Consider the following 57,671-nt stretch of genomic DNA (forward strand, 5'->3'; position numbering starts at 1 on the left):
GGCGCCCCTCACCTTCCGTACGGAAGGTGAGGGGCGCCGTCGTTGTTGGTGTGTGGTCCAACAATGGGTTTGAGGTGTGAGGGGCCGGTGGTGGCGGGAACGGATGCTCAAGAGCACCCAGCGCGGGGAGAGATGCGCCTCCAGAGATGGAAATGAACCCGCCCACCACCGGCAGACGCCAGGCGTCTCATCAGGAGGCAACCGTGGGCTGTTCGGTTGATTACGCCACAGGCGCGTGTCCGGTGACACCCCCCAGTGTCGGCCGGGCAGCGAATTCCGTGGCGTCCCCCTGATGCCGTGTGGCACAAGGCCACGACGTACATGTTATCGAGTCTTGACCTTCCCGTGACACCACCACCGGGGCATGACGTCAGGTGACAAGGCACATTCGTGAATTGTGATCCGTGCCACCCTGACGATCTGTTGCTGGGGTGCTCAGAGCACCGCCACGTTGAACACGAGCCCCAGCAGGTACGTGGCGATCGCCGCACCGTAGCCGATGGCCAACTGCCGCATGCCGCGTGCCAGCGGTGAGGCGCCGGAAAGCAGCCCCACCAAACCACCGGTGACCAGCAGGGCCACGCCCACAAGGGCCATGGCCACCACCATGGCCCACATGCCACCCATGCCGAAGAGGTAGGGGAGGATGGGGATCACGGCACCGGAGGCAAAGAAGCAGAAACTGGAACCGGCAGCACCCAGGTCCGTTCCCAGAGCCACGTGCTCCCCGCCAGGGGCGTCCTGGTCCTCAGGATCCGGGTCCCGGAAGGACAATGACGGGTCACAGTCGCAGTCCAGGTAACCCAGGCGTTCCTTGACGCGGTGGGCGGCAGCCTCCGGGCTCATGCCACGGGCACGGTAGATCAACTCGAGTTCGTTGGCATCCAGATCCAGGTCTGGTGCCACCGCCAGGGTGATCTGGGTGGGGGAGGAGGCTTCCAACAGTTCGCGCTGTGAGCGCACGGAGACGAATTCCCCGGCGCCCATGGACAGCGCCCCGGCCAGCAGACCGGCAATGCCCGTGAACAGCACCATGGTGGATGACATGCCCGTGGCTCCAGCACCCATGACCAGGGCCAGGTTGGAGACCAGCCCGTCATTGGCGCCGAACACGGCGGCGCGGAAGTTCCCGGAGAGCCGCTGGCGGCCGTCATTGGCCAGGGCTCGCACGATTTCCTCATGGATGGCTTCATCCGCAGCCATGGCCGGTGAGGCGTCAGCGTCCTCCTGGTACGGGGAGCGGGACTCGGCGCGCTGCAGCAGCGCCAGCACAAAAACGGAGCCGAAGTGGGCGGCCAGGAACATCAACACCCGTGAACTCAGGGACGGGCTGACGGTCTTGGCGGCGTGTTCCCCGAGCTTGGCCTTCCAGTACTGGGAGTGGCGACTTTCCGCCTCTGAGACCTTGAGCAGGATCTCCTTGTGGCGTCCTGTGCTGGATTCACCCAGCCTCCGGTAGATCTCGGCCTCGGCTTGTTCTTCTGCCAGGTAGCGGCGCCAGCGCCGGATCTGAGCCGGTGTGGAATCCGTGGCGGGATCTGCTTGCCCGTGGGTGGAGGGCTCACGGTGGGCCGGTGCGGAGTTTTCAGGCGTGTGGGAACGTGGCGAATCAGCCATGGAGGAGTCCTTGTCCTCATCGGCCGGTGACGGCTCGGTGATCTTCAGTGCGGTGAAACGGACTGTGAGCCCGCGTGAAGGTCTCGTTCGCCCGGTACGCAGGTGGCCAGCCGGGACTCCTCCAAGAGATCCGGTATGTCGACTGACCGCTGCTGACATCAATGTGCTGATGTGAGCGTGGAACTACTCCCCTTCAACTCAGCCAGTTTAAGGGATGAGCTGAGGTGCTACGACGTGAAATTGGTTACCGTCAGGCGCAGCCTGCAGACCCCGGCTCAGGCGCCGTGCAACGGGATCACGGTCCCGGCCGATGCCGAGCTGGTGCCCTGTGGGTCTGCCACCTCTGTGGTTCCCCATCGGAAGCTGTAGGGATCCAGGCACAGGCGCCCGAACCGCAGACCGTCCACCATGCGTTCAGCAGCCGTCACGGGATCCAGCGGTCCGGCCGTCCACGGGCGGTCCCAGGTGGAGGGTTCCTCCCAATGGCCTTCCTCAAAATAGGCAACGTCCAACGGCCAGTGGGAGACCGGAACGGACACGGTGGTGGACATGGCACACGTGACCCCGTCAGGACCTGAACCTGCCCAGGCCGATGGCGTGTTGCCGGTGCCTTCCGCCACGTACTTCAGCACCAGCTGGCCCTTCCACGGCAAAGACGCCAGGTCCTCGGCCAGCATGTCCCGCAGGTTGTCCCACACGGATTCCGGAATCTGGTCTGCCGGAACATGCGGGGCGATCAGTCCGATTCCCGGGTCATGCAGTTCGCGGACCTCAGCAGCGGCATCTGCCGTCTCAGCCGCAGGCTGGCCGCAAGGCAACTTGGCGCGGGAACCGGAGGTGGTCTCCAGTCCCATGGATCGAATGGCGCAGTTCCACAGGCCGTTGCCGGCACGGTAAGCCACTTCCGTCCAGGGCACCGGCCACGGGGGGGTGTCATTGAGCCCGGCCCTGGCACCCAACTGCTGACGCATCTGTTCGTAGGTGCTGGGCGGCAGCTTGAACTTCCGTCCGGAGGAAATGGCCTGGCGGACCGCTCCAATGGCGCCCATCATCAGGCGCGTGGATTCCCCGGACGGGTCATAGGTGCTGGTCAGCTGTTCCACGGCCAGGAAGGTGGCCTCATCCAGCAGGCAGGCAGCGTTGGCGTCAAACTCCAGATCGGAGGTCTTGAACACCACCAGTTCCACACCCACCCGGATCTGTGCATCCGTGTAGTGGGTGGCGGCTGCCGTGGCGTCCTCCAAGGAGAACGGCGGCGCCATCCGGATGAGCATCTGGTTCAACAGCGCGGGGGACTCGGTGGGGTGCAGCAAATGAAAACGACGACGGATCTGATCCGGGCGCAACCCGCGATCAACCATGACGGCAATGAGGGGGCCATGCCGATCGACGAACAGCGGGAGGCCGGACGGTGAAGTAGGCACTTCCGGACACCTCCTGGGGTATTGATGTTCACGCTATTGCACCGGCGGGCCAATCACACGTGATCAGGTAATTCACTGCAATGTGACACTGCAGCAAGGTTGTTGACGTGACATCATGGCGCTCAAGTTACTGGTGCGTCAAGGATTTCACTGACGGAACAACTCCATGACGTCTTGTTCCGTCAGGGCGGCTGAAAACGTGCCGTCGTCGTCCATCACGGTCTCGAACAGACGGGCCTTTCGGTCCTTGAGTTCCATGACCTTTTCCTCGATGGTGCCGGTGGCCACCATGCGGTAGACCATGACCTTGCGTTCCTGGCCGATTCGGTGTGCGCGGTCCACGGCCTGGTTCTCCGCCATGGGATTCCACCAGGGATCCAGCAGGAAGCAGTAGTCCGCCTCCGTCAGGTTCAACCCGGTGCCACCTGCCTTCAGGGAGATCAGGAACACCGGTGCCTGACCGTCACGGAATCGTTGGATCACAGCGCCCCGGTCACGGGTGGAGCCATCCAGGTAGGCGTACGGAATGCCCAACCGGTCCAGTCGGGCCGCCGCCAGTTTGAGGAAACCGGTGAACTGGGAGAAGACCAAGGGCCTGTGACCTTCCGCCACGATCTCCGGCAGGTGCTCGAACAACGCCTCCAACTTGGAGGAGCTGATCTCCAGCTCCGGGTCCACCAAGGAGGGGTCCAGTGCCATCAACCGCAGCTTGGTCAAGGAGCTGAAGATGGTGAACCGGTTGCGGTTGAGCTCCGGAAGCAACTTCAGCACCTTGGAGCGTTCGCGCTGCAGGTGCAGGTCATAGAGCTTGCGGTGTTCCTCCGTGAGTTGGATCCGCAGGGTCTGCTCCAGCTTGGGTGGCAGCTGAAGGTCCACGGCGTCCTTGGTGCGCCGCAGGATGAACGGGGCGATTCTGCGCCGCATCCGGGACATGGCAGCCCGGTCATGGGAGACCTCGATGGGGCGCTGATAGTCCTCCACGAACTTCCTGCGTGACGGGAACAACCCCGGTGCGCTCAGGCTCAGCAACGCCCACAAGTCAGCCAGTCCGTTCTCCAACGGAGTGCCGGTGACGGCAACCGTGGTCCTGGTCTTCAACTCCCGAGCCACGCGGTGGGCCTGGGTCCGCGGGTTCTTCACGAACTGCGCCTCATCCAGAATCACAGCCTCCCACTCCGGTTGGCTCCACAGTGCCTCATCCATGCGCAACAGGGTGTAGGAGGTCACGACGACGTCCTGGGTGGCGGCCAATTCGGCCGGCATCTGACCGGCACCGGCGGCCGTGCCCTGGGCGGCAGCGATTTTCAGATGCGGGGCGAACTTGTTGATCTCCGATACCCAGTTGGGCACCACGGAGGTGGGGGCCACCACCAGGAAAGGCTGCACCGCCGGATTCTCAGGACCGCGAAGCTGTGCCTGCTCCAGAACGTGGGTGAACAGCGCAATGACCTGAACGGTTTTGCCCAGACCCATGTCATCGGCCAGGATCCCGCCCAAACCCATGTCCTGAAGGGCTGCCAACCACTGGAACCCCTCCACCTGGTAGGGCCGCAGCTGTGCAGTCAGCCCTGCCGGCACCGGTGGTGGATCACTGGGTTCCCGGTGCACCAGCCGGTTCACGGCCTCCCGCCACTGCGTCACGGTTTCGCTGCGGTCGGAGAGCTCCTCCAACTCCTGCCACAACCCCATCTGGTGTTTGGAGACCCGCAGTTGGTCGCTCGGAGTTTCCTGCAGGGACCGCGCTTCGCGCAGCAACTCCCGCAGGTGCTCGAACCGGGGGGCATCCAGAGCGAACCAGGAGCCGTTGGGCAGCATCATCACGTCCTGGCCCCGTGCCAGGGCGCGGAAGATTTCTGCGAACGCCACGTAGAAGTCACCCACACGTACGGTCACACCAAGGTCGAACCAGTCCCGGTGCTCGCTGGGCAGCGTGGAGACCGTGATCTCCGGCGGTTCATCCGAGGGCTTGTAGGCAGGTTCCGTACCGGTGACCTGAATCCTCAGGTCGTGGACCTTTTCCAGCTCCGGCAGCCAATCACGCAACAAGACCACGGCCTCGTAACCCACGTAGGCGGAGCGGCGGAACTCAAGATCCGGGATGCGGCGCATGACGGCTTTGGTCATGGCGCTTTCCCACGTGGACTCCCGCTTGGCCGGTTCCGTGCCCGAAGGATCGGCAGGGCGGAACGGCAGGCGGATGCGCTGACCACCCTGGCTGTACTCCCATTCCCAGTCCAACCGGATGGTCAGATCATCGTGATGAACCGTGAGCACCATTTCCGGTGGGGCCACGTGAGGGAGCTCGATCGAGCCGTCGTCGTTGGCCAGCCCGATCCGCTGGTGCAGCCGGGGAAACCAGTGGTCCAGGAATTCCTGAATCTCCTCATGCGGGACCGTGACCTCCTGAGCTGTTTCCAGGAACTGGCGTTGGTCCCGGGTCAGGCGGGTCCTCAGCGGCACCAAGGTCAGAGGGAACCGGTTGAGATCCTCGGTCCGCTCCAACTCCACAGGATCTTGTGGTGCGGGGAAGAACACCCCATGGCCGGGGGCCCCCACTATGCCTGCAGATTCCAGGGCTACGGTTTCCACGCGGGCGGCATCATCGGCCGTTGCGTCTTGACTGGAATTCGTGGTGTCGATCAACACCTCGGGATGCAGCAGCAGGTTGTTCTCGTCGTCGTGCACCAGGTCGATCTGGAACCTGCCCGGTGAGCTGAGACGCACGGGCTGCGCGTGGTCACGGGTGATGAACTCCACCCCCAGTTCCTCGGCACGGCCCAACAGTGACCACAGCACGGGGGATTCGTAATGTTCCACGTACACCCAGTGCCGGTCGTGCAGGACCTGGCGGGAGCGGACGTTGGCCAGGGAGCGGATTTCATCGAACCAGTCGGCCTGTTCGGCGGTGAGCATCCCGGAGATCCCGGCCTCCGTGACCTTCTCCCAGTCCAAGCCGCCCCGGATCCAGTCCCCGCGCCGACCTTTGCGCACCGGCCGCATCCCCAGGGAGTAGGGGGCACCGGCCTGGGCTTGTCGTGCGCGATGCACCCGGCGGAACGTGGGCAGTTGAAGGTCGAACTCCAGGCCGATGGCCGGGCCCGGGTGTTCGGTGTCCTCGACGTCCAGGGCGGGGGCGTCGTCGTCGAGCATGGAGGCCAAAGCGCGCTGCCATGAGGAGGCTGTGCGGGCCGTGGAGGACTCGGCGGCAGGTGAGGTCATTCTCACCATTCTAGGAGCCGGACGGGGCGGGCAACCAGGCGGCAGCGGCCGCCGGGGACGGCCGGGCGCACATATAATGAGGCGCTGGTACAGGGAGGTTTCACTCCCGCAGAACAAGGGCGGCCGGAGCCGCAGACGGAGGGTGCAGTGCCGGGGACCAACTCGCTTGTGCTCGGTCAACATCGCATTGCGCGCAATGAGGCCGAGATCGAGTACCTCAAGTGGAACGACGCCGTGTGTGCCGCGTTCTTCGGGGCGGACAAAGCAGGTGAACTGGTTCCCCTGGACCTGGATGAGAAGACCCTGGCCCAGATCGGTCAGGAGCACGGACTGGACGGTCCCGCCACCCTGCGCGCCATTGTCGATTCCGTGACCCCGTTGCTGGTCATGGACGGTTCCCGCACCCCGGTGTTCGAGGCCTTCACCCGACTGACCACACTCTGGTACCGGGACTCCCGCCGCCAGCTGGACACTCTCTCCGAATTGGCGCCGCCGCCCATCGTGGCCCTGCTGGCGCTGTTCGCCCTGGCCGGACGCCACACCTCCCGGCTGGCCTCCCAGACCGGCAACAAGTCGGCTTCAGCGTTCTACCTGCCGTTGGCCGTTCTGCTGCAGGCCGGTCAGGACACCAAGGCGCTGGAGGCTTCCTTCAAGAAGGACACCGAGGCCTTCTGGGATGCCCTGCGCTACTGGCTGGAACTGCGCGACGGTGAGGTCGGCCTGCCCGTGGGTGATGCCCTCAACCAGCGGCCTGTTGGCCTTGCCCTGGCGCAGACCTTGCTGGGGGAGTCCGAGCGACGCCAACTCCACCAGATGTTCGCGGACATGGAACTGACCACCGCCCAAGGCCTCTCCCCGGAGGAACTGGGCGTGTACGTGGACTTCTGGCTGGATGTGGCAGACACGGATGTCTCCAAGTCCATGCGCCAGATCTGGACCACCTCCGTGACCCGCTACCCGGGCCTGGAAGTGGCCCGTGCCGAGCTCGCCCGCTGGGAGCAGTCCCGGGCCGAAGCCGGTGGACCCACACCCGTCACCCGGTCCGTGTCCAGCAAGCCGGGAAAACACTCGGCCTCCCTGGCCCTGGTGGATGCCATGGACTACATCGGCAACAAGATCTTTGAGTTCGGTCTGGTGGTTCCCAAGCGGTTCATGACCGAACGTGAGGTGGAGCTGGAAACCACCGCCGGACCCCGCACCCTGTTCCTGTCCTACATCGGGGACGCCTACCTGGGAATCTCTGCCCTCACCGCACGGATCGAACCCGCCTCTCTGCTGGAAGGAGAGCTCAAGCTCTCCGCCGGGGCGCACACGTTCGAACGGACGGCGCGGCCCGTCGTCGTGTTTGCCAAGGACGCCTTCTCCGACACCTTCATCTCCGTGGACCACATTCCTGCCGCCTGGCCGTGCCGCGTGCTGGTGCGTGACGAGGAATCCACCATCGCCCAGATGCGCTCCATCCTGGATGACTCCGCATCCCCGGACTACACATTCGTGCCCGCCGGGACCTCCGGACTGCCAGAGGGCTGGGCCATGTTCGACGACGTCCAGGTGCTGCGCGCAGGCAACCCCGAGCTGACGGTCAACGACAACTTCTCCGGAATGGTCCCGCGACTTGTCCCCACCGTGCGACTCTCCGGTGGCCTACGCATTCCAGGAGACGTGGTGCGGTGGTCGGCTCAGCGCCCGCCGCAGATCACGGTGGTCTCGGACACCGATGACCCCTTGACCCTTGAGGTCGAGTGGCGTCACCCGGAAACCTTCCGTCTGCAGCGCCACAAGCTGGCCGAGAGCCTGATTCCGCCGTTCCAGATCTCCACCAACGGCACCCCCATGGCCCATGCCACCGGCGGGCTGAAGCCCAACGACTACGTCCTGGTCCTCAAAGCAGGACGCACGGTCAAACAGCGCATGAGCTTCTCCGCGCGCGACTCCTCCTTCTACATGACACAGCGGTCGCTGGGCTATGAGGGGGAGATGGTCCACACCGACGACGACGCCCTGTGGCCCGTCACGGCTGCCACCGTTTCCGAGTTGCCGGACGAGTACGTCCAGGGTGCCTTCAACAATCTGAATTCCGTGGAGGTCCCGGAGGCCGAGCTGGAAGCTGTGGACGTCCCCACGGTTCCCGGTTGGCACTCCGCTGAGGGCCAGCTGCTGGTCCAGCGCGAGAACGTCCTCCCGGAGCACAGCGGGCCTTCCTGTCTGGCCACCGGCAAGCACCGGATTGTGCTGCCGCCCATGGACCCCAAGGCCAAGGCACCGTGGGTGTTCGGGCGCTGCCGGGACTGCGGGTTGGAAAAGCGCTACCCGGGCCGGCTGACCAAGCTCTCTGCCGTGTCCGAGGTCGGCTCGGTGGAGTCCCTCCAGTTCATCGGCCCGGACGAGGGGGAGAACCCCATGTCCTGGGCCCCGTTCCGCGATGCCCTGACGTTCCTGGGCGGCGGCAAGCGCTCCACCCTCTCGATCGTGGCCCGCCAGCTGGTGGACACCGAACGGTTCGAGGAATGGCTTGTGGGCCACCTTCAGGGTCTGGGTTTCCTGGAGGTCATCCGGGACGAGAACTGGACGGTGCGCCGTTGGCAGGTGTGTTCCCCTGCCCTGACGCAGTTGGTGGACGGATCCATCCTGCTCACCGGTGGGTGGACTCCGGACAAGGAGGCCCTGGTCTCCTCCGCTGCTGACGCCCTGGGTGGTGCACTGGTCACCTTGTCCCCGGAGGACCACGCCTCCTCCCTGGTCCAGGACGTTGAGCTGGAAGAGCTGGCTGAGCGTCTGCCGGAGGGGCTGTGCGACGTCATTTATGAGGCCGGACCCGTCATGCTGGACACCCTGGCACCTCTGTCCACCGTTCAGGACGGACTGGCACGTACGGAGATGCAGTACAACGGCGTGGCCGAACTGTTTGTGCCGTCCGATGCCACGTGGCTGCCCACCACGGACCGGGAACAGCCCGGGTTGTTCCGGATCAACCACCACCACCGCACGCGATACGTGTTTCGCACGGAGGCTGATGTGGAATCGGGTCACGGGCGGCGGGTGAACTCCGGGTTGGGCAAGCACCTGGCTGCCCGGCAGGCCGGGACCCCGCTGGTCTCCTGGGATGAGGAACTACAGCTTCTGTCCGTGCCGATCGGTGCCGAACTGCCCGGCTTGTATGCCCGCGCCACCGTGCTGTGCTCGGGTGTGCTGCCCACTCGCGTGGATGAGGACTTCTCCCTGAACTACGGGGACGTCTCCGAGGACTTCGCGCAGATCCTCACCGCCAAGCTCATGGGCTGAAGCCGGGCGGGGCGGGGGCGTAGTCGTTGCGCGGCCGGCGGCGAGTTTGACAGGGAAAGAGCCATTCTCAGGGGCTGAGAATGGCTCTTTCCCTGTCAAACGTGCGTCATGGACTGTGGGGTCCCTACTTTTCCATGCGGTTGAGCTGCCGGGAGATCTTGGGGAGGTAGACCAGAGCGGATATTGCTCCGGCCACCACTGCGGCCCACAGCAACAGCATCAGCAGTCCGATCACGATCTCAAACCCATTGTCTTGCATCACGTTCATCACTCCTCCTCAGCAGGATGTTGTGCCTGATCTCTACGCCCAGGCACCCGCAGTGCCGAGAGCATGGGGGACGTACGCTTTTCGGCCGAAAAACGTACATCCCCATGACCTCAACGGAGCACAGGCACCTCAGGCGTCGGCTGCGATCAGCTCGGCAGCCCGCTCGCCGATCATGAACACCGTGATGTTGGGGTTCACGGTCACCAGTTCCGGCATCACGGAGGCATCAGCCACGCGCAAGCCCTTGACGCCCTTGACCCGCAGCTGAGGGTCAAGGGGAGCCAGGGCGTCGTCGTCGGCCCCCATGCGCACGGAACCCGCCGGGTGGTAGACCGTGTTGTGGGTGCGGCGGATGTAATCGGCGAATTCCTGGTCCGTCTGCACGTCCGGGCCGGGGAACAGCTCCTGACCGGCCCACTCAGCCATGGGACCCTGCGCCACGATCTCCCGGGCCTTGCGGAAACCGGCGGTCATGATGCGCATGTCGTAGCCCTCCGGGTCCGTGAAGTAGCGGGGGTCGTACATGGGCTTGTCCCGGAAGTCCCGTGAGCGCAGCCGCACGGTCCCCCGGGAGCGGGCGTGGGTGACGTTGGGGGTCAGGCAGAACGCGTTGTCCGAGGTGGGGTAGCCCTGCCGGAAGGTGTGCATGTCAAAGTTCACGGAACCGTAGTGCATCATCAGGTCCGGGCGGTCCGTGTCCGGGTCCACCTGGGAGAACAGTCCGATCTCCCACCACTGGGTGGATTCCGTGACCATGGGTTTCTTGGCCTCCCACTGGATCACACCCTCCGGGTGGTCCTGGACGTTCTCACCAACGCCGGGGGAGTCCACGCGCACCTCAACACCTACTTGGCGCAGGTGCTCGGCGGGACCGATCCCGGAGAGCATCAGCAACTTGGGAGTGTCGATGGCGCCGGCCGAGACCACCACTTCCTTGCGGGCGGTCAGCGCCAGGGCGGTGCCGAACGCGTTGTCCACCACTGACACGCCGGTGCAGGTCTCCCCATCAAAGGTCAGTTCCTTGACCTGTGTCTCTGGCAGCACGTACAGATTGGCGCGCTCGTCCTCGATCGGGTGGATGTAAGACACCGACGACGACGCCCGCGTCCCGTCCTCCCGCGCATTGATCTGGAAGAAGTTGGCGCCGCTGAGCACGGTCTTGCCGGTGTTGAAGTCGGCGCGTGGGATCCCGGCCTGCTCGGCAGCATCCAGTACAGCCACACCGCAGGGGTCTGTGGCGGGGACGTTGCGCAACCGGACGGGGCCGTCATGGCCGTGGTGGGCGCCGTCGTCCTGGTTGTTTTCCAGCTTCTGGTACAGGCGGAAAGCTGTTTCCGCGTTCCAGCCGGTGGCTCCGAACTTCTCCTCCCACTCGTCGATGTCCTCGGCCGGTGCCCAGAACGCGATGCATGAGTTGTGGGAGGAGCAGCCACCCAGCACCTTGGCGCGGGCCATGCGCATGAACGAGTTGCCGTTCTCCTGGGGCTCGATCTGGTAGTCCCAGTCGTAGCCGGATTCCAGCAACTCCATCCAGCGGTTCAGTGTGGTGATTTCCGGGATGGTCTTGTCATGGGGGCCGGCCTCGATCAGCGCCACGGTGACGTCCGGGTTCTCGGACAGGCGGGCAGCGACGACAGAACCGGCTGAACCTGCACCCACCACGATGTAGTCGAACTCGGTGGGGATCTGGCGTTCAGTCGATCCAGGGGCGTTGGGAGTCATGATCCTCTTTCTTCCGGTGTCTTCCGATCCATGGGTGGGCACGGTTCAGGCGCTGTGGTCAGTGAACCATCCGGTCACGGCGGGGCGGGTGTTCTGGTAGACGTGCTTGACCTCCTGGTACTCGGCCAACCCATGCTGACCCAGCTCGCGGCCCACGCCTGATCGCTTCATGCCGCCCCATTCGGCCTGGGGCAGGTAGGGGTGGAAGTCGTTGATCCAGATGGTGCCGTGGCGCAGGCGTGCGGCAATGCGCTGGGAGCGCCCGGCGTCCTGGGACCACACGGCACCTGCCAGGCCGTAGAAGGTGTCGTTGGCGATCTCAACGGCCTCATCCTCCGTGGTGAAGGTCTCCACGGTGACCGTGGGGCCGAAGGCCTCGTCATGCACACAATCCATGTCCCGGGTGCACTGATCGATGACCGTGGGCAGGTAGTAGTACCCGGATTCCAGGTCCAAAGTGCCATCTGCGGACTTTCCCGTGCCAAAGGCGCCGCCGCAACGCACCCGTGCGCCCTGCTCACGGGCGCGCTCCACGTAGGAGTGCACCTTGTCCCGGTGCTCGGCAGAAATGAGCGCTCCGGTTTCTGCCTGGGAGTCGAACGGGCCACCCAGCTTGATCTGCTGCGCGCGGCGGACCAGTTCGTCCACGAACTTGTCCGCAATGGATTCCTCCACCACCAGACGGGCACCGGCAGAACACACCTGCCCCGAGTGCACAAAGGCGGCGTTCAGGGCGTTGTCCACGGCAGCGTCAAAGTCGGCATCAGCGAACACCACGTTGGGGTTCTTGCCGCCCAGTTCCAGGGCCACCTTCTTGATGGTCTTGGCCGCCTCCTGGGCAATCAAGGAGCCGGTGACCAGGCCGCCGGTGAAGGAGACCATGTCCACGTCCTCGCCGGTGGACAGCAGAGCACCCGCCTCAGCACCGGCACCCAGGACCAGGTTGGCCACACCGGCCGGAACACCGGCCTTCTCCAGCACGTCCATCAGCAGAATCGCGGAGTGCGGAGTCAACTCGGCCGGCTTGAGCACAAAGGTGTTGCCCGCGGCCAGGCACGGAGCCACCTTCCAGGCGGCCTGCAGCAGTGGGTAGTTCCAGGGAGTGATCAGACCGCACACACCCACCGGCTCGGTGACCACCTTGGAGACGACCTCTGGCACGCCGGCATCCACCATGCGCCCGGCGTGTTCCGCTGCGATCTTGCCGAAGTAGTCAAAACATGCGGCGATGTCGTCCATGTCCGTCTCGGACTCCGTCAGACGCTTCCCGGTGTCCAGGGACTCGGCCCGGGCGAACTCGTCCTTGCGCTCGCGGATGGCGGCAGCCACCTTCAGGAGGAGATCACCGCGTTGCGCTGCGGGCACGGCGGCCCACGGGCCGTCGTCGTGGGCTTCCCGGGCTGCTGCGATGGCGCAGGCGGTGTCCTGGGCGCAGGCCTCAGCCACCGTGGCCACGAACTCGCCGTTGGCGGGGCAGTGGATGTCCCGGGTCCCGCCGTTGACGGGGGCCACCCACTGGCCGTTGATGTAGAGGGTCTCACTCATGGGTGCGGTCCTTCCGGTTGGAGGAGGTTTCAGGCTTGGGTTGTGCATCGGTGGCCACGGTGGGGATCACCCCGGTGTTCAGGCTGGTGTCAAAGTCCTCTGACTCCCACGTGGGCAAGGCCCGGGGATCCAGTGACAGCTGCGTGGCACTTCCTTGGGAGGAAGACAACCGCAGGAACTCCAGGTGGCGTTCGTAATGGTCCAGGACGTCGTCGATGATCTGATCGCGGCTGTAGTCCAGGATGTCGTATTCGTGCGAACCGGTGTGGGAGAAAACCTCCAACCGCACGTAGGCATCCTGGGTGGGTCGTGAATCGGGGCGGCCGAATGACGGGATGGGCGCAGCAACGGGGTAGAGCTGGTACATGAAGTCGCGCTCCGGTGCCATGTCCACGCGCAGCGTCAGGGAGTCCGTGCCGGCAGCCTCCACAGGCAGACGCTCCACTGTTGCCAGCCCACCTTCCGAGCGAATCTCCCGCTGGATCTCCAGCAGTGCAGGTTCAGCCACCTGGTCCAGGTACCGCGTTGCCTGGGCGGGGCTGGGGTAGGAGGTGGCCCGCCGCAAACGACGGCGCCAGTGACCCTCCGTGCCGCGGCCAGACCTGCCGGCCACGGCCGAGGCCCTGGAGGTGTCCGAGCTGCGCGATTGTGAGATCTCCACTCGCAAGGCTTTCCAGAGGCTGATCATGATCAAGTACATGACCACCGCAAAGGGAAGTCCGATGATCAAGGTGGCGTTCTGCAACGTGGTGATCCCACCCACGATCAACATGGCAAGCGTCAACACGCCGGTGGCCACGGACCAGAAGATGCGCAACCAGGTGGGGCCGTCCTGGCGGGGATCGGCAATGGTGGAGGTGAAGTTGGACATCACCAGGGCGCCGGAGTCTGCCGAGGTGACGTAGAACAGCATGCCGGTCACCGTGGCTACGGCAATGACTGCCGGTGCTGCGGGGAACTGCTCCAACAGGGAGTAGAAGGCTCGCTCCGGTTGGTTCATGGCGACTTCACCAAAGGCATCGTTGCCGCCCGTGACAATGGCCAGCGCACTGTTTCCGAACACGGAAATCATGATCAGGATGAAGGCGAACGGCACGGTCATGGTTGCCACCACGAATTCACGCAGTGTGCGCCCGCGGGAGATCCTGGCCAGGAACAAGCCCACAAATGGCGCCCAGGCGATCCACCAGGCCCAGAAGAACAGCGTCCATCCGGCCATCCAGTCTCCGGCGTCCTCATAGGCAAAGGTGTTCAGCGTCATGCCGCCAAAGCTCGCCACAAAATCGCCCAGGTTGTTCACCAGGGCATCCAGGATGAAAGCGGTCTGACCGGTGACCAGGATGTAGAGCAGCAGGGCGATGGCCAGAATCACGTTGAGTTCGGACAGGCGCCGGATGCCCTTGTCGACGCCGGACACACAAGAGATGGTGGCCATGATCACGGCCACGGCAATCAGTGCTGCCTGGGCGGCGGTGGATTCCGGGATGCCGAACATCAGGTACAACCCGTAGTTCAGCTGCGCCACGCCAATGCCCAGGGAGGTGGCCACGCCAAAGATGGTGCCCAGAAGGGCTGCAATGTCCACGGCGTCGCCTGCGCGGCCGTACACGCGGCGCCCGATCAGCGGGTAGAGCGCGGAGCGGATGCTCAGTGGCAGGCCGTGGCGGAAGGCGAAGTAGCCAAAGGCCATGCCCATCAACGCATACATGGCCCAGCCGGTGATGCCGTAGTGGAACAGCGTCCAGACCACCGCTTGCCGGGTGGCCTCCAGGGTCTGCCCTTCACCGGACGGCGGGGCGTAGTACTGACTCACGGGCTCGGCCACGGAGAAGAACATCAGGTCAATGCCGATACCTGCCGCAAAGAGCATGGCGGTCCAGGTGAACAGGCTGAAATGCGGGGAGGAGTGATCTGGACCCATTTTGGTGTTGCCCGCGCGTCCGAAGGCCACGATCAGCACGAACACGATCACCACGGTGGAGGTCAGTACGTAGAACCAGCCCAGGTTGGTGGCCACCCATCCCACCACGGACCCAATGGCGGTCTCCGCTTGAACGGGGTCGATCATGGCCCACACGGACACGGCGATCACCACCAGCCCGGTCACGATCAGCACCCACCAGTTGACCAGTGGTGCGGTGGGTACCGCGGAGGTTCGGCGGGGCAGAGCGGGCTCGGGTGACGACGGCGGAGCGTCTGATCCTGCTGCTGACGGACTGGTGGACGCGGACACGGTGCCTCCTGGAAAGGGACTTTCGGAAGGGACGTGATCACTGCTGCAGCGGCTTACGGGAAAGCCTGCTGTGGCAATGAAAAACTCCCACGAAAATCAATCAAGGATTGCACCGCAAAGAGGGCGCAATCCCTTTCAGGAATCCGTGGAGAGCACCATCAGCCTACACAGACTGTGACGTCGGTCGAATGTAAGCAGGCTGTTCTGTGGGTGTCCGGTAGGGGCTCAGAGGCTGATCCGCTGCGGGCCGGTGGAAGCACGGCCGGCGGTGATCCACGCGCGACGGTAGTGCTCCAGGAGTTGATCACCAAGGGCTGACCAGGTCCGATCCTCCACCGTATGGCGGGCAGCCGTGGCAAAAGCATGACGCTTGGCGCAATCCCCCAAGAGGTCTTGGACGTGTGTGCGCAGCTGGCCCAGATTTCCGGGTTCGTACAACCATCCGTTACGGGACTGGTCCACCAGGTCCACGGGTCCACCACGGCCGGTGGCCACCACGGGAACGCCGGAGGCCATGGCTTCTTGAATGGTTTGGCCGAATGTTTCGAATTCTCCGGGGTGAACAAAAACGTCAAAAGAGGCCATCATGCGTGCCAAGTCATGACCTGATTGGAATCCGGCAAAGTGCGCGTTCGGCAGTTGCTGCGCAAGCTGCTCCTGTTCAGGTCCGGAACCCACGATCACCAACCGCGCATCCGTCAGGGAATCCAACACCGCCAGGTCCTCCACCTGTTTCTCCGGGGCCAGGCGCCCCACGTAACCCACCAGCTTGCGGCCACCGCCAACGTCACGGTGCCACTGGTGGTCCCGGTGCTCCGGGTGGAACCGCACAGCATCCACGCCGCGGCGCCACATGATCACCCTTTGCACGCCCCGGCGCTGCAGTTTCCGGATGGATGTGCTGGACGGTGCCAACGTCAGCGTGGCGGTGTTGTGCATGGTTCTCACGTGAGACCACAAGGCGTCCTCAAGGAAACCTGCGCCGTAGCGGGCGGCGTAGCCCGGGATGTCCGTTTGATACACGGCAACACAGGGCGCGGAGATCTGATGGGCGGCCTGAATGGCGCGCCACCCCAACACAAAGGGGGAGGCCACGTGCACAACATCGGGGCTGAATCGAGTGAGGATCCTGCGGACGCGCTGCACCGTGCCGCCAGCCACACGCACCTCCGGGTAGCCGGCCAGGGGAACGGCCGGTAGGCGATGAACCTGGATACCGCTCAGTTCGGGGACACCGGCGGCTGTGCCGTCGAAGGACTCCACCACATGGGTCAGCTGCAGTGGATCCGCTGCCGGGGCCACCACCATGACGTCATGTCCACGGTCCTTCATGTGCTCCAGGACCCGGATCACGGAGTGCGTGACACCGTTCATGTGGGGGAGGAACTGTTCTGCAATCACGGCGATTCTCACAATTTCAGCCTGTGAGACGGAGCTGACCCGTGGTTCACCTGCAGGTGGCCTGTTGATGAAAGCCCTGTTAACGTCCCGATGCTCCCGGCAGTGCCCGGCGTGCGACCATAGACGCGATGTCTCACAGCACGCCCACTTCCCCGGACACAGCCTCTCGCCCCACCAGCCGGTGGCGGCCGAAATCGGCACGTCGTCAGCCTGAACGCACCCACGGGCACCAGTCCGCCCAGTACCCCACGGCCTCGGGCGGTGGATCGTCGTCGTCGCGGTCCGCGAGCGGGCCGAGCGTGCCGTGGAGCAAGGGTCTGATTCCCGGCGTTGCCATTGCCCTGGGAGCCCTTGTGGTGGTGGAGATCGCCGTGTTGCTGGGAGTGGTGGCCGGTGGCTCCGCAGATCTGTCCTGGGCCACGGGCCTGGGGCTCGGCGCTCAGTTGTGGCTGTTGTCCCTGGGAATCCCGTTGGAAGTCTCCGTGGCGCCCCTGGCAGGTGCTGAGGCCCAAACCGGCGTGGTGAGTTTGGCGCCGTTGGGGCTCAGCGCACTGACGGCGGTCTTGGCGTTTGTGGCAGGGACGCGACTGGCACGTCGGGCACCGTACGGTGCCGGGCTGGCTGCAGCCGTGGTGACCACAGCGATGACTCACGCTCTGGTGGCCTGTGCCGTGGCCGTGGCAACTCAAACCGGCATGGCTCGAGTACACCCGTTGCAGGCCCTGTTGACGGGTGGGCTGATCGTGCTGGTGGCCACAGCAGGTGGTGCCTTGATTGCAGGCGGCACCCCCGCTGCCCTGGTGGGTGCAGCCACGGTGGAGCGGGCGCGGAAAGCCGGCCAGGAGATGCGCTGGGCCGGGTCCTATCTCTGGGCGGTGCTGCGCGCCGCAACCGTTGCGGTGGTGGCTGCTCTGGGCGTGGGGGCCCTGGTGGTGGCCGCTGCCCTGGTGATCGGTTGGCAGCAGGTTGTCACCATTCAGCAGCAACTGGGCTCTGATGCCGCTGGGGACACCGTGTTCTTTGCCCTGCATGCCGCATTGCTGCCCAACTTTGTGGTCTGGGCGCTCTCCTGGGCCTCCGGTGCCGGTTTCTATCTGGGTCAGGGTGCGTTGGTGTCACCGGCTGGAAGCTCGGTGGAGACCCTCCCGCTGCTGCCGATCTTTGGTGCTCTCCCTCCCCAGGACGCCCCCACGGTGTTGGCGGCAGCTCCCGCCCTGGTGGTGCTGTGCGGTGTTCTGGCCGGGTGGTGGTTTGTCCGGGAAGGGGAGAATCACCTGGGCGAGTGGATTGCCATTCGCATCCCCTGGCGCATGATTTCTGCCCCCGTGGTGATTGTGGTGACCGGACTGCTGATCGGTGCAGTCACAGCACTGCTCGTGGCTGCTGTGGTGGCCCTGGCCTCCGGGTCCTTGGGTGTGGGACGCATGGATCTGGTGGGTCCCGGCGTCTGGGAAAGTGCCGCCGTGATCGGTCTGGAGGTGGCCATCGGTGCGGCCCTGGGGGCTGCCGTCGGGCCCTGGGCGGAGCAGGGCCGGGCTGTGCGCGCACCGGTCACGACGACGCCCGCCACCTCACCCACCGCTGCACCCTCAGCCAAGGCGGAACCGAAACCTACGGAAACGCCTGAACCAGCACCAACTTCCCTGCCCGCAGACGCACCGGTGAGGGGTGCCGAACGTGGCACTCAGCCGGACCCGCCGCGGGACGAGCCCGAACAGTCTGCGGGCTCGTCCACCACGGCACCACGCGTGAAGCAGCCCAAGCCCTCCCGCGGTGCGTTGGAACGTGACCGAGAGGAACAACGGCGGGCGGCCATTGAGCAGAAGCAACGACGCCGCATGGAAGAGGCCGACCTCAAAGCGCAGAAACGCTACGCGGCGGCTGAAAAGCGCAGGCAACGGCGCAAGGCAGCCCGGGACAAGTGATTCGGGCCGGTGGTGCGTGAGCAGCCCGGGGGATGTGAGCTGTGTACTCAGTTCATGCCAGGTAGCAGCAGCCCTCGGAGGTCGTCCTCCATGCTCTCCTGACAGGCGGCCTGCCCGGAGATGGTCACGGACTGGGAGACGCACTGCTCATAGCCGGAGACGGTGTCCCAGAACACCAGGCGAATGCCACCGGTCAGCAGGGCGAATCCAGCGACAGCCACGGCCACCATGGTGGCCACCAGGATCAACAACCGGCGCCTGGCACGGCGCAGGCCCAACAGCGCCATGACGGCGAAGACCATGGCAGCCACGCCGGAGACCACGCCGGCCACCGTCATCCACAACGGGCCGGAAGTCATGAACATGGCAGCACCTGCTGCGCCCAGGGACAGCAACGCCATGCCCAGTGGCTTGCGCGCAGGATCAGCGTCCGGACCACCCCGGTGCCCCGCTGTGGTGGAGTTCCCGGAGTCCTGGGAGCCATCGGGGCCGGGCGTGGGCGTGCGGGGCGGTGACGGTGGCCTGGACGGTGCTGAACTCATGGACTCAACTCTATGCGGAACCAGTTCCTGCTCAGGGTCAGCGCTGCATCCGGCTGCGTAAACTCACCATCATGCGGATCGTTGCCCTTGTCTCAGGTTCCGGAACCACCTTGCAAGCAGTCCTGGACGCACTGACTGATGGACGGATTCCCGCTCAGGTGGTGGCGGTGGGAGCGGACAAACCCTGCCAAGGCCTGGAGCGTGCCGCACAGGCCGGGGCACAGACCTTTGTGGTGGAACCCGCCGCGTACCCGAACCGGTCGGCTTGGAACCGCGGGTTGCAGGCCGCCGTGGCCGAGCATCAGCCCGATCTGGTGCTGCTGGCTGGATTCATGCGGATCCTGGACGCCGAATTCGTTGCGGCCTTTGCCCCGGACCTGATCAACACGCACCCCGCCCTGCTTCCGTCCTTCCCAGGTGCCCACGGGGTGCGGGACGCCTTGGCGCACGGGGTCAAGGTCACAGGAGCCACCGTCCACCGGGTGGTCCCGGAGGTGGACGCCGGGGAGATTTTGGCGCAGGTGGCAGTCCCTGTGCTCAGCGACGACGACGAATCCAGCCTCCATGAACGCATCAAGATGGCGGAGCGGGAACTTTACGTGGAGACGGTGTCCAAGCTGGTGGCCGCCGTAAACTGAAGCAGCCGCTGCAGATGCACGGCGGCACCAGTCCGGCACCGGCCGACACCCACCTGCAACTTCGGGAGCCAAACCTCGTGACCAACGCCCAGGATCGTTCGCCCATCAAACGCGCCCTGATTTCCGTCTACGACAAAACTGGATTGGAGGAGCTTGCCACCGGGCTGAACCGGGCCGGGGTGGCCATTGTGTCCACCGGCTCCACCGCCCAGAAGATCGCCGCCGCAGGTGTCCCCGTGACCGAAGTGGCGGATCTGACCGGTTTCCCCGAGTGCCTGGAAGGCCGGGTGAAGACCCTGCACCCGCGAGTGCACGCCGGCATTCTGGCGGACCGCCGCAAGCAGGACCATGTCCAGCAGCTTCAGGATCTGGGGGTTGAACCTTTTGACCTGGTGGTGGTCAACCTCTACCCGTTCGTGGACACCGTGAACTCCGGGGCTGAGCCGGATGCCGTGGTGGAACAGATCGACATCGGCGGTCCGTCCATGGTTCGCGCGGCCGCCAAGAACCACCCGTCCGTGGCCGTTGTGGTGGAACCCGACCGCTACCCAGAGGTGGTGGATGCTGCCTCCAACGGTGGCTTTGACCTGGCGGCACGGCGTCGTTTGGCGGCAGCCGCGTTTGCGCACACCGCGGCCTATGACACCGCGGTGGCCACGTGGTGTCAGCAGCAGTTCCCGGAGGATTCGCAGCAGGCGACCACACCGTTGACCTTCCCCCCGTACGCCGGTCTGGCTTTTGAGCGGGCTGAATCCCTGCGGTACGGAGAGAACCCCCACCAGGAGGCTGCCCTCTACGTCGACCATGCCGCAGCACCCGGCATCGCCCAGGCGGAACAACTCCAGGGCAAGGCCATGTCCTACAACAACTACGTGGATGCAGACGCTGCCCTGCGCGCGGTCCACGACTTCACGCAACCGGCAGTGGCAGTGGTCAAGCACAACAACCCCTGCGGTCTGGCCGTGGCGGATCCGGGTGCTGCAGCCGCCGTTGCCAACGCTCATGCCAAGGCACACGCCTGTGATCCTTTGTCCGCCTACGGCGGTGTGATCGCGGTGAACAGCACGGTCACGGCCGCCACCGCGGAGAGCATCAAACCGATTTTCACTGAGGTTGTGGTGGCACCGGCCTTTGAACCGGAAGCGCTGGAGATCTTCAGCACCAAGAAGAACCTGCGTGTTCTGCAGCTGCCGGCCTCCTTTGGCCAGGATCCTCTGGAATACCGCCAGATCTCCGGTGGTGCCCTGATGCAGGTCAGTGACCGCGTGCAGGCTCCAGGTGATGATCCTGCCAACTGGCAGCTGGTGGCCGGTGAGGCCGCAGATGAGGCCACCTTGGCGGACCTGGCGTTCGCCTGGACCGCGCTGCGCCCGGTGAAGTCCAACGCGATCCTGTTGGCCAAGGACGGCGCCACCGTGGGGATCGGCATGGGGCAGGTCAATCGGGTGGACTCCTGCCGCCTGGCCATCGAACGTGCCAACACCTTGGCCGAGTCCGGTGCTGCACGCGCTGAGGGCTCTGTGGCGGCATCCGATGCCTTCTTCCCGTTTGCAGACGGGTTGAAGGTTCTGCTGGATGCCGGCGTCAAGGCCGTGGTCCAGCCCGGTGGCTCCATCCGGGACGAGGAAGTCATTGCCGCAGCTCAGGAAGCCGGCGTGACCATGTACTTCACGGGTGCACGCCACTTCTTCCACTGACGGGGGTGGGGGCTCGGCCCGGCGCTGAGCGGATCAGCCCTGCTCGGGCTGGGCCCCCTGCGCCGGGTCGCTGCCGGGATCGTTGGCGGACAAGGCTTCCACAAAGGCCGCCTGCAGCTCCTCCGGTGTGGTCGCCGGGTGGTAGCTGCCACCGGTGGACTCCGCGATGGCGGTCAGAGCCTCAGCGTCCGCATTAGGGGAGATGCCCAGAGCAACAATCACCACGGGACGGTTGGGGTCCTGCTCGTTCTGAAGGTCGGCGGTGACTTCCTCCAGGCTCATGGAGTCACCCTTGTAGACCTCTTGAGCGCCGTCAGAGACCAGCAACACAATGTTGAGCTGGCCGTCCTGGTAGTTCTCCTGCTGGTTGCGGAAGGCTGCCAGTGCGGTTTCGTACAGGTTGGTCTGACCGCCCTGCTTGTACTGGGCCTGCGCCAGGGCGGACTGCAGGACCTCGCGCTGGGTCTGACCATCCACGCCTTCCTCCATGCCGCGGGTGGGCACCAACTCTTCGTAAGGGGTGTCACCGCCCAGGTCATCCGAGAACAGCCACACACCCATGGAGTCTCGGGCCGGGAACAACTGACTGCCCAACATCAGGGTCTGGATGGTGGTGTCCCAACGGGACTGACCATTGGCCTCCACCGTGCCCATGGAACCGGAGGCGTCCAAGGCCACCAACGCGTTCATCGGCGCTGCCTGATTGCGGTAACTCTCCACGATCGTGGTGGCCAGGTCCTCGTTGGGCGCGGGCAGACGGGCGGGGTCCTGCACGGCGGAGTCGTTGCTGATCTCCCCGTCTGCAGTGCGCAGGTTGTTCTCAGAGAGGGCTTGTTTGCCCTCGTCTGTGCCCAACCACTGGCTGATTTCATCGGCTGCCGTCCGGACGGCGTCGTTGCTCTCCAAGGAATCCCCGGAGGCCAAGAGCGGGTAGTCCAGGAAGGAAGTGCCGTCACCGGGTACGGCGGCCGCCAGGTCAGCGCCGTCGTTCTGTGCCGCGTAGTCCAGGTAGTCGCGCTCGGAGACGATCGCCCGGTCGCCGTCCTGATCAACGGCAGCCAGCATTTCCGGACCGGAGAGAATGGGGCTGTTCACACCCTGGGTCTGAGCTCGCGGAGTCAGTGCTTCTGCGGCCTGAGTCTGTTCGGCGTCCCCGGCAGTGACTTCCGAGGCCACGCTCAGCAAGGCCAGGTGAGCGCCGCCGTCGCGGTCCGGATTGCCCATGCGCGTGGACTGATCGGCCACCACATCGGTCCAGGTCCCGTCGGCCTCCACGGAACCTTGACCCACCACGACGCCAGGGGAGGATGCCAAGGAGTCGGTGTGAACAGACACGGCATCATCCATCAAAGCTGATGGAACGCGGCTGCTGGAGTCCGGAATCCACAAGGGCTGGCTGAGTTCTCCGGAGGAGGCGCGCACAGCTGTTTGGGTGCTGGGCTCTGAGGTGATGTCCAGCTGAATGCAGGACTCGCCGTCCACGGGCTTGTTGGCCAGGACATCGGCCATGGCTTGTTCTGCCACCAAGGAAACCCGCTGGGTGGAATCACAGCTGGACGGGATGGCGTTGGTCTCGGATTCGTTCTGGGTGACCAGCCACAGACCGCCACCGCCCACCACAATGAAACCAGCGGCTGCCAGGGCCGCCCACCGCAGACCGGTCTTCTTCTTCTCTGCTTCTCGCCAAGCTCGACGGGTCGGGGCAGCAGCCATGGCAGTTTCCTTCAATACGTAGGACCGTAAGCCAGCTACCCGAGGCGTGGGGATTCGTGGCCTTCCCAAAGGCATGGTCGTGGACTATCCCGCACAGTCTTGCATCGCACTGTTCATCCCGCCGCATCAACTCCGTCCCCATTCTTGTAGCTGACACCTGGCCAATTCTCATGAATTCGCAAGAGAAGTGTGGGTTGCGGGTGCATCTGTCCTCCCATGTGTGGACCACCGTGAACTTCACCACAGGGCTTGTGGGGCCGATTTTGTGGGCTGATGTTCGTGCGGCAGGATTCGATGAACGGTCCGTCATCCGGGCGTCGCGCTGGGGCAGCGGGTTGGTCATGTCGGCTCCGGTGCGAGAAACTAGATGGGTGAATCACGACCACAGCACGAATGAGGCGGATCCAGGCGACCAACGGTCGGGGGCAGCGCAGCCACGTCGGAGATCCCGAGGTAGCGCACCCACCATTTACGACGTCGCAAAGCTGGCGGGGGTGGCCCCGTCCACCGTTTCGCGTGCTTTCGCCCGCCCAGGTCGAGTTTCTTATGAGACCGCGGAGCGGATTCGGGAAGCCGCTGATGAACTGGGCTACCGGGCCCGCACCATTTCCCGCAATGCCGATGGCCGCACCGGCAGCCAGATGATTGCACTGGTGGTCACGGACATCTCCAATCCCGCGTTCTTCGATCTGATCCGCGGGGCCGAGGAAGCTGCGGCCGAAGCCGGATACACCCTGCTGCTGGCCAACTCGCAGGAATCGGACCGCCGTGAGCGTGAAGCCCTGGAGCGGGTCTTGCCGTTGGTGGACGGTGTGCTGCTGACCTCCTCCCGGATGTCCGATTCCGCCATCCGGATGACTGCCAAGCAGAAGCCCACCATCATCATGAACCGCGCGGTCTCCGGGGTGGTTTCCGTGGTCACGGACAATCCCACCGGGACACGCCGGGCCGTGGAACACCTGGCCGCACAGGGCTGCAAGGACATCACCTATGTGGCCGGGCCGGAAGCCTCCTGGGCGGATGGCATGCGGTGGCGTGCGGTGCGGGAAGCCGGCGTTGAGCACCACCTGCGGATCCACCGCATCGGTCCTGCCACGCCCACGGTGGCCGGCGGGCGCGCAGCCGCCCTGGCTTGGTCAGCAAACCGCACCCCCGGTGTGATCTGCTACAACGACCTCGTTGCCATGGGTTTTGTGCGCACCGTTCATGAGATGGGACTACAGGTTCCCGACGACGTCGCCGTGATCGGGTACGACAACATCATGTACCTGTCCTTCCTCAGCCCCAGCATGTCCACCATTGCGGCTCCCATGCATGCGGTGGGGACCACGGCGGCCAAGAACCTTGTGGCCATGATCAAGGGGGCTCTGCCCACCTCCAACCGGCCGTTGGTGTTGCCCACCAAGCTGGTGGTGCGTGAGTCCAGTGACATTCGTGGACACTTCGACTCGGTGACCGCCGTCAGCTGATTTGGGCGCGTACCTGGTCGAAAAATTCGGCTCTGGAGAGGGACAGCGCCCACGGGACGAACGGTGACTCCACCAAGCCTTCCCTGATGCAGCGTGTGGCCTCCCGCATCTGTGGGACATATCCGGCGCCCACCATGGGGATGGTCTCTGTGACCGGGTCCAAACCTTCGGTCCGGCGCTGCTGGGTCATCCATTCCACCTGCGGCGGATTGTTCAGCCGTCCCTCCACACGCAACCAACCCTGAGTTCCTGACAGGGTGATGCCTGTGGCCGGAACTCGGCGCAGGGTGGCCGAGAGCTGCGCCCACCCTTTGGCGCATTGCAGTTGCACGGCAAGGTCGTCATCCACCCCGGTGGGCCCCATGTGCCCGGTGACCGTGTGCGTCTTCACCTCACCGAGCAGGGCATCTGCGTACAAGAGGGGGTAGACCAGCATGTCCAGGGTGACGCCGCCGCCGTCGCTCGGATTGAACAACCGGTGTGTGGGATCCGGTGTGGCGTGAAAACCAATGGCGCCGGTGACGGCACTGACCGTGCCGATGGTGCCCTGCTCCACCAAGTGCATGATTCTGCGGAACCCGGGGGTCATGGCGGTCCACACCGCCTCCATGAGCAAGACTCCCTGGGCGCGGGCCAGGTCCAACAGGTCACGGACCTGTTCTGCAGATATCGCTAAGGCCTTTTCACACACCACGTGTTTGCCGGCACGCAGCAACTCAGAGACGTGGTTGTGGTGATGACCGTGCGGTGAGGCCACGTAGACCACCTCCACCTCCGGGTCCTGTGCCAGAGCCTGGAGCCCGGTGAGCTCTCCAGAATCCTCATCTGAATAGGCCCGCACAAATCCCTGACGGTCTGCGAATTCCTGGGCCCGTGACCGAGACCGGGAGGAGACTGCAACAAGTCGTGCATCCGGGAGCATGGCTATCTCCGGCACCACCCGTTGGGCAATGGCCCCTGGTCCCACAACACCCCAGCCCAGGGGTGGTGCCCCCGGATGCGTGGGCTCCAACGGGCGGTCAAGATGGGCGGCATCCAGACCGGCACGGGCAAAATCGGCCAGACAATTCACATCGGCGTCAGGGGCAGTCATCCCTCAACTGTTGCACGCCCCGCCCGGGCCTTCCACTGACTGCGTAGGATTTGTCCATGCCCAAGGTCAGTGAGCAATACCGTCAGAACCGTCGCCGTGCCATGGTGGACGCTGCCACGGAGTGCTTCCTGGCGGAGGGCTACCGCGGAGCCTCCATGCACGAGGTCATTGCAGCCACTGGGCTCTCCGCCGGTGCGATTTACAACCACTTCCCGGGAGGCAAGTCGGAGCTGGTACTGGCCTGCGCCACCACAGCATTGGATCAGGTCTTTGAGCTGGCCCAGCAGCGGGTCACCCATCCCTTTGACCCCGAGCAGTGGCTGGTGGGCGTGCTGGAATCCTTGGCCGCTGAACCCCGCCTGGCACGTCTGCTGCTGATCACCTGGGGTGAGGCCGCTGTGGAGACCCACGTCCAAGGCGCTCTGGGAGTGCACCTGGAAGCCGTGCGCAGCCTGATCAGTGACCAGTTTGCAGCCTGGGCCGTTGCTGAACTGGGTCTGAGCCAGCAGGAAGCCACCGACTGGGTGGGCATGTTCTCCCAAGCCGTCCTGTCCGTCATTCACGGTTGGGTGGTGCAGTCCCAACTGCTTCCGGGATTCGCGCATGAGGCTTATGTTGAGTACGCCCGCACCATAGCTGCTGTTGGCTGACCCAGACGTTGCCTGATTGCTCAAGGAGGAGCACCGTGGAACCCGTGATTGCTGCCTGGGACGCAACGTCCCCTCAGATTGCACAGGATGCCTTTGTGGCCCCCAACGCCACCGTGATCGGCGATGTCCACGTGGGGGAGGGCGCGGGGATCTTCTACGGCACGGTTCTCAGAGCTGATCGCTCGCCCATTCGCCTGGGTGCCGGTTCCAATCTGCAGGACAACTGCACCGTCCACTCGGATCCAGAGTTTCCCTGCACCATCGGCTCGGGAGTCTCCGTGGGGCATGCCGCGGTCTTGCACGGCTGCACGGTGGAGGACAACGTGTTGATCGGCATGTCTGCAACCGTTCTCAACGGTGCCGTGGTGGGTTCCGGCTCCCTGGTGGCAGCAGGTGCTGTGGTCCTGGAAGGCACGATCATCCCACCCGGTTCACTGGTGGCAGGCATCCCCGCCAAGGTTCGCCGTGAACTCACGGACCAGGAGCAGCAGAAGGTCACGGCCAACGCCGCAACCTATCTGGAACTCTCTGCACAGCACCGCGACCTCCACCGCTGAGTCTCCACCCACCGCACAGAACAACGACGACGCCCCGGTCCTCCCGCCGCTCGATGGCGTAGGGGGATGACCGGGGCGTCGTCGTCGTGAAACGGTCTTGCCGACTGAGGTCAGCGGTTGCGGATGGAGACCGCGATCTTCTGGCCACCCTTCAGGACGTATTCGGCGCCCTGCATGTGGATGGTCACGGGTTCGGCCCGCTTGGAGCTGCCCTCCAGTTCCAGGACCTCGTGATCGATGCACACGCGGATGACCTGGCTGCGGTAGAGCACCGTGAAGTTCACGGCATCCAGCTGCCGCGGCAGGTGCGGGCTGAACTCCAACCAGTCACCGCGCACACGCATGCCGGCGTAGGCACGGGTGACCACGTCCACGGACCCGGCCATGGCACCCATGTGGATGCCTTCGCCGGTGGTGCCGCCCTGGGTGTCGTCCATGTCCACCACTAGGGCGTCCTGGAAGGAGGCCCAGGACCGGTCCGGTGCCAGCCACGCCAGCACGGCGGCGTTGACCACCTTGGACAGGGAAGAACCGTGGGAGGAGCGGGCGATGTAGAAGTCCACCGTGCGTTCCACCACGTCGTGATCGATCTGGTAGCCCATGCGACCCAGTTCCTCGATCAGGCCCTCCGGGCCCAACAGGTAGACCAACATGATGGTGTCGGCCTGCTTGGCCAGCTTGTAGTTGTTGGTCATGTCGCCCTCGTTCTCCAACAGGAGATCCAGGCGGCCGATGTTGCGGTACTTCTTCTCGTAGTAGTCCCAGTCCAGCTCGTCCAGGTCGTCATACCCGTCGTACTGGGAAATCGTGCCATCGGAGTTGAAGGCGATGGAGAGCTTCTGGGACATCTCCAGCCAACGGGCGGGTTCGTCCTCCGTCACGCCGAACCGGGCCATCAGCTCTTCTCGTTGGTGATCCACCATGTCGTGGAAGATGTGCGCAGAGTGGCGGAACAGCCATGCCGCCAACACGTTGGTGTAGGCGTTGTCCTTCAGGCCTCCACCGTGCTGGCCGCGCGGGCCGTCGTGGTACTCATCCGGGCCCATCACACCGTTGATGTGGTAGCGGCCATCGGCTTCGTCGAACTCCGTGAGCGAGGCGAACAGGCGAGTGATGCCAATGAGCAGCTCGGCACCCTGGCCGGAGAGCCAGTCGATGTCCCCGGTGGTCTCGTAGTAGTGCCACGCGTTGTAGGCAATGGCCAGACCCACGTGGAACTGTCGCCAGGAGTTGTCCGGCAGCCACCGCTGTGAGTGGTGGTTGTAGAGCTCCGGCGGGGTCTCCTCACGGCCATCCGAACCCGACTGCCACGGGAACGCGGCACCCTTCAGCCCGAACTCCTGTGCCCGGTAGTAGGCCATGGGCAAACGGCGCCACCGGTAGGACAAAAGGGAGCGTGTCACGTGGGGTTCGTGCAGGGAGATCAGGGGGAGGATGTAGACGTCATCCCAGAAAATGTGCCCGCGGTAGCCCTCACCGTGCAGACCACGTGCCGGCACACCGGCATCGCGGGTGGACAGGTGGGGGGCCAGGGTCTGCGCGGTGTGGAACACGTGGGTGCGCAGCGCCAGCTGGGTCAGAAGCTCCTCGGGGGCCTCGTCCGGTTCCAGGTCGACGTCGTAACGGTCCCACAGGCGCTGCCATGCCAACTCGTGACCGGGCAGCAGGCCCTGGAAACCGCGGGGGCTGCGGTCCAACTGGGACAGCGCACCGTCACGGGGCGAGCCGATGGCAGCATCGCGGCTGGTGACCACTGCGGTGGTGGTGTCCACCACCACGGGCTCGCCTTGGCGCACACCGATCTGGTGGCGGCGGAACTCGGTGCCACCGGGGCGGATCTCACGGCGTGCCCGAATGGCGGCACCACCGTGGACCACCGTGCGCTGGGCGGTGGCGATCTGGATCTGGGACTGGTTGGTGGTCACCAGACCCATGAGGGTCTCGGCCTCATCCGGCAGGGTGGTGGACTCCACCGTGGTCAGGTGGTGGGCGTTGAGCTCCTTGTACTCCTTGACGCCGTCGTTGGTCACGGCGGGGTCAATGCCGGTGCGCACGTGGATGCGGCCGTTGAAGTTCAGGGCCGTGATGGTGGTTTCCTGGGCGCCCAGGTGGCGCAGGCGCAGGGAAACCAGGCGGCGCTGGCACACATGCAGCTGCGGGCGCTCGCCGGATTCCGTGGCGTCCCCGTGAAGATCCGTCAGGGTCATGGTGCGGGTCAGCACACCGGTGCGCAGATCCAGCTCGGTGCGCTCCTGGGCGTACTCCAACCCGCCCTCGGACAACCAGGTGCCACCGGAAACCCGCAGGTCCAGGTGGGTCCAGTTGGGGGCGTTGACCATGGACTCGTGTTCAATGTCGCGCCCGTTGATGTGGCTCACCACGCGGTTGAACACACCGGAGAGGTAGTTGCCGGGGTAGTGGATGCCATCCGCGGAGCGCTCGGAGTGTGAGCCGCGGACACCCATGTAGCCGTTGGACAAAGTCAGCAGCGACTCACGGCGGGCCTGGACGGCGGGGTCGAACCCGTCAAAGATCAGCTTCCAAGAGTCCTCGCGGGCAGCACCCAGGTCCAACTCTGCAACGTCGTTGAGCACCATGTGGGCGCCACCGTTGTAGAGGGCCTGGCGGTCACCGTGGCGGGCAATGCCCACCACCAGCCCGAATCCACCGGCCACACCGGCTTCCACGCCGGCCACGGCGTCCTCCACCACAACCGCTTGAGCGGGATCCACACCCAGCTCCTGGGCACACAACAGGAACGTGTCCGGGGCGGGCTTGCCGGGCAGGCCCAGCTTGGCAGCCGTGGCCCCGTCCACGATGTGGTCGAACAGGTGGCTCAGTTCCGCCCGCTCCAAAACGTTTCCGGAGTTGCGGGACGCGGTCACCAGACCCACGGGGACCTTGGCTTCACGCAGACGCTCGATCAGCTTGACCGTGCCGTCGAACACGCGCACACCCTGCTCCTCCAGGGCTTCCCCGAAGTACGTGTTCTTCAGGGCGGCCTGGCCCTGAACAGTCCACTCACCGGGGGCGTCGTCGTCCGTGCCCTCCGGCAGCACTGCACCGCGGGAGGCCAGCAGCGTACGGATCCCGTCTTCACGACGCCGACCGTCCACAAAATCACGGTAGTCGGTGGTGATCTCGAATTCACTGCGGTCAATGGTGGACCCAGCCGTCAGTGGTTCCAGGCGGTCATCGCCCAGAACGGCGTCGAACAGCAGCTTCCACGCGGTGGCGTGCACGGCAGCGGTATCGGTGATCACACCGTCCATGTCAAAGATGACGGCGGCGTAGGTGGTGCGCAGACCGTCTGAGGGCTTCTCCTGTGCCTCGTCCGCGCGAACCTGCGGAATCGAGGCTGTGAAAGGGGCGGTGGGTAGTGCGTTCACAGGTGCTCCTGTACTAACGAGCCCCTACCCTGTCCGTCGTGATGCGGCAGCAGCCGCCAAGGACCTGAGGGATCGGGCGCGGCTGTGCGTCGAAAGGCTGGAGAAGTTCACGGTTGAGGAACACCCTTCCCCAGTTTCAGGTGTTGATCCAGATTAAAGCACGCGTGCGCACACGTCTTGCACCTGCCAGAAATTGGGTGTGTGTGCTGCGGCATACGGGGTGGCTGGCCACCTGAGGTCCTCAGTCGATGCGTCGGCGCCCGTAGGCGCCGAGTACCCAGCGTTCAGACTCGAGCAGATACTGCTCCAGTGCATCTGCCCCGGCTTCGGGGCCATCGCTGAGCAAGGCTTCCAGGATCTCCCGGTTGCTCTTCACGAATGGTTCATGAAGTGCTCCTGGGTCTTCGATCATGAGGAAGACCAAGCGGAGTTCTGCCGAGACATTGCGGAACATGCGGATCAGGCGGGGGCTGTCAGACAAAGCCACGATCGCTTCGTGGAACGCCATGTTCGCGCTGCCCATTCCCAACCAATTCTTGTCGGTCACATGCGATTCAGCTTCCTGGACCGCGCGAAGCATCCGCTCCACGGCAGGGTGCTGTGGGTGAGCCTGCCCCATGACAGAACACTCCACTGTTCGTCGGCAACGGTAGATGTCCAGGACGTCGGCCTCCGTTGGAGCTTTTACGGACACGCCTCGGTACGGAACGTGTCCCAGGAGTCCTTGCTCTGTGAGAGCCCGAAAAGTCTCCCGCAGAGTGTTCCTAGAGACATCCATCTGGTTGGCCAGCGCGGACTCGGACAGGCGCGAACCCGGTAGCAGTTCGCCGTTGATGATCTTTTGGCGTAGGTGGTCGGTCAGAGCATCACGATGCGTCACGGCGTGATTCTACTGGTCAGCCTCGCGGTCCCTGTCTGGGCCAGATGCTGCTTGGTCGACCCGTGGTGTGGGCATGCAAGGTCTCAAATATTGTTGAACAATCAGGCCTGAAGTGTTCTATGATGAGGATCACATCTGCTGGCACTTCTCGGCTGAAGGGGTCTCAACATGGCTAGGTCCAGTCACAAGCTCTCCGACGATGCGATCGGACAGGGGTCCTCGGATCTAAAAAAACGTGTCTCACGTGGTGCTGTCGTGGGCGCTATTTTCCTCATGGCCACCTCAGCCATCGGACCGGGCTTCATCATGCAAACGGCAACATTCACGGCAACGATGGGTGCTGCGTTTGCGTTTGCGATCCTGGCGTCTGTTCTGATCGACATAGCCGTTCAGCTGAACATCTGGCGAATGATCACATCATCGGGTCGACGGGCCGGTGACTTGGCCAATCAGGCCATTCCGTTCTCTGGATATCTGATCGCGATCTTGGTAGTCATCGGTGGCCTCGCCTTCAACATCGGCAACATTGCTGGCGGTGGGCTTGGCTTGAATGCACTGCTTGGCATCGACCCCAAAACTGGGGGATTGCTCACCGGTGGATTGGCCATCGTGATCTTCTTGGTCAAGAAGGCCGGACGAGTCATGGACATTGTCCTGGTCATTCTGGGAATCGGAATGATTGGTATGACTGTTGTGGTTGCCGTGGTCTCCCAGCCGCCCGTGGGGGAGGCCCTGCAACAGACGGTTGTCCCGGACCAGCTCAACTTTGCCACCATCACAACAGTCGTCGGTGGCACAGTTGGGGGTTACATCACCTACGCAGGTGCTCATCGCTACCTCGACTCTGGTCTGACAGGTCCCGAACATGCGGCTGGGGTCATGAAGTCGGCGACCAACGGCATTTTGGTCACTGCCGTCATGCGATACGTCTTGTTCCTTGCCATCTTGGGTGTGGTGGCATCAGGGGTCGCCTTGGACGTTTCGGGGCAGGCTGCGAATCCTGCGGGACAAGCCTTTGGTGCCGTGCTGGGCGAAACCGGGATGCGCATCTTCGGTGCCATCTTCTGGGCGGCGGCACTGAGCTCCGTGATCGGCGCTGCGTACACCTCGGCCACATTCCTTTCCACCTTCAGTCGCAAAGTCTCCACGGGGTGGCCTCTGCAGCTGGTCACGGTCGGATTCATCGCCGTTTCGTTGGTGGTCTACTTGCTCATCGGCACCGCTCCGGCGGCGTTGCTGGTCTTTGTGGGTGGTTCAACGGCCTAATTCTGCCGGTGGGACTGACGGTCTTCATGTACATCGGCTGGTTCCGGCCTGATCTACTGGGAGTTCAGAAGTATCCGAGGCGGTTGTTGATCCCGGGCACCATCGTGACGTTGCTGACTTGGTACATGGGCAGCGTTTCGATTGGCCCCATCTTTGCGTTCTTGGGTGTGACCGGCTGACATACCGGCTTGACAGGAGGAAACCATGCTGAAAATTGACCTGAACTCCGACCTCGGGGAGAACACCCCCGACCGGTTGGTCAGTGACGACGAGTCCATGCTCTCGATCGTGACCAGCGCCAATATTTCCTGTGGCTTCCACGCAGGCTCTCCGGAAGGCATCCGGGATACTGTCCGGGCGGCCGTGTCTGGTGGTGTGAGTGTGGGGGCCCACCCCAGCTACCGCGACTACCAGAACTTTGGACGCACTGCGGTGGACCTGGACTCAGCAACGTTGCAGGCGCACGTGGAGTACCAGCTCGGCGCCATGGACGGGTTGGCTCGTGCCGCCGGCGGGCGAATGACCTACGTCAAGCCGCACGGCGCGCTGTACAACACCATCGCCCGGGACCAGCGGCAGGCTGAAGCCGTGGTGGCCGCAGTGCGAGCGATTGATCCGAACCTGGTTCTCCTTGGTTTGGCCGGCGGTGTGGTGCTGCGGGTCGCCCAGGAGGCGGGGTTGACGGTGGCTGCTGAAGCCTTCGCCGACCGTGCCTACCTGCCGGACGGACAGTTGGTCTCACGATCCCAGGACGGGGCGGTGCTGCATGACCCCGCCGCAGTGTCACAAAGAATGTTGCGACTGGTGGAGGATGGCCAGCTCGAGGCCATTGACGGCAGCAAGATCCGCCTGGAAGCCCAGTCGATCTGCGTTCACGGGGACAGCCCCGGTTCCGTGGCCATGGCTGCTGAGACCCGCCGTGTGCTGGAGAGCGCAGGAGTCACCATCGCGCCTTTTGCCGGAGCACGATGAAATTCCTCAGGGCATCCGACACCGCGCTGCTGGCACAGGCGGACAGTCTGGAACAAGCCGTGGAGTTGAACCGTGCCTGGCAGAACATTGCCGGCATTAGGGAGTTGGTGCCCGGTGCCAGCACAGTGCTGGTCCACTTTGATCCTGCCCGCGTCACGGCCGAGGCGCTGATGACCCAACTGGAATCCACCGATGTCTCCACGTCCTGTGACGGACAGGCGCGCCACATCACCATCCCCGTGACCTACGACGGTGAGGACTTGGCATCTGTGGCTGACCTCCTGGGGCTTTCGGAGGAGTCGCTCATTCAACGGCATCTGGCGGCCGAGTGGACGGTGGCCTTCTCAGGGTTTGCGCCCGGGTTCGGTTATGCCAAGAGTTCGGACCCGATCTTTCAAGTGCCCCGGCGCTCCTCACCTCGCACACGGGTTCCTGCAGGTGCCGTGGGTCTGGCCGGCCCGTTCACCGGGATCTACCCACGTGAGAGCCCGGGAGGCTGGCAGCTGATCGGTCACACCCGGGATCTCTTGTGGGACATTCACCGCGAGCCTCCGGCACTCATGGCACCCGGGACCGTGGTGCGCTTTGAGCGGGAGACGCGGGACGGCGTCGTCGTGAGTGGGGCACCTTCTGCAACTCACGACGACGCCGCTGGTGAGCCGACCCCCGCAGCTGTTTCCAGCTCCAGCCCTGACGGAAACGCCTTGACAGTGATTTCCCCTGGCCTGCAGATGCTGATTCAGGACACCGGGCGAGCCGGGCACGCGGCACTGGGGGTCTCCACCTCTGGTGCGGCGGATCGAACCGCCATGCGCCAGGCCAACCAGGCCGTGGGCAACCATGCCCAGGTTCCGGTGATCGAGTGCATCGGTGCGGTGGAACTCGAATACCACGGGGCGCCGAGCGTTGCAGTGGTCACGGGCGCCATGGGGCAGATGCAGCTCACCGCAACCAACGGTGCCCACCACAAAGTGTCCGGGGGCCTCCCGTTTGCGGTGGACAGCGGTGACCGTTTGAGCTTGGGATACCCGCAGCGTGGATTGCGCTACGTGCTGGCAGTGCGCGGCGGGATCCAAGCGGAAAGTGCCCTGGGCAGTCTTGCCACGGACACCTTGGCCGGATTGGGTCCGAGCCCCTTGAAAGCCGGCGATCACATTGCGGTGGGGGATCCGGAGGCTGCACCGTACGCGGTTGAACCGCTGGGCGTGCAACGCGATCTGCCGGCTCCCGGGGACACCGTGGACCTGGCCATCACGTTGGGACCGCGGGAGGACTGGTTCACACCTGCCGCCTTGGAAGCGCTGGTGGGACAGGACTGGGAAGTGACCACTCGATCGGACCGAGTGGGCCTGCGCCTGCTCGGTGAGGTGGCCCTGGAGCGCCGAGTCACGGGGGAGCTGCCCAGTGAGGGCGCGGTCACGGGAGCCATCCAGGTCCCACCTGATGGTCAACCCGTGCTGTTCTTGCCAGATCATCCCTTGACGGGTGGCTACCCGATCGTGGGAGCCGTGACCCGCCAGGATCTGGACCTGGCTGCCCAATTACCACCGGGGGTTCGCATTCGATTCACTGTGCCGGACCCGGCTGGACGGCAGCACGGGTCGAACGGCACAGAGCACCTCCCCCTGAACGGCACAGAACCAGGAGACCCCCGATGACCAAGATCTTGATTGCCAACCGTGGGGAAATCGCCGTTCGGGTGATTCGGGCCTGCGCGGAGGCAGGGCACACCTCCGTGGCCGTCTATGCGGATCAGGATGCTGATGCCATGCACGTCCGCCTGGCGGATGAGGCCCACGCCTTGCCGGGGGCCACCGCTGCGCAGACCTATCTGTCCGCGGATGCACTGCTGGATGCAGCCAGCCGCAGCGGTGCTGAGGCTGTCCATCCCGGTTATGGGTTCCTGTCCGAAAGTGCTGATTTTGCCCAAGCCGTGGAGGCCGCAGGGCTCACGTGGATCGGCCCCATCCCGCAGAGCATTCGTGCGCTGGGGGACAAGATGACGGCACGCAGCATTGCCCAGCGTGTGGGTGCGCCCTTGGCTGCGGGGACGGAGGAGCCGCTGCAGGACGCCCACCAGGCGGTGGAGTTCGCACAAGAGCACGGACTTCCGGTGGTCATCAAGGCCGCCCACGGTGGTGGTGGCCGCGGCATGAAAGTGGTCAGGTCCTTCAATGAGGTGGAGGAGGCATTTTGTGCTGCCGGGCGGGAGGCCCAGGCCGCCTTCGGCCGCAGCGAATGTTTCATGGAGCGGTTCCTGGAAGAACCCCGGCATGTTGAGGTTCAGGTCCTGGGGGATGGCACAGGGCACGTGGTGGTGGTCGGTGACCGCGACTGTTCGGTGCAGCGCCGCAACCAGAAACTCATTGAGGAGGCACCAGCTCCCGGGCTGAGTGCAGATCAACGCCGTGAACTGCATGAATCCGCCCGGCGCATCTGCGCGGAGGTCTCCTATCGAGGTGCGGGAACGGTGGAATACCTGTTGGCAGCCGATGGCACGTTGTCCTTCCTGGAGGTCAACACCCGTTTGCAGGTTGAACATCCGGTCACGGAGGCGGTGACCGGAATTGACCTGGTCAAGGAGCAGTTCAACATTGCCTTTGGTCACGGGCTTTCCTTCAGCCAGACCCCTGACCCGTGCGGGCACGCCGTCGAATTCCGCATCAACGCCGAGGACCCCGGGCGCGGGTTCCTGCCCAGCCCGGGGGAGATCCGCCGCCTCACGGTGGCCGGCGGACCCGGTGTGCGGTGGGATGCCGGTGTGGAGACAGGGGATGCCGTGCAGCCGGCCTTCGACTCCATGATGGCCAAATTGATTGTCCATGCTGATTCTCGCGCCGCAGCACTGACCCGCGCTCGCCGAGCCCTGCGGGAGACCGTGGTCGAGGGGCCTGCCACCGTGATTCCCTTTGCCCAGATGGTCCTGGACCGTCAGGAGTTCGCAGGTGGTGAGGATGGATCGGCAGGGTCAGGGAACTTGACGGTCCACACACAGTGGATCGAATCCACCCTGATGCCGTCCCTGGAGGCACAGGCACGCCCCGAACCCGCGGCGCAAGCACCCCTGCAACGCATCCCGATTGAAATTGACGGTCGCCGGATGCTCCTGGCGCTTCCGCAGGGGCTGCTGGCCGGTTTGGGAACCGGCGCCGGTCCCGCTTCCCCGGACAGTACCGAGTCGAATCCCTCTCACCTCACCGCACCTGCCCCGGGCACCTTGGTCCGCTGGATTGCCGACGACGGCGCCGCCGTCACCCAAGGAGAAACCGTGGCCGTGGTGGATGCCATGAAGATGGAAACCGATGTGACGGCGCACACGTCAGGGACGTTAGGTCACCTGATCCAGGTCGGAGAGCCGATCCAGGCCGGTGCGGCGCTGGCTTCCATTGATTCTTGACGTGGCCTCGTTGTGCGCAGCCCTGGGTCATAGAATGAACTCGTTCGATTCGATCGACCATCCACAGCCACCATCCGGTGCGGCCCCACCCGGGAATCACCCACCCATTGGCCAGATTGCTTGCGGTCCCTGAGCCCGTGAGCCCAGGAGGAATCGCATGAGCCCCACACCCTTCGCCGATGTCACCAACCGCCCTCTCTCAGAAGTTGATCCGGAGGTCGCTGCGGCGATCAGCGCGGAGGTTGGACGCCAACGCGACACCTTGGAAATGATTGCCTCTGAGAACTTTGCGCCCCGCGCAGTGCTGGAAGCCCAGGGTTCGGTGCTGACCAACAAATACGCGGAGGGTTACCCGGGGCGTCGTTATTACGGCGGTTGTGAGCACGTGGACGTGGTGGAGAACCTGGCACGTGACCGCGCCACCGCCCTGTTCGGTGCCTTCCACGCCAACGTCCAGCCGCACTCCGGTGCGCAGGCCAACAGCGCGGTCATGACTGCGCTGATGGAGCCGGGGGACACCTTGATGGGCCTGTCTCTGGCCCACGGCGGTCACCTGACCCACGGCATGAAGCTGAACATCTCCGGCAAGCTCTACAACATTGCCGCGTACGAGGTGGACCCGGACACCCACCGCCTGGACATGGATCAGGTGCGTGAGGTGGCCCGCGCCAGCCAGCCCAAGGTGATTGTGGCCGGTTGGTCCGCCTACTCCCGGCAGCTTGACTTTGAGGCCTTCCGCTCCATCGCGGATGAGGTCGGGGCCAAGCTGTGGGTGGACATGGCGCACTTTGCCGGTCTGGTGGCCGCAGGGCTGCACCCCAACCCGGTACCGCATGCCGACGTCGTGAGCTCCACGGTGCACAAGACCCTGGCCGGTCCGCGCTCCGGTGTCATCCTGACCACTGAGGAGTTCAAGAAGAAGATCGACTCCAACGTGTTCCCGGGCCACCAGGGTGGGCCGCTCATGCACGCCATTGCAGGCAAGGCCGTGGCTTTCAAGATTGCCGGCACGGAGGAGTTCAAGCAGCGCCAGGAGCGCACCTTGGAAGGTGCTGCGATCATTGCCGAACGTCTGGCTGCCTCTGATGTTGCCCAGGCCGGTGTGTCCGTGCTGACTGGTGGTACGGATGTTCACCTGGTGCTGGTGGACCTGCGCAACTCCGAATTGGACGGCAAGCAGGGCGAGGACCTTTTGCACCAGGTGGGCATCACCGTGAACCGCAACGCTGTTCCGTTTGACCCCCGCCCGCCCATGGTCACCTCCGGTCTGCGCATCGGCACCCCGGCCCTGGCCACCCGTGGTTTTGGTGCCACAGAGTTCCAGGAGGTCGCGGAGATCATCGCCACCGCTCTTAAGCCGCAGCCCGACGTCGATGCCCTGCGCGCTCGCGTGGACAAGCTGGCCGCTGACTTCCCGCTCTACAGCGGGCTCGAGGAGTGGTGATGGCAGCAGGTGTTCTGGACGGCAAGGCCACGGCGGCCGCCATCAAGGGTGAGCTGACCGAACGCGTGGCTGCTCTGGCAGCTCAGGGCCAGGTTCCCGGGCTGGGCACGGTGCTGGTGGGTGATGATCCGGCATCCCACTCCTACGTGGGAGGCAAGCACAAGGACTGTGCTGAAGTGGGCATCACCTCCATCCGCCGCGATCTTCCTGCAGCGATCACCCAGGAGGATCTGGAAGCGGAGATCGAATCCCTCAACGCCGATCCTGCGTGCACCGGCTACATCGTGCAGTTGCCGCTGCCCGATCACATTGACACCAATCGCATCCTGGGCAAGATCGACCCCGCCAAGGACGCTGACGGCTTGCACCCCACCAACCTGGGCAAGCTGGTGCTCAACGTGAGTGACCCCATGGATTCCCCGCTGCCGTGCACCCCGCACGGGATTGTGGAACTGCTGTTGCGCCATGACATCGACCTCAAGGGCAAGAACGTCCTGGTGATCGGACGCGGTGTGACCGTGGGGCGGCCGATCGGGCTGTTGTTGACCCGCAAGGCCATCAACGCCACGGTCACGCTGGCGCACACGGGCACGCGGAACCTGGATGCCCTCTTGGCTGCAGCGGATGTGGTGGTGGCCGCGGCCGGTCAGCCGCACATGGTCAAGGCGGATCAGATCCGTGAGGGCGCCATCCTGTTGGACGTCGGAGTGTCCCGGGTGGAGGATCCCCAGACCGGCAAGCGCAAACTCACCGGGGACATCGAGCCTGAGGCCGCACATCGTGCCGCGTGGATGTCTCCCAACCCCGGCGGTGTGGGTCCCATGACCCGGGCCATGCTGCTGGTCAACGTGGTGGAGGCCGCGGAACGTGCCGCAGGGGTGGGACCTGCTGCTTGACCCACTACCGGCCGCGTTGCCGGTGACGTGAGAATTGCCCTGGGTGCGTTGCGCCCAGGGCGATTCTGTACCCGGTGGAATTTCTTCCCGCTGGATCAGTGCGGGAGAATACGACCATGCAGCAGATTGGTTCCACGCGCACGTCTCCGTCCACGCCCGGTTCCGGCCGGGCTTCCATCTGGATCACCCTGATCGGGATGACCGCGCTGGTGGTGATCTTTGTGGTTGCCCTCCTGCAGGCCGCCAATGAGAACTCCGTGTTGGGGTGGGTCCTGGCAGCCATTGCCTTGGGCTGGCTGTTGATCGCCTGCTTTGTGCTCTGGATGGTACGCAAGGCCGCCAAGTTCGGAGCACGTCAGATCGAGCAGGCCCAGCAGGACGCCAACCGTCGCTTTGGCCGTGCACCCATGGCGGCTGCCACTTCTGCTCCCGCAGAGGACCGTTCCGTCCTGGACCAGAAGCTGGAACATTCCTTCCAGATCATCATGGTCCAGGCCCGCGTGATTGCTGCCAACCTTCCTGCCCCGGACGGTTCCACACCGGGTGACCGTGACCAGGTGGACCGAGCCCTGGACACCCTGGCTGTCACCGCTTCCAACGGCATGGGAATGGTCCAGGACTCCCAGACACCCCTGACCGGCGAAGTCATCGACGACAACAACCGCTGAGCCCAGCCGCTTTCCCCCGACAGGACTTACCCTCATGACTGATCAGAACCCCAGCGCATCCCGGGACCAGGTGGTGCGCGTTGCCACCGTGAACGTCAACGGCATCCGTGCCGCCTACAAGCGCGGCATGGCCGACTGGCTCACGGACCGGGACGTGGACATCCTGTGCCTGCAGGAGGTGCGAGCCCCTGACAAGATCGCGCGTGACCTGCTGGGTGAGGAGACCTGGGAGATCCACCACCACGAGGCCGAGGCCAAGGGCCGCGCCGGAGTGCTGACCGCTGTGCGCCGTGATGCCCACAACGGGTCCCTGATTCCCAGCGGGCGGCGAATCGGCCTGGCTGAAGGCACCAACGACTCCGGTCGGTGGATCGAGGACACCATCACGCTGCCCGATGGTTCCACGCTGACCTTGGTCTCCACCTACGTGCACTCCGGTGAGGTGGACACCCCGCGCCAGGTGGACAAGTACGCCTTCCTGGAGGCCATGACCAACCGCCTCCCCGCGCTGGTGCAGGGAACAGATCACGCTTTGGTCGTGGGGGATCTGAACGTGGGCCACACGGAACTGGACATCAAGAACTGGAAGGGCAACGTCAAGAACTCGGGCTTCCTCCCGGAGGAGCGGGCCTATTTTGACCGCTACTTCGGTGACCTGGGATTCGTGGACGTGGCGCGATCCTTGGCCGGTGACGTGCCGGGCCCCTACACCTGGTGGTCCTACCGTGGTCAGGCCTTCGACAACGACGCCGGATGGCGCATTGACTACCACATGGCCACCCCCGCGTTGGCTGCCAAGGCGGTCTCCGCCGTCGTCGACCGTGCTGCCACCTACGACACCCGGTTCTCAGACCACGCCCCACTGGTAGTGGACTACCGTTTCTGACAAACCACCCCAGCTGCCAGGGCCGGGCATCTGGCCCGGAGCGCACCGCTGATTTCTGACGAACTGCACCACCAGGGAGAGCATTGACCGTGACCGCATCAACAGAACCCACCGCCTCCGGTACCACCAAGCCCCGGGTGCTCTCCGGTGTGCAGCCCTCCGCTGATTCGCTGCATCTGGGCAACTACGTGGGTGCGGTGCGCAACTGGGTGAAGATGCAGGATGACAACAACTGCCTGTTCTTCATTGCGGACATGCACTCCATCACGGTGCCCCAGGACCCCGCGGAACTCTCTCAGCGCACCCGCGTCACGGCGGCCCAGTACATTGCCGCCGGGATCGATCCTGAGAAGTCCACCATGTTGGTGCAGTCCCACGTCCCGGAGCACGCGCAACTGGCCTGGGTACTCAACTGTCTGACGGGCTACGGTGAGGCCGCCCGCATGACACAGTTCAAGGACAAGTCCGCCAAGCAGGGCCTGGATTCGGCAACCGTGGGTCTGTTCACCTACCCGGTGTTGATGGCCGCAGACATCCTGATCTACCAGAGTGACCTGGTGCCAGTGGGAGAGGACCAGCGCCAGCACCTGGAACTCACCCGGAACCTGGCTCAGCGGTTCAACTCCCGCTTTGGGGAAACCTTCACGGTGCCGGAGCCCAAGATCATGAAGGAAACCGCCAAAATCTACGATCTGCAGCGGCCCACGGCCAAGATGTCCAAGTCGGCAGATTCGGACAACGGCTTGATCCGTGTGCTGGATGCCGCCAAGGAGAACGCCAAGAAGATCAAGTCGGCAGTCACCGACGACGGCACGGAGATCCGGTTCGACCGCCAGGAGAAGCCCGGAATCGCCAATTTGTTGACCATCTACTCGGCAGTCACCGACCGCCCCATCCCGGAGATCGTGGCCGAGTACGAAGGCAAGATGTACGGCCACCTCAAGGTGGACCTGGCTGAGGTGGTGAACCAGACGCTGGAACCGATCCAGCAGCGGGCCCAGGAACTGCTGGATGACCCGGCCGAACTGGATCGAATTCTGGCGCGCGGCGCGCAGAAGGGCCGTGAGATCGCAGCCCAGACCCTGGCCGAGGTCCACAGCATGGTCGGCTTCCTGCCGCCCAGCCATGTCTGAGGTGATGGAGGCCCCGCGGGTCATGCCCTCGGCCGTCGACAAGGCCGGGCTGCAGCGGGAATTCCGCAGGCAGGTTTCCATCCTGCACGCCAAGCGTGCCGGTGGTGCGGGCTGGTGGGCGGTGGTGGGCCAAGCCCTCAACGTTGCGCTGGCTTGCGTCTGGACCTTGTTGCCAGGTCGGCTGATCATGCACTACTTCTTCCACGGCGGACCCCTGATGGCGGCCGGGTTGAGTTACAACATGCTCTTTGCCTCCACTGCCGTTCTGGTGATCGGTGCCTCCCTGGCCGGACGCATTCTGGGCAATGACTCCGAGCTGCGTGCCCTGGTGGTGGATGCGGTGGATGAGACCGTCCCGGGGCTCATCAACACCGGTGACGGCGGCGTGATCCCCGAATCCGTACTGGCCAATCCCCAGCCGTTCACGCTGACCACCATCATTGCCACTGCACTGTTGTGTTTTGTGGCCTGGCGGTGGGCCGCCGGAATTAGGTTGTCCTGCCGGCGGATGTTTGAGGTCCCACCGGCGCGTGGAGCGCCCATCGCAGCGATCCCCCGGGATGTCCTGGGGCTGATCCTGCTGGTGGCCGTTCTGGCGGTGTCCTTGGTGCTCAATGCTGAGGCGGCCGGTGCGCTCAGGCTGCTGGAAGGTGCCACCTCAGGCATTGGTTGGCTCAGCGGCCTGGTGGACTTCCTGGGTGGTGGCCTGGTCTACGGGGCAGCCACCACGGTGGGAGTTCTGGCCGATGCCCTCATGCTGTTCCTGATGATTCGCGGTCTAGCCCAACTCAAGCCCGGCAAATGGCCCATGGCCTGCATTCTGATCTTGGGTGTGCTGGGTAATGTGGCACTACGGGAAGTGGGCGGTGCGCTGATCCAGAACATGGCCGCCAACCCGTACCTGCTCTCCGTGGGCATCATTGTGGGTGTTCTGTTTTGGTTCTACTTCTTCAGCCAAATCATCTTGATTGCCACGGCTTTTGGGGCGCTGGTCCAGGCTGACCTGAACGGAGGCCATGCGCCGCCGGCGGGGGAGGACCGCGCCGTGACTCCCATTGACGCCAACCTCCTGGACCGGGTCCGCTCCCACGAACGCTCGCTGTAGTCCACGCGGTCCGGCGAAATCCATCCGGGAGACGCCTGTGTCCCGCACCCAAGGTTGGATGCGGGACACAAGCGTCCCCCTGGTTGGGTCAGCTGAGCTCACCCAACGTGGGTCCGTGCCTCAGCAGTACCACTTCCAGGCCCACCCGAACGAGGTCAGGGTGTGCACCTTGGTCCAGATCACGCCGTGAACGTCCTTCACGATCTTGTACTTCCCGGTGAGCAGGTCGTACGTGCCTGCACCGACGTCGTACTTGCCGGCATCATGGCCACTCTTGGTGCCCTGGGACACCGTGGTGGTGTGCGAGGGGTGGGAGTAGGTGGCGTTGGCAGCGGGCGCGCCCACGGCGGTCAGTGCTGCCGCCAAAGCGATGGCTGCGGGAAGGGTGCTCTTCTTCATCAGGTCACATCATTGATCGGTGGTGTTGCATGGCGTGCCAGTACTGTCCATTCGGCGCCGAATGACGTATGACATGCAGAAACTATCAATGCCACCAGGGGTGGTGCTGTCCGCCCAAATGCGCGATCCGGCTCTGAGGGCCGGTTGGGGACAACGGCTTCACCACGACGACGCCGCGTGGACATCAGGCGTGGATGACCTCTCATCCATTCCGGGTGCGTGGTGGCGGGGAGAAAGTTCGACAGGCGAAGAGTGCCCGCAGGACCATGAATTGACCGGGTTCAACCGGTGGTTGCAACACCGGCTTGTTGGAGCAACAGTAGCTGCTCGTTGAAGGCTTCGGCAGGGGTTCTCCAGCCGAGGGTCTTGCGGGGCCTTGTGTTGAGTGCGTGAGCGACGGCTTCAATCTCCTCTGCCGTCCAGCTCGACAGGTCGGTGCCCTTGGGGAAGTACTGGCGCAGTAGTCCGTTGGTGTTCTCGTTCGTGCCGCGTTGCCAGGGGGACTGCGGATCGGCGAAGAACACCGGGATGCCCGTCTCGACCGTGAACTGTGCGTGAGCGGACATCTCCTTGCCGCGATCCCAGGTCAACGACCTCGCCAGTTGGGCGGGCAGCGTCGACATCGTGCTCGCCAGCGCGTTCTTCATCGTGATCGCGCCATAGCCGGCCAGCGCGGGGCCGTTCTTGGGTGTTTCCTTGTGTCGGTATCCCTTCTCACGGGGGAGGTGGACCAGCATCGTGAACCTGGTCGTGCGGTCGACGACGGTGCCAATCGCTGAGCGCTCGAGCCCAATCAGCAGGTCACCCTCCCAATGGCCGGGAACAGCTCGGTCTCCGGCTTCTGCGGGACGTTCGCTGATCAGCGTTCCAGGAGTGACGTGCGCCCAAGTCTTGCGGCGTGACCGTTCCCGCGGCGCGCGCAGCGCCCGGCCCGTGCGCAGACACCAGACAAGCTCGCGTTTGAGCGCGCCGCGGCCCTGAATGTAGAGGGATTGGTAGATCGCCTCGTGACTGATGCGCATGGACTCATCATCGGGGAAGTCGACCTTGAGCCGGTTGCTGATCTGCTCCGGACTCCACGCCGTGGACCACCCGCGGTGCTTACGGTGGGGCTTGTTGATCCCCGTGAACCGTGGGGGCTCGGGACCGATTATCACCTTGCCATCAGGCGTGGCGATCTGCCCCGATAATCGGTCCTGGACGTAGGTATGCAACCGCACGTTCGTGACCAGCTTCGCCGCCTTCGGGCGTTTCGCGGCCATGTCGGCCTTCCACTGCGCAACCGACGCTCGATACCCGCGACTTCCGTAGCGGACGGCCGCATTCCGGCGCAGCTCACGGGAGATCGTCCCCGGGTTACGGCCTAGAGTTCGAGCGATCTCGCGCACGCCGCGTCCCTGAGCACGCAGGAATGCGATCTCCTCACGCTCAGCGAACGACAGGTAGCGTCCGGTTGGCGTGAACTTCAGATCGAATGGAGGCATGCCGCCAGCGTGGCGGAACCATCGCTGACCGACAGCTTGCGCCACGCCGACCACGGCAGCAGCCTCGATGGGCAATAGCCCCTTGGCGATCTCCGCCCAGAACGCCGCCTCGACATGCCGTTGGAACTTCGGATGCCCAGGGGACCGAAGCTTCGGTCGCTCCGCCCGATCTGCTGCCTGCTGACGACGAACCATCTGACACCTCCCGATCGAGGTGTTGCGACGACCAGTTGAATCCGCCTTGAGAACATGGATCTCAGTGTTGACGGGTCACCCAAACTGCCACGACAAGGGCCGATGTGCCCACACGGCAGCCGCGCCGCGTGGGTGCAGCACGTGTGCGGCGTGTGGCGTGCAGCGCGCAAGGCGTAGCGCGTAGGGCAAAGCGTGCCGCGTGTAGGGCGCGTCGGCACCGTCCACCTGGGATGGCACCGGGGGCGAGAAAAGGCGAAGGGCCCGAACGCACAGATGCGTTCGGGCCCTTGGCTGCTGATCTCAGCGGCGTCTCACATGGAGCGGGACAGTGCTGCCTTCTTGACCTCGGCGATGGCCTTGGTGATCTCGATGCCACGCGGGCAGGCCTCGGTGCAGTTGAAGGTGGTGCGGCAACGCCACACACCTTCCTTGTCGTTGAGGATCTCCAGACGCATGTCACCGGCCTGGTCACGGGAGTCAAAGATGAAGCGGTGAGCGTTCACGATCGCTGCCGGACCAAAGTACTGGCCATCCGTCCAGAACACGGGGCAGGAGGAGGTGCAGGCTGCGCACAGGATGCACTTGGTGGTGTCATCAAAGCGGGCACGGTCCTCAGCGGACTGGTAACGCTCTCGCTCGGGCTCGTTGTCCACGTTCACCAGGAACGGCATGATCTCGCGGTAGGACTGGAAGAAGGGCTCCATGTCCACGATCAGGTCCTTCTCACAGGGCAGGCCCTTGATCGGCTCGATGATCAAAGGCTTGGACAGGTCCAAGTCCTTGAGCAGCACCTTGCAGGCCAAGCGGTTGCGGCCGTTGATGCGCATGGCATCCGAACCACACACGCCGTGGGCGCAGGAGCGGCGGAATGACAACGATCCGTCGATCTCCCACTTGATCTTGTGCAAGCAGTCCAGCACACGGTCCGTGCCGTACATGGTCAGCTTGAACTCGTCCCAGCGGGTGTCCTCGGAGACCTCAGGGTTGTAGCGACGCACCCGGACGGTGACGTCAAAGGACGGGATGGCCCCGGCCTCGGAGTTGTTTTGAGTCGTTTCAGCGGTAGCGGTGGACATCAGTACTTACGCTCCATCGGCTCGTAATGGGTGAAGATGACGGGCTTGGTTTCCTGACGGATACCGGCCGTGTCCGATGTGGGGTCGTGGTACACCATCGAGTGCACCATGAAGTTCTCGTCATCACGCTTGGGGAAGTCCTCACGGGCGTGGCCGCCACGGGACTCCTGGCGATGCAGGGCCGCCACGGACATGACCTTGGCCAGCTCCAGCAGGAAGCCCAGTTCCACGGCCTCCAGCAGGTCCAGGTTGTACCGCTTGCCGTGGTCCTGGATGGCGATGTTGCTGTAACGCTCCTCCAGGGCTGCAATGTCTGAGAGAGCCTTGTTGATGGACTCCTCCGTGCGGAACACCTGCATGTTTAGATCCATGGTGTCCTGAAGGTCCTTGCGGATCGCACCGACCTTCTCCGAGCCCTCGGCCGAGAGCGCGTTGTTGAGCAGTGCCTCGGTGGCGGCCATGGCGTCGTCGGGAATCGGCAGGAACTCGGCCTGCTGTGAGTACTCAGCGGCGTAGATTCCGGCACGCTTGCCGAACACGTTGATGTCCAGCAGGGAGTTGGTGCCCAGACGGTTGGAGCCGTGCACGGACACACAGGCCACCTCACCGGCGGCGTAAAGGCCGGGAATGGTCTTCTCTGAGTCCTCGAAGACCTCACCCTTGATGTCCGTGGGGATGCCACCCATGGTGTAGTGCGCGGTGGGGAACACCGGCACGGGCTCCGTGTACGGCTCCACACCCAGGTAGGTGCGAGCGAACTCGGTGATGTCCGGGAGCTTGGCGTCAATGTGAGCCGGCTCCAGGTGGGTCAGGTCCAGCAGCACGTAGTCCTTGTTGGGGCCACAACCACGGCCTTCACGAACCTCGTTGGCCATGGACCGGGCCACGATGTCACGCGGTGCCAAGTCCTTGATGGTGGGGGCGTAGCGCTCCATGAACCGCTCGCCGTCGGAGTTTCGCAGGATGCCACCCTCACCGCGGGCGGCCTCCGAAACCAGGATGCCCAGGCCCGCAAGACCGGTCGGGTGGAACTGGACGAACTCCATGTCCTCCAGGGGCAGACCGTTGCGGAAGGCGATGGCCATGCCGTCGCCGGTCAGGGTGTGGGCGTTTGAGGTGGTCTTGAAGACCTTGCCGTTGCCGCCGGTGGCAAAGACCACGGACTTGGCCTGGAACACGTGCAGCTCACCGGTGGCCAGCTCGTAGGCGACCACACCGGCCGGGCGGCGGCCCTCAGGGGTGTCCACCAGGACCAGATCAAAGACGTAGAACTCGTTGTAGAACTCCACGTTGTGCTTGATGCAGGCCTGGTACAGGGTCTGCAGAATCATGTGGCCCGTGCGGTCGGCTGCGTAGCAGGCGCGGCGCACGGGGGACTTGCCGTGATCGCGGGTGTGACCACCAAAGCGGCGCTGGTCGATCTTGCCCTCGGGGGTCCGGTTGAACGGAAGGCCCATCTTCTCCAGGTCAAGGACGGCCTCAATGGCTTCCTTGGCCATGACCTCAGCGGCGTCCTGGTCCACCAGGTAGTCGCCACCCTTGATGGTGTCGAACGTGTGCCATTCCCAGCTGTCTTCTTCGACGTTGGCCAGTGCTGCGCACATACCGCCCTGGGCAGCGCCCGTGTGGGAGCGGGTGGGGTAGAGCTTGGTCAGCACCGCGGTCTTGGCGCGCTGACCGGATTCAATGGCGGCACGCATGCCTGCGCCGCCGGCTCCTACGATGACCACATCGTATTTGTGAACCTGCATTCTTCACGTGTCTTTCTATTGAGAGTTAGACGGGAGGATCCTGGCCTGAGGCCAGAGATCAACTGTCATCCGTCACGTGCATGGTGGTGCGGCTGTGCTCAGCCGCGTGCAGCCTCAGGCGCCCGGGCAGAAGGAGGCCAGCAGCTCGGGGTCTGCACCGGCGGGGCAGGGCTCAAAAGTGAAGATGACCAAGGTGCCCAGCAGGATGATGAACCCGGTGGCCAGGAACAGGGCCAGCTTCAGCCAGAAGCGGGCGCCGTCGCGCTCGGCGTAATCATCAATGATGGTGCGCATGCCGTTGGCACCGTGCAGCATGGCCAACCACAGCATGGCCAGGTCCCAGACCTGCCAGAACGGGTTGGCCCACTTGCCGCCCACGAACCCGAAGTCAATGGCGTGGACGCCGCCTTCAGGGACCATCAGGTTGGCGATCAGGTGACCGAAGACCAACACCAGCAGGATGACGCCGGACAGGCGCATGTAGAGCCAGGCCAGCATCTCGAACTTGCTGCGGCCGGAGCCGGAACGGTTGTACTTGACGCCGTTGACAATGCGGTCGTTGCTGCGAGGAACGGCAATTTGGGGCTTCAGCGGAGTGCTCATGCTTGTTATCCCTCAGCGATCAGTGGAAGAAGATGTTGTAGAGGTGGCGGATCAGGAAGGGCACCATGACCACAACCCAGGCCACGACGACTCCCCAGAACAGCTTCTTCTGGTGCCTGGCTCCTGAGGACCAGAAGTCGATCAGGATGATTCGGATGCCGTTGAAGGCGTGGTAGACAATGCCCGCCACCAGGCCGGCCTCGCCCAGACCCATGATGGGATTCTTGTACGTCTCCATGACGGCGTTGTAAGCCTCCGGGTCAACGCGCACCATGGCGGTGTCTGCAACGTGGACCAGAAGGAAGAAGAAAATGCCCACACCGCTGATGCGGTGTGCAACCCAGGACCACATGCCGTATTCGCCCCGATAGAGCGTGCCGGATTTTGGCCCAGACTGGGTCTCCGTGGTTGTCGCTGCCACGTTTGATACCTCCCTGTATCACCTGCGGGTGCTTGGGCTCGCCTCTGTTGTGTGTATGCGTGCTGCACCCTTGGAGGAGCCTGGGGCTCACCTCAATATTCTCCAGCGAACTCGGGGCCACCTTACCAGCCTGACGGGCGTCAAAGTGCCACTTGGAGACAGGGTGTCAGCGTCACGCAGCGGTCATGTTGATGTGACAAGTATCTCGCCCACTGCGCCCCTGGTGTGGTGGCCGGGTTAGGATCCGAGCGTGACCCAACCTCTTGAGCATTTCCACCCGTTCATTCCCGCCGGTGGCGTCGGTTCCCGCTTGTGGCCGCTGTCCCGCGCGGATGCGCCCAAGTTCCTGCTGGATCTCACCGGCTCCGGATCATCTTTGCTGCGTGCCACCTACGAGCGTCTGGCTCCGTTGACCACGGATCCCGTGATGGTGGTGACCGGCCGCGGTCACGCGGGTGCGGTCAGCCAGCAACTGCCGGAACTCTCCGCCAAGGACCTGGTGCTGGAACCTTCACCGCGCGACTCCGCGGCCGCCATCGGGTTGGCCTGCATGCTGCTGGAGCGTCGCGACCCCGGCTGCGTGGTGGGCTCGTTCGCCGCCGACCACGTGATCGAGCCGGCCGGTGCGTTCCAGGATGCCGTGGTGGAAGCCGTGAATGCGGCCCGCACCGGCAAGATCGTGACCATCGGCATTCAGCCGGCTTCCCCGTCCACCGGGTTCGGTTACATCAAGGCCGGTCAGGACTTGGGGATCGACGGCGCCCCTTCCGTGCGCGGTGTGGAGCAGTTCGTGGAGAAGCCGGATGAGGACACCGCCCGCGCCTACGTGGCCAGCGGTGACTACCTGTGGAACGCAGGCATGTTCGTGGCGCCGGCAGCTTTGATGCTGCAGCACCTGGAAGCCAATGAGCCCGAGCTGTTCAAGGGTCTGCAGGCCATCGCCGATGCCTGGGGCACCGTGCGCCAGGACCAGGTCATGTCCCGCGTGTGGGAAACCCTTCCCAAGACCGCGATTGACTACGCCGTGGCCGAGCCCGCTGCTGCAGCCGGTGACGTCGCGGTGGTTCCGGGTACCTTCAACTGGGACGACGTCGGAGACTTTGCTGCCATGTCTCGGCTCAACCATGTGGGGGAGTCGGATGACGTGGCCGTGCTGGGGGAGAACACCCGTGTGCTGGTGGACAACTCCTCAGGCATCGTGGTCTCGGACACCGGCCGAGTGGTGGCTTTGATCGGGGTGGAGGACATCGTCGTCGTCGACACCCCGGATGCTCTTCTGGTGACCACGCGCGAGCACGCGCAGAGTGTGAAGGACACCGTGAACTCGCTGAAGGCCGCCGGGGACACCGACGTCCTGTGATCAGCCGCTCGTTCGGCTGAGAGCACCACGCGACCCGCACCAGCAGGTGCGGGTCGCGGCGTATTCTGAGGCAATGCCCCAATCCACGCCTTCCGTTATGTCCGATCCGCGCCACGAGTCCGGAGCCTGGTCCGGTGACGCCGGCCAGGTGCCCTCCGTCGGCCCGTTCCTGAGCCGCTGGCTGCCGGAACTGATCAGTTTCCGGCGTGACATCCACCAGCACCCGGAGCTGTCCTACCAGGAGTTCCGGACCACGGACCGGATTGTGGAGGCGCTGGAAGCGGCGGGCCTGAACCCGGTACGGCTCAAGGGCACCGGATGCTACGTGGACATCGGTCACGGGCCTATTGCCGTGGGGCTGCGCGCGGACATTGATGCGCTGCCCATTCAGGAGGCCACGGGTCTGGCGTTCTCCTCTGTCAACGACGGCGTGGCGCACTCCTGCGGGCATGACGTCCACACCACCGTGATGCTGGGTGTGGCCAAGGTGCTGGCCGATCTGAACGACTCCTCGCCATTGGCCGGGCGGGTTCGGGTGTTGTTCCAGCCGGCCGAGGAAAAGCTGCCCGGCGGCGCCCTGCGTGTGATCGAACAAGGTGTTCTGGAGGGTGTGCCCCGGATGTTCGCCCTGCACTGTGAGCCCAAGGTGGACGTGGGGCACGTGGGGACCCGCATTGGTGCCATCACCTCCGCATCGGACACCGTTCGGGTCCACGTCTCCGGCGACGGCGGGCACACCTCCCGTCCGCATCTGACTCAGGACCTGGTGTTCGCCATGGCCCAGATCGCCATCAACGTGCCTGCGGTGATGTCACGGCGAGTGGATGTGCGCTCCGGGGTCTCCGTGGTGTGGGGGGAGATCAACGCAGGCATCGCACCCAATGCCATCCCGTCGCAGGGAACGCTGGCTGGAACCATGCGTTGTCTGGACGCCGATGCCTGGCATCGCTCCGGGGCGCTGCTGGATGAAGTGGTGGGCCAGGTGGCCTCCCCGTACAAGGTCAACGTGGAGGTGGAACACATTCGGGGTGTGCCGCCCGTGGTCAACGGCGAGGACGAGACCACCCTGCTGGAAAACGCCGCCCGGGACGAGCTGGGCGAGGACGCCGTGTTATTGGTGGAGCAGTCCATGGGCGGGGAGGACTTTGCCTGGTACCTCCAGGAAGTGCCCGGTTCCATGATGCGTCTGGGCACCCGGACACCGGGTGGGCGCACTTTTGACCTCCACCAGGCCGATTACATTGCCGATGAAGAAGCCATCGGCTGCGGGGTCCAGGTGATGACCAACACCGCGTTGCGTGCCGTGATGCTGCGGGCCAGGGAATTGGCTGGCCAGTCCTGACGTTGTGGGTTCCGCTGCGTCCGTATGGCGTACGCACGCGATCCGTGGGCGGTTCGCGTCCACGACGCACAAGGTGACGGCAGATGACTGAAACAGATCAGAGCGGGGATCCGACCACGCGGGAACGAGTGGTTCGTCCGCTCTACGCCTTGTTCGGTGTGATTCTGCTGGGCGCGGGTGCAGCACTGATGTTGGTTGGTGGCGTGGGTGTTGACCCGTTCACCGCCATGAACCAAGGCCTGGCTGATCGGCTGGGCTTTGACCTGGGGCCGGTGCAGTTGGTGGTGAACCTGTTGCTGTTGGCCGTGGTGTTCTTCACCGGCCGGCACATGATCGGGTTGGGAACCATCATCAACATGGTGCTGGTGGGCTTCCTGATCTCCGGGTTCAGCACGCTGTTCTCCGCTGTGCTTCCCGCCGCGGACACGCTGTTGATGCAGGCGGCTTACCTGGCCGTTGCGCTGGTGATCTTCGATTTTGGCGTGAGCGCATACATCTGTGCGGGGTCGGGTACGTCTCCCTATGACGCCATTGCCCCGATCGTGGTGGAACGCAAGAACTGGGCCTACCGCTACGTTCGCTGGGTCCAGGACATCGTGGTGGTCATCATCGCCGCGATCTTGGGTGGACCGGTGGGGCTTGCCACCGTGATCACCGCGTTCTTCAACGGGCCGTTGATCGAATTTTTCACCAAGAAGTTCAATGAACGGATCGTGGCGAAATTGGTGGGTTGAAGCACGCGGCGTCCGAAGTTCTCGACTTTGGGTAGTGGCGTCCACTGATACCCTGCAAGCGTTGTCACAACTATACTGTTTTCAGTAGAGTTGTGACATGGCTGTTGGTGTCAAGTACCGGGATGTCGTGCGTGAGATCGCGCTAGATCACTACGGGTATGTCACGACGAGGGCGGCGGCTGAGGCTGGGGTGCCGACTGTCGAACTCCCCAAGCTTGCTGCACGTGGTGGTCTCCAGAGCGTGGCGTACGGGCTCTATCGTGTGCCAGACATTCCGCCATCGCCGTACGATCAGTTCGCTGAGGCGTTGCTGCGCGCTGGTGAGGGCGCGTACCTTCACGGCGAGTCGGTGCTGGCGCTGTTCGGTCTTGCTGACGTAAACCCCAGGCGAGTCAAAGTAGCTGTTCCTCGCCGCGCCCGCCCGAGGTTGCCGCCGTTCATGGAGCTGGTTCGGGTGAGGGATGAGGCTCCTACGACCCTCTACGAGGGTTTGGCGGCGCAGCCGGTCGCTGATGCAATCCTCGAGTGCCGTGGCCGCATCGAGACTGAGCGTCTGCTGGATGCCGCCAAGCAGGCCCACAGCCAGGGGTTGCTGACCAGTGCCGAGCGGCACCGGGTGAGAAGAGGACTGCAATCATGAGTTACATCGGTGCGCCGACCAGTGTGCGCTCTCTGGAGCGGCGCATCCGCAACCTGGAAGGTGACGATGGTCTGGCCCTGCGTCGCCGGATCGGGATGGCTTTGGTGGTGCTCGGCCAGATGCTGCCTGACGGTGCGATCAAGGGTGGCAGCGCCATGGCACTTTGCTACGGTCGCGGCACGCGGTTCACACGAGATCTCGACGCCGCACGAGTTCAGCCCCTGAGTGCATTTCGCAGCGACTTCGAGGAGTCGCTGTCTGCCGGGTGGGCGGGCTTCACCGGGCGGCTGATCCAGAAGGCCGCGCCTCGCCCGTCTGCCGTGCCCACGGCGTATGTGATGCAGCCCTTCGAGGTGAAGCTCAACTATCGCGGTAGGCCATGGTGCACAGTGAACTTCGAGCTGGGTCACAACGAGATCGGGGACGCCGACAAACCTGCGTACCGACCTTCCGCCGACCTGATCGAACTCTTCACCGAGGTGGGGCTCACAGCGCCTAGGCCCGTAGCGGTGATGCGAGCCGATCGTCAGATCGCGCAGAAACTTCATGCCGTCTCCGGTGCGGGGAGTGAGCGGGCGCGATTTGGTCGACCTCCAGCTCCTCGGTGAGAGTGAAGACATCGATCTCGCGCAGGTGGCTGCGACATGTGCCCGGCTTTTCGATTACCGCCGCCAGCAGGCGTGGCCACCAGTCATCACTGCCGGTACCCAATGGGCCACGCTTTACGTTGAAGCCGCACATGGCCTTGATGTCATACCGGATGTGGAAGAAGCAGTGATCTGGGCCAATGAGTTCATTCGACGCATCACAGCCGCGATGGACTGAAATCCGTGGACACCAGCCGATCCAGACACGGCGACCTTCGCGCCATTGCGAGTGACCGTCACGCGCAGAAGCTGTTTGTGTCCTATGCAACATCCTGGACATACTCGCGAGTACACTAAGCGCCACCACCCGTAACGCTCCCGCGTCCCCGGTGCGCTCTGCTCGACTCCTCCGGGCATGATTGTGACCGGACGTGGGCACTCTCCACCGGAGGAAACATGACCTTCCGTTCCCGCACCATGAAGACCTCCGCCGTTCTGGGGCTTTCCGCACTGGCTCTGGCAGCCTGCGGTGAAGCTCCTGATGACAACGGCGGCAGCACGGATGCCTCTGACTTCACCGGCTGCATCGTCTCCGACGAGGGCGGCTTCCAGGACCGCTCCTTCAACCAGAACTCTTACGCGGGTCTGAAGGCAGCCGAGGACAACCTGGGCATCAACGTTCAACAGGCCGAGTCCCAGGCTGAAACGGACTTCACCCCCAACTTGAACTCCATGGTGCAGAACGGTTGTGACCTCACGGTCTCCGTGGGCTTCCTGCTGGCAGATGCCACCAAGGAGGTTGCTGAGGCCAACCCGGATATGCACTTTGCGATCGTGGATGACAACTCCATTGACCTGGACAACGTCAAGCCCATCACCTACAACACCGCAGAAGCAGCCTTCCTGGCCGGTTACGTGGCCGCTTCCGCGTCCGAGTCCGGCACCGTGGCCACCTACGGCGGCATGGACATCCCCACCGTGACTGTTTTCATGGACGGCTTTGCCGACGGCGTGGACTATTACAACCAGGAGAACGACGACGACGTCGAGCTGCTCGGTTGGGACAAGGACGGCCAGAACGGCACGTTCATCAACTCGTTCAGTGACACCGCTGCCGCCAAGACCACCACCCAGAACTTCATCAACGAAGGCGCTGACGTGATCATGCCGGTGGCAGGCCAGGCCGCAACGGGCACCCCGGACGCCGTCGTCGAGGCCAACGGTGGCGGACGCGAAGATGAAGTCACCTTTGTGTGGGTTGACGCCGATGGTTACGAAACCCTCTCCGATGACCAGAAGCAATACCAGCTGACCTCTGTGCTCAAGGAACTGTCCACCTCCGTGGAGGACGTGGTGACCACTGCGTCCGAGGGCAACTTTGACAGCACCCCCTACGTGGGAACCCTGGAGAACGAGGGTGTTGGCATTGCCCCGTTCCACGACCAGGAGGAGCGCGTGGGGCAGGAAACCGCCGACAAGGTGGATGAACTGCGCCAGCAGATCATTGATGGTGAGATCACCGTGGAGTCGGAGAACTCCCCGGAGTGATGCAGGCCCAACCCCTGTGAAAAACACGTACGCGCCCGCCGTGTGCGCCGGTCACCCGGTGCGACGGCGGGCGCGTACCATCCATGTTCGTCCGGTCGATCGGCCCGGACGTTGCAGCAGCCACAAGGAATCAAAGATCCATGAAGCTCGAACTGCGAGGCATCACGAAAAAATTCGAGTCCTTCGCCGCGAACCGGGACGTCTCCCTGACCGTGGAACCGGGACAGATTCACTGTCTGCTCGGTGAAAACGGCGCGGGCAAGTCCACGCTGATGAATGTGCTCTACGGTCTGTACCGTCCGACCTCCGGTGAGATCCTGGTCAACGGGCAGCCCGTGGAATTCACTGGCCCCTCCGATGCCTTGGACCAGGGCATCGGCATGGTGCACCAGCACTTCATGTTGGTGCCTGTGTTCACCGTGGCGGAGAACGTGGCATTGGGCTCCGAATCCCGCAAGGGTGCCAGCCTGGACCTGGAGACCACACGCCGCAAGATCCGTGAGATCTCCGACCAATACGGGTTTGCCGTGGACCCGGACGCAGTGGTTGAGGACCTACCCGTGGGCGTGCAGCAGCGCGTGGAGATCATCAAGGCGTTGGTCCGGGATGCCGAGCTGCTGATTCTGGATGAACCCACCGCCGTGCTCACGCCCAAGGAAACGGATGAGTTGCTGGCGATCATGCGTCAGCTCAAGGCGGATGGCACCTCCATTGTGTTCATCTCCCACAAACTGCGTGAGGTCCGTGAAGTTTCGGATGTCATCACCGTCATCCGGCGCGGTGAGGTGGTGGGATCAGTCTCCCCGGAGGCCTCCACCTCAGAGCTTGCGGCCATGATGGTGGGCCGTGAGGTCTCCCTGTCCGTGGACAAGGAACCTGCACACGTTGTCCAGGAAACCCTGGTGGTTCGTGACCTCACCGTGGTGGGGGACAACGGCGTGACCCTGCTGGATGATCTCTCCCTGTCCGTGGCCCAAGGAGAGATCCTGGCCATCGCCGGTGTGCAGGGCAACGGCCAGGTGGAGTTCGTGGAGGCGTTGCTGGGGCTGCGGAAGTCCTCGGGCTCCATCCAGCTGGAAGGCCGCGAACTGGTGGGCCGGTCCGTGCGCCAGGTGTTGGACGCCGGGGTGGGTTTTGTGCCCGAGGACCGCTCCCATGACGGGCTGGTGGGTGCCTTCTCCGTGGCGGAGAACCTGGTGCTGGATCTCTACAAGGACTCCCGCTTCCGCTCCGGGCCATCCCTGAAGCGCAGGGCCATTGCGAGCAATGCCGATCACCGGATCCAGGAATTCGACATCCGCACCGGTTCCCCCCAGTCGGCTGCCTCAACACTGTCCGGTGGCAATCAGCAGAAGATCGTGATTGCCCGGGAGCTCTCCCGACCTCTGAAGTTGTTTGTGGCCTCCCAGCCCACCCGCGGTGTGGACGTGGGATCCATTGAGTTCATCCACCAACGGATTGTGGCCGAACGGGACAACGGGGTGCCCGTGATCATCGTGTCCACCGAGTTGGACGAGGTCTATGCCCTGGCCGACCGCATTGCCGTGTTCTTCCACGGACGCCTCATGGGCATTGTGGGCCCGGACACGCCGCGTGAGGTTTTGGGTCAGATGATGGCAGGTGCCACTGAAGCTGAGGCCCACGGCACTGACACCGACGCCACGAGCGTCCCGAGCACTCCCTGGGAAGAACAGGCATGACCACCCCCACCACCAACACTCCCACCGTCAACGCGGCTGAGGACCTGGAGACCAGCGGACCCAAGTGGATTGGTTCCGCACTGCAGCCCGTGCTGGCCATCATCGCGGCCCTGTTCCTGGGTGGTGTGCTGATTGCCGCCACCGATGACCGGGTGATCCGATCCGCCAGCTACTTCTTCAGCCGGCCCACGGATTTGCTTTCCGCGGCTTGGAACGCGGCCTCCTCCGCCTACCAGGCCATGTTCTACGGTGCGGTGTTCAACCCCAATGCGGACACCTTCACCCGTCAGATCTATCCGCTGACGGAGACCCTGACCGTGGCCACGCCGTTGATTCTGGCCGGTTTGGGTGTGGCCATCGCCTTCCGCGCGGGCTTGTTCAACATCGGCGCCCAGGGTCAGATTCTGATCGGCGCGGCCATGGCCGCCTATGTGGGTTTCACCTGGTCCTTGCCGCTGCCGATCCACCTGTTGCTGGTGATCCTGGCCGGTGCCATCGGCGGTGGCATCTGGGGCGGCATCGTGGGTCTGCTCAAGGCACGCACCGGCGCCCATGAGGTCATTCTGACCATCATGCTCAATTACATTGCCGCCAACCTGGTGGCCTACCTGTTGACACGTCCGGCCTTCCTGCGTGAAGGATCCACCAACCCCGTGAGCCCCCCGGTGGCGGAGTCGGCCCAGTTCCCGTTGCTGTTGGGTGCTCCGTTCCGGTTGCACTGGGGTTTTGTGCTGGCCGTTGCCGCCACGGTGTTCATGTGGTGGATGCTGAACCGCTCCACCATCGGGTTTGAGATCCGC

The 57,671-nt window shown here is 64.2% G+C and carries 44 protein-coding genes and 1 pseudogene (1 of these 45 only partly in view); 26 read left to right on the forward strand and 19 right to left on the reverse strand.

Translation table 11 applies throughout. The features are described 5' to 3' along the window. Positions 1 to 435: 435 nt before the first annotated feature. The 3 genes from GTW58_RS03575 to GTW58_RS03585 all read right to left on the reverse strand — a co-directional run bounded on the left by GTW58_RS03575 (position 436) and on the right by GTW58_RS03585 (position 6,260). Complete coding sequence (locus GTW58_RS03575; RefSeq protein ID WP_119932344.1) at positions 436 to 1,617, reverse strand: VIT1/CCC1 transporter family protein; 1,182 nt, start codon at positions 1,615 to 1,617, stop codon at positions 436 to 438. Between the two features lie 275 nt (positions 1,618 to 1,892). Next, the gene (locus GTW58_RS03580) at positions 1,893 to 3,041 is read right to left on the reverse strand and encodes a TY-Chap domain-containing protein (protein WP_119932343.1); all 1,149 of its coding nucleotides are present in this window, start codon (positions 3,039 to 3,041) and stop codon (positions 1,893 to 1,895) included. Positions 3,042 to 3,188: 147 nt separating this feature from the next. Beyond that, positions 3,189 to 6,260 (reverse strand): DEAD/DEAH box helicase, encoded by a 3,072-nt coding sequence (locus tag GTW58_RS03585; RefSeq protein WP_119932342.1) that lies wholly within the window; start codon positions 6,258 to 6,260, stop codon positions 3,189 to 3,191. A 168-nt stretch (positions 6,261 to 6,428) separates the two neighbouring features. Between GTW58_RS03585 and GTW58_RS03590 the strand changes: the two genes are divergently transcribed. Further along, a complete protein-coding gene (locus GTW58_RS03590; RefSeq protein WP_232817953.1) occupies positions 6,429 to 9,542 on the forward strand; it encodes a hypothetical protein in 3,114 nt (1,037 codons plus the stop codon). 124 nt (positions 9,543 to 9,666) lie between these two features. On the opposite strand, the gene GTW58_RS03595 is transcribed toward GTW58_RS03590, so the two are convergent. From GTW58_RS03595 to GTW58_RS03615, 5 genes are all read right to left on the reverse strand, one after another. Continuing rightward, positions 9,667 to 9,810, reverse strand: a complete 144-nt coding sequence (locus GTW58_RS03595) for a hypothetical protein (RefSeq protein ID WP_157980429.1) — start codon at positions 9,808 to 9,810, stop codon at positions 9,667 to 9,669. A gap of 129 nt (positions 9,811 to 9,939) precedes the next feature. After that, the gene (locus tag GTW58_RS03600) at positions 9,940 to 11,532 is read right to left on the reverse strand and encodes a GMC family oxidoreductase (RefSeq protein WP_119932340.1); all 1,593 of its coding nucleotides are present in this window, start codon (positions 11,530 to 11,532) and stop codon (positions 9,940 to 9,942) included. 45 nt (positions 11,533 to 11,577) lie between these two features. Beyond that, positions 11,578 to 13,077 carry an aldehyde dehydrogenase family protein gene (locus tag GTW58_RS03605; RefSeq protein WP_119932339.1) on the reverse strand — a complete coding sequence of 500 codons (1,500 nt, stop codon included), beginning with the start codon at positions 13,075 to 13,077 and terminating at the stop codon, positions 11,578 to 11,580. Beyond that, a complete protein-coding gene (gene betT, locus GTW58_RS03610) occupies positions 13,070 to 15,310 on the reverse strand; it encodes a choline BCCT transporter BetT (RefSeq protein ID WP_119932338.1) in 2,241 nt (746 codons plus the stop codon). Before betT ends, GTW58_RS03605 begins: the two co-directional genes overlap by 8 nt. 225 nt (positions 15,311 to 15,535) lie before the next feature. After that, positions 15,536 to 16,723 (reverse strand): glycosyltransferase family 4 protein, encoded by a 1,188-nt coding sequence (locus tag GTW58_RS03615; protein WP_119932337.1) that lies wholly within the window; start codon positions 16,721 to 16,723, stop codon positions 15,536 to 15,538. Positions 16,724 to 16,839: 116 nt separating this feature from the next. On the opposite strand from GTW58_RS03615, the gene GTW58_RS03620 reads away from it, so the two are divergent. Further along, positions 16,840 to 18,636, forward strand: coding sequence for a cell division protein PerM (locus GTW58_RS03620; protein WP_157980428.1), 1,797 nt, complete (start codon positions 16,840 to 16,842; stop codon positions 18,634 to 18,636). Between the two features lie 47 nt (positions 18,637 to 18,683). Here GTW58_RS03620 and GTW58_RS03625 read toward each other — a convergent pair whose 3' ends face one another. Further along, entirely contained in the window at positions 18,684 to 19,178 is a 495-nt protein-coding gene (locus GTW58_RS03625) for a hypothetical protein (RefSeq protein WP_119932335.1), read from the reverse strand. Positions 19,179 to 19,249: 71 nt separating this feature from the next. On the opposite strand from GTW58_RS03625, the gene purN reads away from it, so the two are divergent. Next, positions 19,250 to 19,816 carry a phosphoribosylglycinamide formyltransferase gene (purN, locus tag GTW58_RS03630; RefSeq protein WP_119932388.1) on the forward strand — a complete coding sequence of 189 codons (567 nt, stop codon included), beginning with the start codon at positions 19,250 to 19,252 and terminating at the stop codon, positions 19,814 to 19,816. A gap of 77 nt (positions 19,817 to 19,893) precedes the next feature. Beyond that, on the forward strand, positions 19,894 to 21,513 hold the full coding sequence (gene purH, locus GTW58_RS03635) for a bifunctional phosphoribosylaminoimidazolecarboxamide formyltransferase/IMP cyclohydrolase (RefSeq protein ID WP_370448257.1): 1,620 nt from the start codon (positions 19,894 to 19,896) through the stop codon (positions 21,511 to 21,513). A 33-nt stretch (positions 21,514 to 21,546) separates the two neighbouring features. On the opposite strand, the gene GTW58_RS03640 is transcribed toward purH, so the two are convergent. Beyond that, positions 21,547 to 23,226 (reverse strand): VWA domain-containing protein, encoded by a 1,680-nt coding sequence (locus GTW58_RS03640; protein WP_047692279.1) that lies wholly within the window; start codon positions 23,224 to 23,226, stop codon positions 21,547 to 21,549. A gap of 371 nt (positions 23,227 to 23,597) precedes the next feature. Here GTW58_RS03640 and GTW58_RS03645 point away from each other — a divergent pair, with 371 nt between their 5' ends. Continuing rightward, the gene (locus GTW58_RS03645; RefSeq protein ID WP_370448256.1) at positions 23,598 to 24,695 is read left to right on the forward strand and encodes a LacI family DNA-binding transcriptional regulator; all 1,098 of its coding nucleotides are present in this window, start codon (positions 23,598 to 23,600) and stop codon (positions 24,693 to 24,695) included. Here the strand turns inward: GTW58_RS03645 and GTW58_RS03650 are convergent. Next, positions 24,688 to 25,788 carry a Gfo/Idh/MocA family protein gene (locus GTW58_RS03650; RefSeq protein ID WP_119932333.1) on the reverse strand — a complete coding sequence of 367 codons (1,101 nt, stop codon included), beginning with the start codon at positions 25,786 to 25,788 and terminating at the stop codon, positions 24,688 to 24,690. The two genes, GTW58_RS03645 and GTW58_RS03650, sit on opposite strands and share 8 nt — an antisense overlap. A gap of 56 nt (positions 25,789 to 25,844) precedes the next feature. Here GTW58_RS03650 and GTW58_RS03655 point away from each other — a divergent pair, with 56 nt between their 5' ends. Further along, positions 25,845 to 26,438, forward strand: a complete 594-nt coding sequence (locus GTW58_RS03655) for a TetR/AcrR family transcriptional regulator (protein ID WP_119932332.1) — start codon at positions 25,845 to 25,847, stop codon at positions 26,436 to 26,438. Between the two features lie 35 nt (positions 26,439 to 26,473). After that, the gene (locus tag GTW58_RS03660) at positions 26,474 to 26,995 is read left to right on the forward strand and encodes a gamma carbonic anhydrase family protein (protein ID WP_081994445.1); all 522 of its coding nucleotides are present in this window, start codon (positions 26,474 to 26,476) and stop codon (positions 26,993 to 26,995) included. 110 nt (positions 26,996 to 27,105) lie between these two features. Here the strand turns inward: GTW58_RS03660 and GTW58_RS03665 are convergent, their stop codons facing one another. Next, positions 27,106 to 30,384 carry a beta-phosphoglucomutase family hydrolase gene (locus GTW58_RS03665; protein WP_119932331.1) on the reverse strand — a complete coding sequence of 1,093 codons (3,279 nt, stop codon included), beginning with the start codon at positions 30,382 to 30,384 and terminating at the stop codon, positions 27,106 to 27,108. A gap of 241 nt (positions 30,385 to 30,625) precedes the next feature. Further along, positions 30,626 to 31,264 carry a GntR family transcriptional regulator gene (locus tag GTW58_RS03670; protein ID WP_119932330.1) on the reverse strand — a complete coding sequence of 213 codons (639 nt, stop codon included), beginning with the start codon at positions 31,262 to 31,264 and terminating at the stop codon, positions 30,626 to 30,628. Between the two features lie 168 nt (positions 31,265 to 31,432). Between GTW58_RS03670 and GTW58_RS03675 the strand changes: the two are divergent. From GTW58_RS03675 to GTW58_RS03720, 10 genes and pseudogenes are all read left to right on the forward strand, one after another. Continuing rightward, a pseudogene (locus GTW58_RS03675) lies at positions 31,433 to 32,709 on the forward strand (NRAMP family divalent metal transporter). A gap of 25 nt (positions 32,710 to 32,734) precedes the next feature. Next, positions 32,735 to 33,502: a LamB/YcsF family protein gene (locus tag GTW58_RS03680; RefSeq protein WP_119932329.1), complete on the forward strand. Its 768-nt coding sequence runs from the start codon at positions 32,735 to 32,737 to the stop codon at positions 33,500 to 33,502. Further along, positions 33,499 to 35,160: a 5-oxoprolinase subunit B/C family protein gene (locus GTW58_RS03685; protein ID WP_119932328.1), complete on the forward strand. Its 1,662-nt coding sequence runs from the start codon at positions 33,499 to 33,501 to the stop codon at positions 35,158 to 35,160. The genes GTW58_RS03680 and GTW58_RS03685 overlap by 4 nt, the downstream gene beginning before the upstream one ends. Continuing rightward, a complete protein-coding gene (locus GTW58_RS03690) occupies positions 35,157 to 36,899 on the forward strand; it encodes an acetyl/propionyl/methylcrotonyl-CoA carboxylase subunit alpha (RefSeq protein WP_119932327.1) in 1,743 nt (580 codons plus the stop codon). Before GTW58_RS03685 ends, GTW58_RS03690 begins: the two co-directional genes overlap by 4 nt. Before the next feature lie 157 nt (positions 36,900 to 37,056). Further along, positions 37,057 to 38,343: a serine hydroxymethyltransferase gene (glyA, locus tag GTW58_RS03695; RefSeq protein WP_047692447.1), complete on the forward strand. Its 1,287-nt coding sequence runs from the start codon at positions 37,057 to 37,059 to the stop codon at positions 38,341 to 38,343. Further along, positions 38,343 to 39,239, forward strand: a complete 897-nt coding sequence (locus tag GTW58_RS03700) for a bifunctional methylenetetrahydrofolate dehydrogenase/methenyltetrahydrofolate cyclohydrolase (protein ID WP_047692448.1) — start codon at positions 38,343 to 38,345, stop codon at positions 39,237 to 39,239. Before glyA ends, GTW58_RS03700 begins: the two co-directional genes overlap by 1 nt. 116 nt (positions 39,240 to 39,355) lie before the next feature. Beyond that, on the forward strand, positions 39,356 to 39,907 hold the full coding sequence (locus GTW58_RS03705) for a hypothetical protein (RefSeq protein ID WP_047692449.1): 552 nt from the start codon (positions 39,356 to 39,358) through the stop codon (positions 39,905 to 39,907). Positions 39,908 to 39,941: 34 nt separating this feature from the next. Then, positions 39,942 to 40,793 carry an exodeoxyribonuclease III gene (locus GTW58_RS03710; RefSeq protein WP_119932326.1) on the forward strand — a complete coding sequence of 284 codons (852 nt, stop codon included), beginning with the start codon at positions 39,942 to 39,944 and terminating at the stop codon, positions 40,791 to 40,793. A gap of 89 nt (positions 40,794 to 40,882) precedes the next feature. Then, positions 40,883 to 41,926: a tryptophan--tRNA ligase gene (gene trpS, locus GTW58_RS03715; protein WP_119932386.1), complete on the forward strand. Its 1,044-nt coding sequence runs from the start codon at positions 40,883 to 40,885 to the stop codon at positions 41,924 to 41,926. 22 nt (positions 41,927 to 41,948) lie between these two features. Continuing rightward, complete coding sequence (locus GTW58_RS03720; RefSeq protein WP_209436317.1) at positions 41,949 to 43,031, forward strand: YhjD/YihY/BrkB family envelope integrity protein; 1,083 nt, start codon at positions 41,949 to 41,951, stop codon at positions 43,029 to 43,031. A gap of 120 nt (positions 43,032 to 43,151) precedes the next feature. Here the strand turns inward: GTW58_RS03720 and GTW58_RS03725 are convergent, their stop codons facing one another. From GTW58_RS03725 to sdhC, 6 genes are all read right to left on the reverse strand, one after another. Beyond that, positions 43,152 to 43,430 carry a hypothetical protein gene (locus GTW58_RS03725; protein WP_119932324.1) on the reverse strand — a complete coding sequence of 93 codons (279 nt, stop codon included), beginning with the start codon at positions 43,428 to 43,430 and terminating at the stop codon, positions 43,152 to 43,154. 281 nt (positions 43,431 to 43,711) lie between these two features. After that, positions 43,712 to 45,109: an IS30 family transposase gene (locus tag GTW58_RS03730; protein WP_029603730.1), complete on the reverse strand. Its 1,398-nt coding sequence runs from the start codon at positions 45,107 to 45,109 to the stop codon at positions 43,712 to 43,714. 311 nt (positions 45,110 to 45,420) lie between these two features. Further along, on the reverse strand, positions 45,421 to 46,185 hold the full coding sequence (locus GTW58_RS03735; protein ID WP_119932323.1) for a succinate dehydrogenase iron-sulfur subunit: 765 nt from the start codon (positions 46,183 to 46,185) through the stop codon (positions 45,421 to 45,423). After that, complete coding sequence (gene sdhA, locus GTW58_RS03740) at positions 46,185 to 47,936, reverse strand: succinate dehydrogenase flavoprotein subunit (protein ID WP_047688489.1); 1,752 nt, start codon at positions 47,934 to 47,936, stop codon at positions 46,185 to 46,187. Before sdhA ends, GTW58_RS03735 begins: the two co-directional genes overlap by 1 nt. A gap of 114 nt (positions 47,937 to 48,050) precedes the next feature. Further along, positions 48,051 to 48,539: a succinate dehydrogenase hydrophobic membrane anchor subunit gene (locus GTW58_RS03745; RefSeq protein WP_119932322.1), complete on the reverse strand. Its 489-nt coding sequence runs from the start codon at positions 48,537 to 48,539 to the stop codon at positions 48,051 to 48,053. A gap of 19 nt (positions 48,540 to 48,558) precedes the next feature. Beyond that, positions 48,559 to 48,960: a succinate dehydrogenase, cytochrome b556 subunit gene (gene sdhC, locus GTW58_RS03750; RefSeq protein WP_255349586.1), complete on the reverse strand. Its 402-nt coding sequence runs from the start codon at positions 48,958 to 48,960 to the stop codon at positions 48,559 to 48,561. Positions 48,961 to 49,210: 250 nt separating this feature from the next. On the opposite strand from sdhC, the gene GTW58_RS03755 reads away from it, so the two are divergent. The 9 genes from GTW58_RS03755 to GTW58_RS03795 all read left to right on the forward strand — a co-directional run. Next, positions 49,211 to 50,320 (forward strand): mannose-1-phosphate guanylyltransferase, encoded by a 1,110-nt coding sequence (locus GTW58_RS03755; protein WP_119932321.1) that lies wholly within the window; start codon positions 49,211 to 49,213, stop codon positions 50,318 to 50,320. Positions 50,321 to 50,417: 97 nt separating this feature from the next. Then, positions 50,418 to 51,662, forward strand: a complete 1,245-nt coding sequence (locus tag GTW58_RS03760) for an amidohydrolase (protein WP_119932320.1) — start codon at positions 50,418 to 50,420, stop codon at positions 51,660 to 51,662. Between the two features lie 83 nt (positions 51,663 to 51,745). Beyond that, complete coding sequence (locus GTW58_RS03765) at positions 51,746 to 52,396, forward strand: YczE/YyaS/YitT family protein (RefSeq protein ID WP_052209336.1); 651 nt, start codon at positions 51,746 to 51,748, stop codon at positions 52,394 to 52,396. A 97-nt stretch (positions 52,397 to 52,493) separates the two neighbouring features. Continuing rightward, entirely contained in the window at positions 52,494 to 53,036 is a 543-nt protein-coding gene (locus GTW58_RS03770) for a hypothetical protein (protein WP_047688497.1), read from the forward strand. After that, the gene (locus tag GTW58_RS03775) at positions 53,033 to 53,644 is read left to right on the forward strand and encodes a nucleotidyl transferase AbiEii/AbiGii toxin family protein (RefSeq protein ID WP_119932319.1); all 612 of its coding nucleotides are present in this window, start codon (positions 53,033 to 53,035) and stop codon (positions 53,642 to 53,644) included. The genes GTW58_RS03770 and GTW58_RS03775 overlap by 4 nt, the downstream gene beginning before the upstream one ends. Continuing rightward, a complete protein-coding gene (locus GTW58_RS03780) occupies positions 53,604 to 53,861 on the forward strand; it encodes a hypothetical protein (protein WP_157980426.1) in 258 nt (85 codons plus the stop codon). Before GTW58_RS03775 ends, GTW58_RS03780 begins: the two co-directional genes overlap by 41 nt. A gap of 218 nt (positions 53,862 to 54,079) precedes the next feature. Continuing rightward, complete coding sequence (locus GTW58_RS03785; protein WP_119932317.1) at positions 54,080 to 55,171, forward strand: BMP family lipoprotein; 1,092 nt, start codon at positions 54,080 to 54,082, stop codon at positions 55,169 to 55,171. Positions 55,172 to 55,311: 140 nt separating this feature from the next. Continuing rightward, positions 55,312 to 56,871 carry an ABC transporter ATP-binding protein gene (locus tag GTW58_RS03790; protein WP_119932316.1) on the forward strand — a complete coding sequence of 520 codons (1,560 nt, stop codon included), beginning with the start codon at positions 55,312 to 55,314 and terminating at the stop codon, positions 56,869 to 56,871. Then, a protein-coding gene (locus GTW58_RS03795) for an ABC transporter permease (protein WP_119932315.1) crosses the window boundary here: on the forward strand, positions 56,868 to 57,671 show its 5' portion. The gene runs 456 nt beyond the window's last position; 804 of the gene's 1,260 nt are visible here — the first part of the coding sequence; the start codon lies at positions 56,868 to 56,870; its stop codon lies off the right edge, out of view. Before GTW58_RS03790 ends, GTW58_RS03795 begins: the two co-directional genes overlap by 4 nt.

Source organism: Kocuria subflava (assembly GCF_012163155.1).
Classification (GTDB): Bacteria; Actinomycetota; Actinomycetes; order Actinomycetales; family Micrococcaceae; genus Kocuria; species Kocuria subflava.

Excerpts from the sequence above, each read along its gene's own strand:
- GTW58_RS03725 (WP_119932324.1), bottom strand. The coding sequence starts at position 43,430 with ATGAAGAAGAGCACCCTTCCCGCAGCCATCGCTTTGGCGGCAGCACTG.
- GTW58_RS03700 (WP_047692448.1), top strand. The coding sequence starts at position 38,343 with ATGGCAGCAGGTGTTCTGGACGGCAAGGCCACGGCGGCCGCCATCAAG.
- GTW58_RS03765 (WP_052209336.1), top strand. The coding sequence starts at position 51,746 with ATGACTGAAACAGATCAGAGCGGGGATCCGACCACGCGGGAACGAGTG.
- GTW58_RS03595 (WP_157980429.1), bottom strand. The coding sequence starts at position 9,810 with ATGAACGTGATGCAAGACAATGGGTTTGAGATCGTGATCGGACTGCTG.
- purN (WP_119932388.1), top strand. The coding sequence starts at position 19,250 with ATGCGGATCGTTGCCCTTGTCTCAGGTTCCGGAACCACCTTGCAAGCA.
- GTW58_RS03680 (WP_119932329.1), top strand. The coding sequence starts at position 32,735 with ATGCTGAAAATTGACCTGAACTCCGACCTCGGGGAGAACACCCCCGAC.
- GTW58_RS03790 (WP_119932316.1), top strand. The coding sequence starts at position 55,312 with ATGAAGCTCGAACTGCGAGGCATCACGAAAAAATTCGAGTCCTTCGCC.
- GTW58_RS03625 (WP_119932335.1), bottom strand. The coding sequence starts at position 19,178 with ATGAGTTCAGCACCGTCCAGGCCACCGTCACCGCCCCGCACGCCCACG.
- GTW58_RS03760 (WP_119932320.1), top strand. The coding sequence starts at position 50,418 with ATGTCCGATCCGCGCCACGAGTCCGGAGCCTGGTCCGGTGACGCCGGC.
- GTW58_RS03650 (WP_119932333.1), bottom strand. The coding sequence starts at position 25,788 with ATGACTGCCCCTGACGCCGATGTGAATTGTCTGGCCGATTTTGCCCGT.
- GTW58_RS03775 (WP_119932319.1), top strand. The coding sequence starts at position 53,033 with ATGAGTTACATCGGTGCGCCGACCAGTGTGCGCTCTCTGGAGCGGCGC.
- GTW58_RS03655 (WP_119932332.1), top strand. The coding sequence starts at position 25,845 with ATGCCCAAGGTCAGTGAGCAATACCGTCAGAACCGTCGCCGTGCCATG.
- sdhA (WP_047688489.1), bottom strand. The coding sequence starts at position 47,936 with ATGCAGGTTCACAAATACGATGTGGTCATCGTAGGAGCCGGCGGCGCA.
- GTW58_RS03785 (WP_119932317.1), top strand. The coding sequence starts at position 54,080 with ATGACCTTCCGTTCCCGCACCATGAAGACCTCCGCCGTTCTGGGGCTT.
- GTW58_RS03600 (WP_119932340.1), bottom strand. The coding sequence starts at position 11,532 with ATGACTCCCAACGCCCCTGGATCGACTGAACGCCAGATCCCCACCGAG.
- GTW58_RS03685 (WP_119932328.1), top strand. The coding sequence starts at position 33,499 with ATGAAATTCCTCAGGGCATCCGACACCGCGCTGCTGGCACAGGCGGAC.
- GTW58_RS03705 (WP_047692449.1), top strand. The coding sequence starts at position 39,356 with ATGCAGCAGATTGGTTCCACGCGCACGTCTCCGTCCACGCCCGGTTCC.
- GTW58_RS03640 (WP_047692279.1), bottom strand. The coding sequence starts at position 23,226 with ATGGCTGCTGCCCCGACCCGTCGAGCTTGGCGAGAAGCAGAGAAGAAG.
- glyA (WP_047692447.1), top strand. The coding sequence starts at position 37,057 with ATGAGCCCCACACCCTTCGCCGATGTCACCAACCGCCCTCTCTCAGAA.
- GTW58_RS03770 (WP_047688497.1), top strand. The coding sequence starts at position 52,494 with ATGGCTGTTGGTGTCAAGTACCGGGATGTCGTGCGTGAGATCGCGCTA.
- GTW58_RS03720 (WP_209436317.1), top strand. The coding sequence starts at position 41,949 with ATGCCCTCGGCCGTCGACAAGGCCGGGCTGCAGCGGGAATTCCGCAGG.
- GTW58_RS03690 (WP_119932327.1), top strand. The coding sequence starts at position 35,157 with ATGACCAAGATCTTGATTGCCAACCGTGGGGAAATCGCCGTTCGGGTG.
- GTW58_RS03585 (WP_119932342.1), bottom strand. The coding sequence starts at position 6,260 with ATGACCTCACCTGCCGCCGAGTCCTCCACGGCCCGCACAGCCTCCTCA.
- GTW58_RS03575 (WP_119932344.1), bottom strand. The coding sequence starts at position 1,617 with ATGGCTGATTCGCCACGTTCCCACACGCCTGAAAACTCCGCACCGGCC.
- GTW58_RS03730 (WP_029603730.1), bottom strand. The coding sequence starts at position 45,109 with ATGGTTCGTCGTCAGCAGGCAGCAGATCGGGCGGAGCGACCGAAGCTT.
- GTW58_RS03605 (WP_119932339.1), bottom strand. The coding sequence starts at position 13,077 with ATGAGTGAGACCCTCTACATCAACGGCCAGTGGGTGGCCCCCGTCAAC.
- GTW58_RS03710 (WP_119932326.1), top strand. The coding sequence starts at position 39,942 with ATGACTGATCAGAACCCCAGCGCATCCCGGGACCAGGTGGTGCGCGTT.
- GTW58_RS03745 (WP_119932322.1), bottom strand. The coding sequence starts at position 48,539 with ATGAGCACTCCGCTGAAGCCCCAAATTGCCGTTCCTCGCAGCAACGAC.
- GTW58_RS03735 (WP_119932323.1), bottom strand. The coding sequence starts at position 46,185 with ATGTCCACCGCTACCGCTGAAACGACTCAAAACAACTCCGAGGCCGGG.
- GTW58_RS03620 (WP_157980428.1), top strand. The coding sequence starts at position 16,840 with ATGTCTCACAGCACGCCCACTTCCCCGGACACAGCCTCTCGCCCCACC.